Source organism: Ornithinibacillus salinisoli, from assembly GCF_042684965.1.
GTDB lineage: Bacteria > Bacillota > Bacilli > Bacillales > Amphibacillaceae > Ornithinibacillus > Ornithinibacillus salinisoli.
On record NZ_JBHUMI010000014.1, the window covers coordinates 461,371 to 519,041 of the forward strand.

At 36.7% G+C, this 57,671-nt stretch carries 50 protein-coding genes (2 of these 50 only partly in view); 20 read left to right on the forward strand and 30 right to left on the reverse strand.

All coding sequences use genetic code 11. The annotated features are described in order from the left end of the window. From ACFSTA_RS09460 to ACFSTA_RS09475, 4 genes are all read right to left on the reverse strand, one after another. Window positions 1-517: the 5' portion of an acyl-CoA dehydrogenase gene (locus ACFSTA_RS09460; RefSeq protein ID WP_377556379.1), read on the reverse strand. 626 nt of this gene lie to the left of the window's left edge; only the first 517 of its 1,143 coding nucleotides appear in the window; the start codon lies at window positions 515-517; the stop codon falls past the left edge of the window. 187 nt (window positions 518-704) lie between these two features. Further along, window positions 705-1,556 carry a 3-hydroxybutyryl-CoA dehydrogenase gene (locus tag ACFSTA_RS09465; RefSeq protein WP_377556381.1) on the reverse strand — a complete coding sequence of 284 codons (852 nt, stop codon included), beginning with the start codon at window positions 1,554-1,556 and terminating at the stop codon, window positions 705-707. Window positions 1,557-1,735: 179 nt separating this feature from the next. Continuing rightward, the gene (locus tag ACFSTA_RS09470) at window positions 1,736-2,920 is read right to left on the reverse strand and encodes an acetyl-CoA C-acetyltransferase (RefSeq protein WP_377556382.1); all 1,185 of its coding nucleotides are present in this window, start codon (window positions 2,918-2,920) and stop codon (window positions 1,736-1,738) included. A gap of 134 nt (window positions 2,921-3,054) precedes the next feature. Next, on the reverse strand, window positions 3,055-5,160 hold the full coding sequence (locus ACFSTA_RS09475) for a (Fe-S)-binding protein (RefSeq protein ID WP_377556383.1): 2,106 nt from the start codon (window positions 5,158-5,160) through the stop codon (window positions 3,055-3,057). 376 nt (window positions 5,161-5,536) lie between these two features. Here ACFSTA_RS09475 and ACFSTA_RS09480 point away from each other — a divergent pair, with 376 nt between their 5' ends. Further along, window positions 5,537-5,749, forward strand: a complete 213-nt coding sequence (locus ACFSTA_RS09480; RefSeq protein ID WP_377556384.1) for a helix-turn-helix transcriptional regulator — start codon at window positions 5,537-5,539, stop codon at window positions 5,747-5,749. Then, a complete protein-coding gene (locus tag ACFSTA_RS09485) occupies window positions 5,742-6,506 on the forward strand; it encodes a hypothetical protein (RefSeq protein WP_377556385.1) in 765 nt (254 codons plus the stop codon). The genes ACFSTA_RS09480 and ACFSTA_RS09485 overlap by 8 nt, the downstream gene beginning before the upstream one ends. A gap of 55 nt (window positions 6,507-6,561) precedes the next feature. Here the strand turns inward: ACFSTA_RS09485 and argS are convergent, their stop codons facing one another. Both argS and ACFSTA_RS09495 read right to left on the reverse strand, forming a co-directional pair. After that, complete coding sequence (gene argS / locus ACFSTA_RS09490) at window positions 6,562-8,232, reverse strand: arginine--tRNA ligase (protein WP_377556386.1); 1,671 nt, start codon at window positions 8,230-8,232, stop codon at window positions 6,562-6,564. Beyond that, the gene (locus ACFSTA_RS09495; protein WP_377556387.1) at window positions 8,229-8,660 is read right to left on the reverse strand and encodes a DUF1934 domain-containing protein; all 432 of its coding nucleotides are present in this window, start codon (window positions 8,658-8,660) and stop codon (window positions 8,229-8,231) included. The genes argS and ACFSTA_RS09495 overlap by 4 nt, the downstream gene beginning before the upstream one ends. 211 nt (window positions 8,661-8,871) lie before the next feature. Between ACFSTA_RS09495 and ACFSTA_RS09500 the strand changes: the two genes are divergently transcribed. Further along, window positions 8,872-10,932 (forward strand): transglycosylase domain-containing protein, encoded by a 2,061-nt coding sequence (locus tag ACFSTA_RS09500; protein ID WP_377556388.1) that lies wholly within the window; start codon window positions 8,872-8,874, stop codon window positions 10,930-10,932. Between the two features lie 438 nt (window positions 10,933-11,370). Here the strand turns inward: ACFSTA_RS09500 and ACFSTA_RS09505 are convergent, their stop codons facing one another. The 3 genes from ACFSTA_RS09505 to ACFSTA_RS09515 form a co-directional block, all read right to left on the reverse strand. Further along, complete coding sequence (locus tag ACFSTA_RS09505) at window positions 11,371-11,892, reverse strand: YwhD family protein (protein ID WP_377556389.1); 522 nt, start codon at window positions 11,890-11,892, stop codon at window positions 11,371-11,373. A gap of 80 nt (window positions 11,893-11,972) precedes the next feature. Next, window positions 11,973-12,479 (reverse strand): YwgA family protein, encoded by a 507-nt coding sequence (locus ACFSTA_RS09510; RefSeq protein WP_377556390.1) that lies wholly within the window; start codon window positions 12,477-12,479, stop codon window positions 11,973-11,975. Further along, on the reverse strand, window positions 12,469-13,785 hold the full coding sequence (locus ACFSTA_RS09515) for an HD domain-containing protein (protein ID WP_377556391.1): 1,317 nt from the start codon (window positions 13,783-13,785) through the stop codon (window positions 12,469-12,471). Before ACFSTA_RS09515 ends, ACFSTA_RS09510 begins: the two co-directional genes overlap by 11 nt. Before the next feature lie 98 nt (window positions 13,786-13,883). Here ACFSTA_RS09515 and ACFSTA_RS09520 point away from each other — a divergent pair, with 98 nt between their 5' ends. After that, window positions 13,884-14,738 carry a lipoate--protein ligase family protein gene (locus tag ACFSTA_RS09520; RefSeq protein WP_377556392.1) on the forward strand — a complete coding sequence of 285 codons (855 nt, stop codon included), beginning with the start codon at window positions 13,884-13,886 and terminating at the stop codon, window positions 14,736-14,738. 18 nt (window positions 14,739-14,756) lie between these two features. Here ACFSTA_RS09520 and ACFSTA_RS09525 read toward each other — a convergent pair whose 3' ends face one another. Then, the gene (locus ACFSTA_RS09525) at window positions 14,757-15,023 is read right to left on the reverse strand and encodes a hypothetical protein (RefSeq protein ID WP_377556393.1); all 267 of its coding nucleotides are present in this window, start codon (window positions 15,021-15,023) and stop codon (window positions 14,757-14,759) included. A gap of 785 nt (window positions 15,024-15,808) precedes the next feature. After that, window positions 15,809-16,780: a phosphate acetyltransferase gene (gene pta / locus ACFSTA_RS09530; protein WP_377556394.1), complete on the reverse strand. Its 972-nt coding sequence runs from the start codon at window positions 16,778-16,780 to the stop codon at window positions 15,809-15,811. Between the two features lie 290 nt (window positions 16,781-17,070). On the opposite strand from pta, the gene hemQ reads away from it, so the two are divergent. The 3 genes from hemQ to ACFSTA_RS09545 all read left to right on the forward strand — a co-directional run bounded on the left by hemQ (window position 17,071) and on the right by ACFSTA_RS09545 (window position 19,177). After that, on the forward strand, window positions 17,071-17,820 hold the full coding sequence (gene hemQ / locus ACFSTA_RS09535; protein ID WP_377556395.1) for a hydrogen peroxide-dependent heme synthase: 750 nt from the start codon (window positions 17,071-17,073) through the stop codon (window positions 17,818-17,820). A gap of 528 nt (window positions 17,821-18,348) precedes the next feature. Beyond that, window positions 18,349-18,852, forward strand: a complete 504-nt coding sequence (gene gerQ / locus ACFSTA_RS09540; protein ID WP_377556396.1) for a spore coat protein GerQ — start codon at window positions 18,349-18,351, stop codon at window positions 18,850-18,852. Between the two features lie 73 nt (window positions 18,853-18,925). Then, the gene (locus ACFSTA_RS09545; protein ID WP_377556398.1) at window positions 18,926-19,177 is read left to right on the forward strand and encodes a hypothetical protein; all 252 of its coding nucleotides are present in this window, start codon (window positions 18,926-18,928) and stop codon (window positions 19,175-19,177) included. Here the strand turns inward: ACFSTA_RS09545 and ACFSTA_RS09550 are convergent. Next, window positions 19,172-19,540, reverse strand: a complete 369-nt coding sequence (locus tag ACFSTA_RS09550) for a DUF423 domain-containing protein (RefSeq protein WP_377556399.1) — start codon at window positions 19,538-19,540, stop codon at window positions 19,172-19,174. The genes ACFSTA_RS09545 and ACFSTA_RS09550 overlap by 6 nt on opposite strands. Before the next feature lie 15 nt (window positions 19,541-19,555). After that, a complete protein-coding gene (locus tag ACFSTA_RS09555) occupies window positions 19,556-19,840 on the reverse strand; it encodes a YwdI family protein (RefSeq protein ID WP_377556400.1) in 285 nt (94 codons plus the stop codon). A 758-nt stretch (window positions 19,841-20,598) separates the two neighbouring features. Here ACFSTA_RS09555 and ACFSTA_RS09560 point away from each other — a divergent pair. Then, the gene (locus ACFSTA_RS09560) at window positions 20,599-21,945 is read left to right on the forward strand and encodes a YjiH family protein (protein ID WP_377556401.1); all 1,347 of its coding nucleotides are present in this window, start codon (window positions 20,599-20,601) and stop codon (window positions 21,943-21,945) included. Window positions 21,946-22,172: 227 nt separating this feature from the next. Here the strand turns inward: ACFSTA_RS09560 and ACFSTA_RS09565 are convergent, their stop codons facing one another. Beyond that, entirely contained in the window at window positions 22,173-23,174 is a 1,002-nt protein-coding gene (locus ACFSTA_RS09565; protein ID WP_377556402.1) for an acyltransferase family protein, read from the reverse strand. Window positions 23,175-23,377: 203 nt separating this feature from the next. Between ACFSTA_RS09565 and ACFSTA_RS09570 the strand changes: the two genes are divergently transcribed. Both ACFSTA_RS09570 and ACFSTA_RS09575 read left to right on the forward strand, forming a co-directional pair. Further along, the gene (locus ACFSTA_RS09570; protein WP_377556403.1) at window positions 23,378-23,887 is read left to right on the forward strand and encodes an RNA polymerase sigma factor; all 510 of its coding nucleotides are present in this window, start codon (window positions 23,378-23,380) and stop codon (window positions 23,885-23,887) included. After that, the gene (locus ACFSTA_RS09575) at window positions 23,877-24,779 is read left to right on the forward strand and encodes a hypothetical protein (protein WP_377556404.1); all 903 of its coding nucleotides are present in this window, start codon (window positions 23,877-23,879) and stop codon (window positions 24,777-24,779) included. Before ACFSTA_RS09570 ends, ACFSTA_RS09575 begins: the two co-directional genes overlap by 11 nt. A 40-nt stretch (window positions 24,780-24,819) precedes the next feature. On the opposite strand, the gene ku is transcribed toward ACFSTA_RS09575, so the two are convergent. Continuing rightward, entirely contained in the window at window positions 24,820-25,668 is an 849-nt protein-coding gene (gene ku / locus ACFSTA_RS09580; RefSeq protein WP_377556405.1) for a non-homologous end joining protein Ku, read from the reverse strand. 108 nt (window positions 25,669-25,776) lie between these two features. Between ku and ACFSTA_RS09585 the strand changes: the two genes are divergently transcribed. Further along, a complete protein-coding gene (locus ACFSTA_RS09585) occupies window positions 25,777-27,576 on the forward strand; it encodes a DNA ligase D (RefSeq protein ID WP_377556407.1) in 1,800 nt (599 codons plus the stop codon). A gap of 179 nt (window positions 27,577-27,755) precedes the next feature. On the opposite strand, the gene ACFSTA_RS09590 is transcribed toward ACFSTA_RS09585, so the two are convergent. Further along, window positions 27,756-29,153, reverse strand: coding sequence for an L-cystine transporter (locus ACFSTA_RS09590; protein ID WP_377556408.1), 1,398 nt, complete (start codon window positions 29,151-29,153; stop codon window positions 27,756-27,758). Between the two features lie 381 nt (window positions 29,154-29,534). Between ACFSTA_RS09590 and ACFSTA_RS09595 the strand changes: the two genes are divergently transcribed. Continuing rightward, on the forward strand, window positions 29,535-29,840 hold the full coding sequence (locus tag ACFSTA_RS09595; RefSeq protein ID WP_377556470.1) for a hypothetical protein: 306 nt from the start codon (window positions 29,535-29,537) through the stop codon (window positions 29,838-29,840). Between the two features lie 207 nt (window positions 29,841-30,047). Here ACFSTA_RS09595 and ACFSTA_RS09600 read toward each other — a convergent pair whose 3' ends face one another. After that, window positions 30,048-30,491, reverse strand: coding sequence for an OsmC family protein (locus ACFSTA_RS09600; protein WP_377556409.1), 444 nt, complete (start codon window positions 30,489-30,491; stop codon window positions 30,048-30,050). Window positions 30,492-30,520: 29 nt separating this feature from the next. Then, window positions 30,521-31,699: a chromate efflux transporter gene (gene chrA, locus ACFSTA_RS09605; RefSeq protein ID WP_377556410.1), complete on the reverse strand. Its 1,179-nt coding sequence runs from the start codon at window positions 31,697-31,699 to the stop codon at window positions 30,521-30,523. A gap of 143 nt (window positions 31,700-31,842) precedes the next feature. Between chrA and ACFSTA_RS09610 the strand changes: the two genes are divergently transcribed. Beyond that, window positions 31,843-32,817, forward strand: a complete 975-nt coding sequence (locus tag ACFSTA_RS09610; RefSeq protein WP_377556411.1) for a DUF4003 family protein — start codon at window positions 31,843-31,845, stop codon at window positions 32,815-32,817. A 215-nt stretch (window positions 32,818-33,032) separates the two neighbouring features. Here ACFSTA_RS09610 and ACFSTA_RS09615 read toward each other — a convergent pair whose 3' ends face one another. Then, complete coding sequence (locus tag ACFSTA_RS09615) at window positions 33,033-34,814, reverse strand: phospho-sugar mutase (RefSeq protein ID WP_377556471.1); 1,782 nt, start codon at window positions 34,812-34,814, stop codon at window positions 33,033-33,035. A gap of 151 nt (window positions 34,815-34,965) precedes the next feature. On the opposite strand from ACFSTA_RS09615, the gene ACFSTA_RS09620 reads away from it, so the two are divergent. Beyond that, window positions 34,966-36,048: an AI-2E family transporter gene (locus ACFSTA_RS09620; protein WP_377556412.1), complete on the forward strand. Its 1,083-nt coding sequence runs from the start codon at window positions 34,966-34,968 to the stop codon at window positions 36,046-36,048. A 30-nt stretch (window positions 36,049-36,078) separates the two neighbouring features. Here the strand turns inward: ACFSTA_RS09620 and ACFSTA_RS09625 are convergent, their stop codons facing one another. Next, complete coding sequence (locus ACFSTA_RS09625; RefSeq protein WP_377556413.1) at window positions 36,079-36,933, reverse strand: GNAT family N-acetyltransferase; 855 nt, start codon at window positions 36,931-36,933, stop codon at window positions 36,079-36,081. A gap of 125 nt (window positions 36,934-37,058) precedes the next feature. On the opposite strand from ACFSTA_RS09625, the gene ACFSTA_RS09630 reads away from it, so the two are divergent. Beyond that, complete coding sequence (locus ACFSTA_RS09630; protein ID WP_377556414.1) at window positions 37,059-37,238, forward strand: SE1832 family protein; 180 nt, start codon at window positions 37,059-37,061, stop codon at window positions 37,236-37,238. 586 nt (window positions 37,239-37,824) lie between these two features. On the opposite strand, the gene ACFSTA_RS09635 is transcribed toward ACFSTA_RS09630, so the two are convergent. Then, window positions 37,825-39,666, reverse strand: a complete 1,842-nt coding sequence (locus ACFSTA_RS09635; protein WP_377556416.1) for a cation:proton antiporter — start codon at window positions 39,664-39,666, stop codon at window positions 37,825-37,827. A gap of 371 nt (window positions 39,667-40,037) precedes the next feature. Between ACFSTA_RS09635 and brnQ the strand changes: the two genes are divergently transcribed. Together brnQ and recQ are read left to right on the forward strand one after the other, a co-directional pair. Then, entirely contained in the window at window positions 40,038-41,324 is a 1,287-nt protein-coding gene (brnQ, locus tag ACFSTA_RS09640; protein WP_377556472.1) for a branched-chain amino acid transport system II carrier protein, read from the forward strand. A 210-nt stretch (window positions 41,325-41,534) separates the two neighbouring features. Further along, complete coding sequence (recQ, locus tag ACFSTA_RS09645; RefSeq protein ID WP_377556417.1) at window positions 41,535-43,676, forward strand: DNA helicase RecQ; 2,142 nt, start codon at window positions 41,535-41,537, stop codon at window positions 43,674-43,676. Window positions 43,677-43,795: 119 nt separating this feature from the next. Here recQ and ACFSTA_RS09650 read toward each other — a convergent pair whose 3' ends face one another. Further along, entirely contained in the window at window positions 43,796-45,040 is a 1,245-nt protein-coding gene (locus ACFSTA_RS09650) for an aminopeptidase (protein WP_377556418.1), read from the reverse strand. Window positions 45,041-45,254: 214 nt separating this feature from the next. Between ACFSTA_RS09650 and ACFSTA_RS09655 the strand changes: the two genes are divergently transcribed. After that, window positions 45,255-45,590 (forward strand): winged helix-turn-helix transcriptional regulator, encoded by a 336-nt coding sequence (locus ACFSTA_RS09655; RefSeq protein ID WP_377556419.1) that lies wholly within the window; start codon window positions 45,255-45,257, stop codon window positions 45,588-45,590. Between the two features lie 32 nt (window positions 45,591-45,622). On the opposite strand, the gene hutG is transcribed toward ACFSTA_RS09655, so the two are convergent. The 4 genes from hutG to hutH are packed head-to-tail and all read right to left on the reverse strand — an operon-like array spanning window position 45,623 to window position 51,007. Then, window positions 45,623-46,567, reverse strand: coding sequence for a formimidoylglutamase (hutG, locus tag ACFSTA_RS09660; protein ID WP_377556421.1), 945 nt, complete (start codon window positions 46,565-46,567; stop codon window positions 45,623-45,625). Next, window positions 46,564-47,817 carry an imidazolonepropionase gene (hutI, locus tag ACFSTA_RS09665; RefSeq protein WP_377556422.1) on the reverse strand — a complete coding sequence of 418 codons (1,254 nt, stop codon included), beginning with the start codon at window positions 47,815-47,817 and terminating at the stop codon, window positions 46,564-46,566. The genes hutG and hutI overlap by 4 nt, the downstream gene beginning before the upstream one ends. A gap of 15 nt (window positions 47,818-47,832) precedes the next feature. Then, window positions 47,833-49,485: a urocanate hydratase gene (gene hutU, locus ACFSTA_RS09670; protein WP_377556424.1), complete on the reverse strand. Its 1,653-nt coding sequence runs from the start codon at window positions 49,483-49,485 to the stop codon at window positions 47,833-47,835. After that, window positions 49,472-51,007: a histidine ammonia-lyase gene (gene hutH / locus ACFSTA_RS09675; protein WP_377556425.1), complete on the reverse strand. Its 1,536-nt coding sequence runs from the start codon at window positions 51,005-51,007 to the stop codon at window positions 49,472-49,474. Before hutH ends, hutU begins: the two co-directional genes overlap by 14 nt. A gap of 381 nt (window positions 51,008-51,388) precedes the next feature. On the opposite strand from hutH, the gene ACFSTA_RS09680 reads away from it, so the two are divergent. Continuing rightward, window positions 51,389-51,988, forward strand: a complete 600-nt coding sequence (locus ACFSTA_RS09680; protein ID WP_377556427.1) for a hypothetical protein — start codon at window positions 51,389-51,391, stop codon at window positions 51,986-51,988. A gap of 295 nt (window positions 51,989-52,283) precedes the next feature. Here ACFSTA_RS09680 and ACFSTA_RS09685 read toward each other — a convergent pair whose 3' ends face one another. From ACFSTA_RS09685 to cls, 3 genes are all read right to left on the reverse strand, one after another. Continuing rightward, complete coding sequence (locus ACFSTA_RS09685; protein WP_377556429.1) at window positions 52,284-53,696, reverse strand: alanine/glycine:cation symporter family protein; 1,413 nt, start codon at window positions 53,694-53,696, stop codon at window positions 52,284-52,286. A 133-nt stretch (window positions 53,697-53,829) separates the two neighbouring features. Next, entirely contained in the window at window positions 53,830-54,357 is a 528-nt protein-coding gene (locus ACFSTA_RS09690) for an acyl-CoA thioesterase (protein WP_377556430.1), read from the reverse strand. Window positions 54,358-54,391: 34 nt separating this feature from the next. Next, entirely contained in the window at window positions 54,392-55,834 is a 1,443-nt protein-coding gene (gene cls, locus ACFSTA_RS09695) for a cardiolipin synthase (protein ID WP_377556431.1), read from the reverse strand. A 148-nt stretch (window positions 55,835-55,982) separates the two neighbouring features. Here cls and ACFSTA_RS09700 point away from each other — a divergent pair, with 148 nt between their 5' ends. Further along, window positions 55,983-56,537, forward strand: a complete 555-nt coding sequence (locus ACFSTA_RS09700; RefSeq protein ID WP_377556432.1) for a short-chain dehydrogenase — start codon at window positions 55,983-55,985, stop codon at window positions 56,535-56,537. A gap of 22 nt (window positions 56,538-56,559) precedes the next feature. On the opposite strand, the gene megL is transcribed toward ACFSTA_RS09700, so the two are convergent. Continuing rightward, a protein-coding gene (gene megL / locus ACFSTA_RS09705; protein WP_377556433.1) for a methionine gamma-lyase crosses the window boundary here: on the reverse strand, window positions 56,560-57,671 show its 3' portion. Its footprint extends 76 nt past the window's final position; 1,112 of the gene's 1,188 nt are visible here — the last part of the coding sequence; its start codon lies off the right edge, out of view; its stop codon occupies window positions 56,560-56,562.

Sequence of the window (57,671 nt, forward strand, 5' to 3'; positions counted from 1 at the left end):
CAGTTCGGGCAAAAGTAACATACGTATCGGCATAGCCACCATTGGTAATAAATAATTTGGAACCATTTAAAATATAATGATCGCCATCTTTTTTCGCCGTTGTTTTCATACTTCTAACATCTGACCCCGCACCAGGTTCTGTTACGGCAAATGCACCTAAATATTCTCCTGTTGCAAGTTTTGAGACGTAGTTGCTTTTTTGTTCTTCTGTTCCAAAATATAAGATTGGATTTGTCCCGACAGACGTGTGAACCGATAAAATAACACCTAAAGTGGCACTCACTTTTGATAATTCCTGAATCGCAATAATGTATGAGGTATAATCCATACCCGCTCCATTGTATTTTTCCGGGATCGGTATACCCATTAATCCTAGTTCACCCATTTGTTGGAGAATTTCTTTTGGAAAACGATCCTCGGATTCCATTCTTGGTATTTCCTTTAATACTTCGTTTTGGGCAAAATCACGTACCATTTTTCGCATCATTTCTTGTTCTTCTGAGAAAAGTAGGTTCATTGGAGACCCCTCCTTTCGTGTTTGAGTTAGTGGTTGTGTCGCTTGGCTTTTCGGGTGTTTCGCTCGACTTTTCGAGTGTGTCGCTTAACTTTTTGGGTGTTTCGCTCAACTTTTCGGGTGTGTCGCTCGACTTTTCGGCAGTATCGCTCAACTTTTCAGGCGTGTCGCTCAACTTATAGATAAATTATTAGTTATATTCATAAAATCCTCGACCTGATTTTTTACCTAACCAACCAGCTTTTACATATTTCCTTAGTAACGGACATGGGCGGTACTTGCTATCTCCAAATCCTTCATATAATACTTCCATAATGTATAAACAAGTATCTAAACCAATAAAGTCTGCTAATGTTAAAGGTCCCATTGGGTGATTCATGCCAAGTTTCATTACGGTATCTACATCTTCTGGAGATGCTACTCCTTCATATACGGTGTAAATTGCTTCATTTATCATTGGCATGAGAATTCTGTTGGAAACGAATCCTGGAAAATCGTTTACTTCCACAGGCGTTTTATTTATATTGTTCGTCATGCTTTCAATAGCTTCATAAGTTTCATCACTCGTTTGTAACCCACGGATGATTTCTACCAATTTCATGACTGGTACAGGATTCATGAAGTGCATACCAATTACTTGGTCCGGTCGATCGGTTACTGCAGCGATTTCTGTAATTGGTAGAGATGACGTGTTAGATGCCAATATTGCATGCTTTGGAGTTATTTCATCTAATTGTTGAAATACCTTCGTTTTCACATCCATATTTTCCACTACCGCTTCAATGACTAGATCACATGTTTTTGCATCTTGTAACTGCGTGGATTTTGTTAATTTACTTAATGTATTTTCTTTTTCATCATGAGTAATGCGCTCTTTTTCTACGGCGCGTGTTAATAGTTTTTCTATGTTTGCTAGACCTTTTTCAATTGCAGCTTCATTCATGTCATGTAAGAAAACATTATAACCAGCTTGTGCACAAACTTGTGCGATTCCAGATCCCATTTGTCCTGCACCAATAACCATCACTGTTTTTATTGTCATTGTTTTTCCTCCTTGTTTTGTGGTCTAGTAGAGTTTTGAATATATGATATTAAGTTAATATAAATTTTGGAGCTGTTGTCCGATGCTTCGGCTCTTATGTCCGATTTGGACGTCTACATGATCAGCCGCAGTATCGGACACTCAGTACCATTTTTACCTTTTCTTACCAAATCCTCTTCCTACTTCGGAACTTCAATTAATACAGCATCTCCTTGACCGCCACCACTACAAATCGCAGCAATACCTAGTCCACCACCGCGTCGTTGTAACTCATGAATTAATGTCAGGATAATACGTGCACCGCTTGCCCCAATTGGGTGACCGAGTGCAACTGCACCACCATTAACATTAATTTTTTCAGGGTCAATTCCAGCAATTTTTCCACTTGCCAAGGATACCGCTGCAAATGCTTCATTAATTTCGTAGAGGTCAATATCATCGTTGGTATAACCAGTTTTTTCTAGTAATTTATTGATTACAAGTCCTGGCGTTTGTGGGAAGTTTTTCGCTTCAACAGCAACTTCTGCATGACCTAACACAGTAGCCATTGGTGTTTTTCCTAATTCTTCTGCTTTCTCGTCTGACATAACGACAAAAGCACAAGCACCATCGTTTACGCCTGGTGCATTACCTGCAGTGATTGTACCATTCGGATCAAATGCAGGGCGTAGTTTTGCTAAACGTTCCACACTAGTATCTTTCCTAGGTGCTTCATCTGTGTCAATAACAAGTGGGTCTCCTTTACGTTGCGGGACTTCTACTGGAACAATTTCTTCAGCAAACTTTCCGTCTTCCATTGCTTTAATAGCACGTTGATGACTGTTGTAAGACCAATCATCTTGTGCTTCCCTCGTCAACTCAAACTCTTCTGCAGTGGAGTTTCCGTAGTTCCCCATATGGACTCCTGTAAATGTACAAGTTAAACCATCATGAATCATTAAATCTTTCACACTTTTATCACCCATGCGATTTCCCCAACGAGCATCTGGCAAAATGTACGGTGCATTTGACATGCTTTCCATTCCACCAGCAACAATGACATCTTCCTCTCCAAGACGAATAAGCTGATCAGCTAATGTGACACTGCGTAATCCGGATGCACATACTTTATTGATTGTTTCTGTTTTCACTTCCCATGGGATTCCCGCTTCACGAGCTGCTTGACGTGAAGGGATTTGTCCTTGACCACCTTGTAATACAGTTCCCATAATCACTTCATCAATTTTAGATCCTTCTAAACCTGCACGTTCAAGTGCTTCTCGAATTGCTTTTCCACCTAACTGTGACGCTGAGAATGAAGCTAGTGCACCACCAAATTTTCCAAAAGGCGTTCTTGCTCCAGAAATAATCACTGTTTTTCTCAAAAAAATCTCCTCCTCATATTTATAATCATTATAAAAAAAATGAAAACGCTTCCCTTTTTTCTTGATTGAACGCTCGCTCAATCGTTATGTGAAATAAAGGGGTTCCACCTTTTGTTAGAACCCCCCCTATATTACTAAGCAGATTTTTCTTCTTCCTCAACTAGGACAGATAATGCTAGAATTTCAGCAACATCCATCGTACTAATATCTTCCTCGACTTCTTTTGCTTTTGTTCCATCACTTAACATAGTTAAGCAGAATGGGCATGCACTTGAAATCATCGTTGGTTCCACAGCTAGTGCTTGTTCTGTACGAGCTACATTAATGCGGTTACCTGTTGTTTCCTCTGTCCACATTAAGCCACCACCTGCACCACAGCACATCCCGTTTTCGCGATTACGATCCATTTCCACGAGCTCAAGTCCTGGAATGGAACGTAAAATTTCTCTTGGTGGATCATAGACTCCATTATATCTTCCTAGATAACAAGAATCGTGATACGTTAATTTTTCATTGATTGCCCGACCAGGTTTTAATTTTCCATTCATCACAAGGTCATATAGCAATTGTGTATGGTGATACACTTCTGCTTCAAAACCAAAATCAGGATATTCGTTTTTGAAAATATTATATGCATGTGGATCAATCGTTACAATTTTCTTCACATCATTTTTCGTGAATTCTTTAATGTTTTTCTCTGCGATTTCTTGGAATAAGAATTCATTACCGATACGACGAGCAGTATCTCCTGAATTCGCTTCTTTGTTTCCTAATATCGCAAAGTTAATTCCTGCTTGGTTCATTAGTTTTGCGAATGCTAGAGCAATTTTTTGACTCCTGCTGTCAAATGAACCCATCGAGCTTACCCAGAATAGGTACTCAAACTCTTTATCTTCTTTTTTTAATTCTTTTACGGTTGGAATATATGCCGTCTCATCCATATCGCGCCACTTAATGCGATCTTTTTTCGAAAGTCCCCATGGATTCCCTTGGCGTTCAATGTTCATTACAGCACGCTGCACATCCGAATCCATCTTTCCTTCTGTCATCACTAGATAGCGACGAAGATCAATAATCTTGTCGACATGTTCATTCATTACTGGACATGCATCTTCGCAATTTCGGCAAGTTGTACAAGCGTTTATTTCTTCTTCTGTAATAACGTCACCTATTAAACTCGCGCTTTGGACTGTTGCTGCTGCTTCATTTTTCCCTGAGCTTACTAGATTTCCTTGTGTACCTGCAAATGCATAGGAAGGAACCCATGCTGATTTTCCAGTTACAGCCGCACCTTTTTCGGTTAAATGATCGCGAATTTTCACCATTAAATCCATTGGAGATAGCATCTTACCCGTGCCTGAAGCTGGACAAACATCGGTACAACGCCCACATTCTACACAAGCATAAAAATCGATCATTTGTAGCTGCTCAAAATCTTCTACTTTTCCGACACCGAATGAGATATCTTCCTCATTTTCTTCCTCATCAATCTCGAAATCTATCTTATTTAGTTTTCCTGGTACTCGTTTACTGAAAAACACGTTAATCGGTGCTGCAATTAAGTGTGCGTGTTTGGATTGTGGCACATAAACAAGGAAAGTTAATAAGGTCATTGTATGTACCCACCATGCGATATAAAACAGTGTAATGGCCGCAGTTTCAGGCAACCATGCAAATCCACTAGCTATTAAACTAGCAATTGGTTCAGTCCAAGTTGTATCTTCGCCATGCCAAATTAAAGCCATACCATTACCAAACAATACGGAAAGCATCAATGTCCCGATAAATATTAGTACAAGTCCTGCTTTTAATCCTCGTTTCAGGCGAACTAGTTTTTCTATATAACGGCGATAAAATGCCCATATCACTGCTACTAATATCATTAGTGTAACGATTTCTTGGAAGAACGTAAATCCAGGATAAAAAATTCCAAATGGTAAATGATTCCCCGGTGATAACCCCTTAACAATCATATCGATTGCACCGAATTGAACTAGAATAAATCCGTAGAACATCATTACGTGAATTATACCAGATTTTTTATCCTTTAATAGCTTTGACTGTCCGAATACGACCTTAATAATTCGATTTATCCGTTCCTTAATATCCTTATCAAATTCAGATTTCTTACCAAGTCTAATATATGCTACTCTTGTTGCGATAACTCTAGCGAATAAATAAAATGCATAACCAGTTATAGCAACAAATGCTATTGTATTAATTAACAAAAGAATATCCATATGTCGTTCCCCCTCACCTGTATTATAACGAAAAATGGTAGCGATTTCAGTTTTCAGAAAAATTTATTAGATAAAAGTACAGATGTCCTCCTTGTTGATGTTATATATATAACTATAAATATGAATGATCATTCAGTCAACATGTTTTTTTAGGAAATATTCGGTTTTTTCCTACTATATTCTATTCAGGATTTCATGAGTAATGACTTGGAAACATAATGACCTGTATACTTTATTCTCCTTCTGAATGAAATACCTATCTTACAGAAATAAAATGTATAAAGGAAATAACCGTTAATAATTATTGACATTATGTTAATTATACCTTACATTATGTTTATATTAATTAACATACTATTGAGAAGAGGAACTATAAATGCTTCATAATCGTGTAAGGGAACTTAGAGCTAGACATGGATTTTCACAATCTGAATTAGGTACACGCGTTGGTGTAACAAGACAAACGATTGGTTTTATTGAGAAAGGTGAATTTTCTCCATCAATTACATTGTCGCTACGTTTAGCTAAGCAATTGAAATTACCAGTGGACGAATTATTTTGGTTGGAAGGAGAGGATACTAATGAATAAAAATGATTTTCGAATACAGTTCCCACTATGGAATATTACCTTATATAGTATTTTAATCATTTGTTTTTATAGTATCGTACGAATTGTAGATTTAACGGTAAGTAATTTTGAAGGTGTCTTCACTTCTATTGGTGTCAATTGGTCCATGCTACCATTAAAATCATTCTTTATCGGATTCACTTTACTAATTATCTTCTTTATCGCTTATCTCACAAAATTGTATCGACATAATAAGGAAAACCCAAAGTCTAAAATGTATGCCTTCACAGTTCGTCCAAATGAATTTCTTGATGATGATGAAATGCTTCGTATTGTTACAAGAAATGCAACAAAAAAAGTATATATTTTGTATGTAAATGGACTTCCTTCCATCGTACTGCTTATGCTTTTACCTTTAGACCGCTTTGTATTTATTGCTGCTATTTTTCTTTTACTAATTATACAAAATGCCTTGTACTATCGTGAGATTCGTCAATATTTGTCTGGTGAGTATTCTCTAAATCTGGATTACTCTAAATCTGAAAATAAGAAACAAGGGATAAAGAATAGCAAATTACAGAAGCGGTTAGCAATAGTTGTTGGTGCTACGACTCTCCTCTTTCTTACAATTGGAGGGATTCGAATTCTACAAGTTCAAAGTAATCATAACTCCAACATGGAGAAAATCGAATCTTGTCTTGCTAACGAGGGAAACATGACATACGAGGGTGCCACAAGTATCTGGGGATTATCATCGGTTAGTTGTGAAATAGATTAATTTACTTCTCATAACAAAAGGAAAGCTCACTTTGTCAGCGAGCTTTCCTTTTCAGTTACATTTTTTCAGGTGCTGTAACACCCATTAGGTTAAGACCGTTTGCTAACGTAATTCTTACAGCTTTCATTAATGCAATACGTGCATTTGTTAATTCTAAGTGCTCCATATCCAGCACTTTTTCTGCATTGTAAAAGCTGTGAAGCAAGGATGCTAAGTCAAATACATATTGTGTCACTTTATGAGGGGTATGTTTTTCTGCAGCCTCCGCAATCATTTGTGGAAACTCCCCTAGTTTTTTCATTAGATCAAGTTCTTTTTCTGCTGTCAGTAGACTTTGATCAAACGTTTGATTAATGTCAATCCCTTTACTTTCCGCTTGTTTTAACATGGTACAGATACGAGCATGTGCGTACTGGACGTAAAATACGGGGTTATCATTGGACTGGGATCGTGCAAGCTCCACATCAAAATCGAGCTGTGAGTCATTCGAACGTGCCACAAAGAAATAACGAACAGCATCGACACCTACTTCATCCATTAATTCTCGTAAGGAAACAGCATTTCCCGTACGCTTACTCATACGAAGCTTTTCGCCATTTTCAAATAGGTTTACCATCTGAATGATTTTTACTTCCAATTTACCTGCTTCATAACCAAGTGCTTGAATAGCGGCTTTCATTCTTGGAATGTACCCGTGGTGATCTGCTCCCCAAACATTTATTAGTTTATTGAAACCACGGTTCAATTTATTTTGGTGGTATGCAATATCTGGAGTTAAATAGGTAAATGCTCCATCCTTTTTCTGTAAAACACGATCTTTATCATCACCAAAGTCTGTTGAACGGAACCATGTGGCACCATCTTCTTCATAAACATAGTTTGCGGCTTTTAATTTATCCAACACATCAGAGATTTCATCATTTTGATATAAACTTCTTTCTGAGAACCAGTTATCGAATTCTACTCGGAAGTCTTTTAAATCTTCTTCAATTTTACCAAGTTCATATTTTAATCCGTATTCTTTGAAAAAGGCTAAATGTTCTTCTTCTTCGGTATTTGCCCATTTATCACCGTGCTCTTCTGCTAAAGACTTTCCAATTTCAACAATATCGTCCCCGTGATAACCATCTTCGGGCATTTCGGCATCTTGTCCCAAAGCTTGCAAATAACGTGCATTTACGGAAAGTGCTAAGTTATCAATTTGATTTCCGGCGTCATTAATATAGTACTCCCGCTCGACATCATATCCAGCGGTTGCTAGTACATTACATAAAACATCCCCAAATGCTGCACCACGCGCATGTCCAAGATGTAAATCGCCTGTAGGATTTACCGAAACAAATTCTACTTGTACTTTTTCCCCTTTACCGAAGTCTGTTCTTCCATAATTTTCATTTGTCTCTAAAATCGTTGGAACAATATCGGTTAAGAAATCATTTTTCATGAAAAAATTAATAAAACCTGGTCCTGCAATTTCTACCTTTTCAATAGATGCTTTGGATTGATTTAGATTTGCCACAATATCATCTGCAATCTGTCTTGGTGCTTTTTTTGCAATTCGTGCTAACTGCATCGCTATATTCGTTGCAAAGTCACCGTGTGCTTTATCCTTTGGTTTTTCTAAAATAATTGTAGGAAGTTCTTCTTTTGATGCAAGTTCTGCTTGTATGACTGCGGCACCAATCTGTTCTTTTAATGTGTTTTCGGTTTGTGCCAATACGTTCATTGTGAATCCTCCTCGTCATAAGTTAACTCTAATGTATGTTTCCGTTCATCTTGTCCATTTAACTTTACTGTATAGTCAATCTTTAATCGACCAGCATTCGAAAGACCTAATGGTTGTGAGTGAATGGTATCCGTAAATGTTTCCATATGTATATTTCCATGTGGATGGCGAAAAACATTTTCTGTCGTTTGCTTTGTATGAAACTTCTGATGCATGGAAACTACACCAGACCGTTTGATACTCACTTTTCCTTGTTGGATGGTGATCATATTTTTTATTGTTCGCTCATCTTCCGTTTGTTCTTCAAAGGTGAGCACATCCAAATTATTCTTTTGGTAGTACGTTCCTTTTTGCTTCGTTTTACTGTATTCTTTATGTCCATTGTCATCAATGGTAGTGATAAGTTCTACCATTACTTGTCGATTCATGTTATCGCCTCTTCATATCATACGTATAATTTACTATTATAGCGATAATTGGCGTAAATTATCAATATGAAAATATTCTTTCCTGATGCCACCAACTTCAAACTTTTTTCGATTTATATATAAAGAGATAGAAGTTTAATTCTTAAACAGTTTTCCCATACTGAGAATAGAGGAATATCCTACAAAATTCAACATAAATGGAGATTACATTATGGGAAAACAGTTTCTTTCAAAAAAATTAACCAAATTTATCTTTAAATTCACTGTTGGAATTACGGTTTTAGGGGGGCTCTTTTTAGCAGGGATCTATTTATTTGCATTTCTACTTGGCCCACCTAATTTAACGAACGACGAGAATACGATTTATTATAGTGATAATGGTGAAGTTATTGGAGAAGAGCATGGTTTAGAAAATCGCTATTGGATTGGTTTGGAAGAAATGCCTCCTATATTAATTGATGCAACTATATTAACGGAAGATCAACGTTTCTTTAAACATCATGGATTTGATTTCCAACGTATCCTTGGTGCTGTTTTATCCGATTTAAAATCCTTCTCATTAAAGGAAGGTGCTAGCACTCTTTCCCAGCAGTATGCTAGAAATTTATTTTTATCCCATGAGAAAACTTGGTCTCGTAAACTAAAAGAAGCCTTTTATACAATTAGACTCGAAATGTTTTACTCAAAAGAAGAGATATTAGAAGGATATTTAAATACAGTCTATTATGGACATGGTGCATATGGAATTGAAACAGCTAGTGCATACTTTTTTAATAAATCAGCAAAGGATTTAACACTTGCAGAAGCTGCTATGCTTACTGGTGTTCCGAAAGGCCCTACCTATTACTCTCCTTTAAACGATGAGAAACGGGCAACAGATAGACAGCAACATATTCTTAAAAATATGTATGATAAAAACGTAATTACAGATGAAGAGTTCTATTTAGCTAAACGCGAGAACTTACAATACACGCAATCACTAGAATCTAAGAAAAAAAGTATTGGACCTTATTTTCAAGATACGGTTTTAAATGAAGCAGCAAACGTATTACAGCTTGATCATGAATCGATTCGTTCTGGAGGTTATGAAATTCATACGACGTTACATATTGATGCTCAAAAGGCATTAGAGGCTAGTGTATCTGAGACTATTCCGGACAACAGTGGTATTGAAGTAGGATCTGTTGCAATGGACCCATCAAATGGTGCAATACGCGCAATGGTCGGGGGAAGGGATTACAAAAAAAGTCCATTCAATCGTACAATCCAAGCCAAAAGAATGCCTGGTTCAACCTTTAAACCGTTTTTATATTATGCAGCACTCCACAATGGATATACGGCAAGTACAATGCTAATGAGTAAGCCAACAGCTTTTGAGTTGGAGGATGGTAACGTATATCAGCCAAGTAATTTTAATGACTATTATGCCTATGAACCGATAACACTCGCACAAGCTATTGCTCTTTCTGACAACGTTTATGCTGTTCGAACAAATATGTTTTTAGGTACAGAAACGTTAATTAATGCGGCGAAACAATTCGGTATCCAAAGTGAACTACCTGAAGTTCCCTCGTTAGCCTTAGGAACAGGCGCGGTTTCGGTGAAGGAAATGGTAACTGGATATGGCATGTTAGCAAATGGTGGGCATGATATTAACGGATATACGATTGATAAAATTGTTGATCGTGAAGGAAAAACGGTTTATCAAAGGGAAGAACCATCAAATAAGCTCGTCCTTGATCCAAAGAAGGCATTCATCTTGACCCAGCTGATGACTGGAATTTTTGATGAAGAGTTAAATGGCTATACGTCTGTTACAGGATCATCAGTCTCAAACCAACTTACAAGAACATACGCGGGTAAAACAGGTTCTACGAATACAGACAGCTGGATGATTGGTTTTAGCCCTAATTTAGTTGCTGGAGTATGGACAGGATACGATGATAATAGTAACATGGAGAACCCTTCGGAAAGATCTTATTCCAAGACCATTTGGGCAACATTTATGGAACAAGCACACGAAGGCTTATCAAAGGAACATTTTGATGCTCCAGCTGGACTTGTAGCAATTCCCGTCGATCCAGAAACAGGATTAAAAGCAACGCCCTATTGTGAGAAAAGTACTGTCATGTTTTTTGAAAAAGGAACGGAACCAGAATACCATTGTTTAGAGCATATGAATGATAATGAAGATGAATATGAAGATGATGGAGTAGTTGATAAGAAAGATGATAGAGGGTTGTTTGAGAAATGGTTCGATGTATTTTTTTGATTGACTGATGTTTGCTTGTGGGACGATGTTTCAGCGCGTGCGTCCGATGTTTCGGCGCGTCCGTCCGATGTTCGAGCGCGTCCGTCCGATGTTCGAGCGCGTCCGTCCGATGTTCGAGCGCGTCCGTCCGATGTTCGAGCGCGTCCGTCCGATGTTCGAGCGCGTGCGTCCGATGCTAGAGCGCGTCTGTCCGATGTTTCGGCGCGTGAGTCCGATGTCCACAATTGCATCCTAAAACAAAAGAAGCCGACTCTTACGTAAGGTCCGTCTTACGATCTGAGTCAGCTTCTTTTTTGTCCTAGTAATACATGAGTAAGCCCATGTATACATATTTTACAAACTTCCAATAAAAAGTACAACATTTCTGCTAAATATTCACGATTCAGTCACAAAATGTTCACGATTATATATACCGTGATATCCTTATTTTACCATTGTTTACTCGGGCAATGCGTGTTTCAATTCATCGGTAGAGTTTTCCCACATATCTGAATTGAAATCTGATAAGAATTCTCGGAGCAATTTCTTCGATTTCTCATCCATATGTTCCACAATTATTTGACCTTTTAGTGATTTTTCCATACGAGTTACATGCTCTGGCATGGACTTGTAAGCACGTTTTATCTCACGGTCCACACGGATTTCACATCCTGTTACACCTGCATAATACGGCCCTTTTTCATTTCGGTCCACATTTACCCAAACGATCCAGTACAGCTTTCCATTTGGAACCGCATCTTTATCAGGTAAAAACTTCACACGTCGTTCTACATCACTACGTGCGTGCATCGCACCCATGTCTACATATGCTTTGTTCTCATTTGGATCAACAATTACTGATGACATGTTTTCCAAGCTAACCGCACCAACACCATAGCCACCATGCCCATCATTGGAATCGTCTTTTATAATTGTAAATGAATTATTCTTCTTTTTATCTGAAGATTGATCTGAACTCATCACATGATCCTCCTTCTAACCTTATTACTGTGATACATTGTAGCATAAATAACAAGGGTTTTTCACGTATCCACTACCGATTATTGCAGTAAACCTTGATTTAACTCATCGATAAACTTCCACGCTTCAGAAATTTCATCTTCGCTGTAATTCTGTTTGGGTTTTACAACTTGGATTTTCTCTTCCACTTCAGGACGATTAAAGTCATTGAAATATAACATGGTCGATACCAATTCTAGAAACCGTGCACTTTTTCCATTCAACTTCACCACTTGTTCTTTATAATTAGGCATGTCCAATGCAAATTGATTTAAAAATTCCAGGCCATCATTGGTTATTTTATAATGATATTGATAATAATTGCTCTTTTCTTCTTTTTCTTCCTCAACAAAACCTAAATTACAAAGCTCTTCTATTCTGAGGGAAAGCTCCTCTGAATAGGGTCCATAAAAATGAAATTGATATTTTTCTTCAAACGGGACACCCAGTGATTGTAATATATAAACCATTTTTTGTAGTTTTTTTCTTCCAGTAACTTCCTTTGCTTTTAAAAAGAATTGCATTAGCTTGGCATGATTATTTAACATCAAATACATCTCCTTGACCATACAGTATTTCTTTTATTTCATTCGCTTTTTTCTTATCAGAGATTTTTTCTAAAATATCTTTTGGAAAGTATAATTTATGATCCGTACGTTTTTTACCGGAAATAGATTCAACAATTTCCGAATGTCTAGAAAGCTCCTTCAAGCTTCCATCAGGCATTAATAGGTGAATCGGCAATCTCTCTTCCTCTTCGCCAGGTCGATAAAAATCGTAAGGTAAATCAGAGGATGAATCTACAACAAGATAGTACTCTGGATCGACCCCTATTTCTAAAAATAATTTATGAAGCTTCATCCACTCATTCATTTGTTTATTCGGATTAAACTCGACATATTTGAATAGGCGACGGTTAATAAATCGTTCACAAAGATCCCTGATTATCTCGTCTTCTTCCTCCTGCCATAATTGAAAATAATAATGAACAATTCCTTCATCTAGCTTTAAATATTCATCCAAGGATACATCTCCTGAGAAAAAAGATAGAAAATGTGTGGGCTTTAATTTAAATTCATAGTTATTTTCGTATAATTCTTTTGCACGATGCAAAATTTTGGACAAAATTACTTCAGCGCTGCGTGTTACAGGATGGAAATAAACCTGCCAATACATTTGATAGCGACTCATAATGTAATCCTCTACTGCGTGCATTCCGGATGATTTAATTACTACTTGATCTTCTTTTGGTCGCATGACACGAAGTATTCGTTCCATGTCAAAATGGCCATAGCTTACCCCTGTAAAGTACGCATCACGTTGTAAGTAATCCATACGGTCCGCATCAATTTGACTAGAAATCAAACTAACTACCAATTTATCAGAATACGTTTTCCCGATCACATCGGCTACATCCTGGGAAAATCCAGGTCGAACACGTTCTAAAATTTTATGAACATATGTATCCCCCAAAATTATTTGTTGGGTAAAATATTCATGATCTAGCTTAAAAACTTTTTCAAAGGAGTGGGAGAATGGACCATGCCCTAGATCATGCAATAATGCTGCACACATGCAAAGTAAACGTTGGTCATTATTCCAATGCTCGCGATCTTTAAAATTATAAATAATTCGTCTTACTATTTCATAAACACCTAAGGAATGATTGAAGCGACTATGCTCTGCCCCATGGAATGTTAGGTTGGTTGTACCAAGTTGTTTAATTCTACGCAGTCGTTGAAATTCAGGAGTTGCAATTAAATCCCATATTACACGATCCCTTACATGGATATAGCGGTGAACAGGATCTTTAAATACCTTTTCTTCATTAAGTTGTTCATCTTTGTATGCCATTCTTTTTCAACCCGTTTCTTTTCGACGATTTTGTTATATTATATAATAGATACATTAGCGAAAAAAGACGTAATTTGTAACTTTTAAAGGAGATTGTCATGTTAAATTGGAAGGAAATCATACACCATACGACATTCAGATACATTGACCACACGAAAGAAAAATATTTTCATCACGTAGCAAACACTGCGATGTCATCCTTTGCGATTGATGATGCCTTAGCTACTTCAGTAAGTGATGGAGAATCGCCACCTACTGTGAGATTATGGATCCATCCCAAAACAATTGTTTTAGGAATTCCTGATGCACGACTCCCCTATATCGAGGATGGAGTTAAGCTTTTATCAGATGCTGGCTACCAGGTTGTTGTTCGAAATTCAGGAGGACTAGCAGTTGCCTTAGATGAAGGTGTGTTGAATCTTTCATTAGTATTACCTGGTGTCAAAGATTTATCTATCCATGCCTGCTATGAAGCGATGGTCAGCTTAATCCAATTCATGCTACGTGATCTGACAGAGGATATTAAAGCTTATGAAATTGTTGAATCTTACTGCCCGGGTGACTATGATTTAAGCATTGAAGGGAAAAAATTTGCTGGGATATCGCAGCGTCGCATTAAAGACGGTGCAGCTATTCAAATTTACTTAGACGTTGAAGGAAATAGCTTTGAACGAGCTTCATTAATTCAAGCGTTTTATAATACAAGTATGAAAGGCGAAAAAACAAAATTCACCTATCCAACTGTTAATCCTGAGGTGATGGGGTCGTTATCTGAGCTGCTAGCCCGTTCTATTTCCATTGATGAAATGAAGGAACGAGCGCATTCTGCTATAAAGGAATTAAGTGATCAGATTATAGATACAGCTTTTTCAGAGAAAGAGTTAACTGTTTTTCAGAAGCGCTATGAACAAATGGAAAAACGGAATGAACAAATTGGACAGATTATCAAATAACGCTAATTGCGATTAGCGTTATTCTTCTTTAAACCCCAACCATTTATAAAAAACGATAACCATCATTAATACAGCAACGACCACGATAGAAATTCCCAACAGACTAAAAAAGCTAAAAACAGCATCTGTTTGTTCAGGAGATGTGCTCCAGCTAGTTGCTTGCTGTGGTCTACTCCAAGATATTGCAATTTCTCTAGCATTCCAAACACCAATAAAATATATAATGTGTCCAACAACAAACAATGAGCCTGCACCAATAAGTCCTTTTCTAAACTTTTCTTTCATATGTACACCTACTCCCTCCATTCACTTACCACTAAATTACCATATATATCCTATGATTAAAATATATTTTGAAGGAATTCTTGGGCAACGTAATACCAAGCTACTTTTTCAACGGTAAGACCTTAATTCTTAGTTGATAGAATGCGAAGTAACTGCAACGTGTTTTCCGCTGCGGGCAGTCGCTTTCCGCGGGCACACGAAGAGGATACATGGATAGGAGAAGTATGGAAACGGACAATTCTTCCCTTATGTGTGACAAAATTGGGTAATAAAGGGGTTTAAAGGACATCTGTTCCGTTATTAACCGAAATGACAGGTATTCTGGTACGAATTAGAGCAAATAACGTACTTGATGTCCGATAACATTTTCAAATGAGATTATTTTACGAAATAAAGTACGCCATGTCCGTTCCGTTAAACCCCTACTCCTTCAAGGGAACTACTTGAGTAAACTTCTTTTTTCCCTTGCGTCGTGGAAGCCTAGTGCAAAGCATTACTAGAAGATGCAGGCGCACTTGTTTTGCGAGCGAGGAGGCTTATCGTGAGCCCGCAGGAATCCAAGTGTATTTCCGGATCGGTGAGCACTATGCTTCGCAGTCTATATCTGATTAGCAACAAAGTACGAAAATAACCCAAAAAGAAAAATCCAAACTGATTCATTCTAATTCAAGAATGAATCATCGTTTGGATTTTTCTTTGACTAAAACACTTTAGTCCCTGCTTCCAGAAACCTCAAGTTACTAAATTAGATTTTCTGCAAGCTTTTAATATTAATCTCAGGCAGATTACTCAGCCTGTGCTGCCGTTATCAAAGCTAAGTTAAATACATCTTCTGTGCTACAACCACGAGATAGATCGTTTACTGGTTTGTTCAATCCTTGTAATATTGGGCCAACTGCTTCAAATCCACCTAATCGTTGGGCGATTTTATAGCCAATATTTCCAGCTTCTAAGCTTGGGAAAATAAATACATTAGCATCCCCTTTAATTTCTGATTCAGGTGCTTTTTTCGCTGCTACACTAGGTACAAAGGCTGCATCAAATTGGAATTCACCATCGATAACAAGGGATGGGGCTTTTTCTTTCGCAATGTTGATTGCTTCTGCAACTTTATCCGTTTCCTCTGATTTCGCTGAGCCTTTTGTGGAAAAGCTTAGCATAGCAACACGTGGGTCGACCCCGAATAGTTTTCCAGTTTCAGCTGATCCAACTGCAATTTCTGCTAAATCATTGCTATCTGGCGCAATATTGATGGCACAATCAGCGAAAACATATTTTTCATCATTTCGAACCATAATGAATACACCTGAAGTCTTCTTAATACCTTCTTTCGTTTTAATTATTTGAAGAGCTGGACGAACCGTGTCAGCTGTTGAATGTGCCGCTCCACTAACAAGTCCATCTGCTTCATTCATATAAACAAGCATCGTTCCAAAGTAATTTTCATCGAGTAGAATCTTACGCGCATCCTCTTCGGTTGCTTTCCCTTTTCGGCGCTCTACAAATGTATTTACCATATCTTCAATTTTTTCATAATCATTCGGATTAATAATCTTACAATCTGTTAAGACAACGTTCAATTCTGTAGCTTTTTGCTCTATTTGTTGTTGGTCACCAATAAGGATTGGTGTTAAGATTCCTTCTGCACTTAACTTACTTGCTGCTGTTAGAATTCGTTCATCTAAACCTTCTGGAAATACGACCGTTTTATTCGAACCTTTTATCTTAGCTGTTAATTCATCAAATAAGTTACTCATAAAAAATACCTCCAATTATTCTATGTCCATAATATGTATCAACTTATGAAATTTTAGCCATGTCCATAACAGATCATAGTATATTTCTCGACATAGGGAAAGAAATGACACTTAGCATTTTTTGACAAATTGATGACATTACCCTTCCAAGTAGAATGAAATTTCGCCAAGACCTTGTTATATCAACATTTTCCTCGTTCTGAGTATAAGTGCTTCCTCGTGATTAACATTCCCTTATTGTGATATAGTAAAGACATAATCGTACTTATACAATGAAGGAGAGATACATAATGGTAGAAGCTGTCGAAACAATGGATGGTTGGTATAGCCTCCATGACTTACGTACAATTGATTGGGACTCATGGAAATTGGCATCTGATGCAGAGCGCCAAGAAGCTATCGGAAGCTTTGAGAAACTAGTTACGAAATGGGATGCTGTTGAAGAAGCTAAGAATGGCAGTCATGCGATGTACAAAGTAGTTGGTCAAAAAGCAGACTTAATGTTCATGTTCTTACGGCCAACGATGGACGAGCTTAGTGAACTAGAAACAGAATTCAACAAATCAAAATTCGCTGAATTTTTACAGCCTGCACATTCCTATGTTTCCATTATTGAGTTATCGAAATACCGACCTGCTAAAGATGGTGTAGATCCAGAAACCTTACCAGAAACTCAAGCTCGATTAAAACCAATTCTTCCAAAGTGGGAGCATATTTGTTTCTATCCTATGGACAGACGCCGCCAAGGAGAAGAAAACTGGTATACGTTAGAAAAAGACGTACGTGGGAAACTACTTTATGAACATAGCATGACAGGACGTAAGTATGCGAATAAAATTAAACAGTTCATTACCGGTTCTATTGGTCTTGATAACTGGGAATGGGGCGTTACACTATTTGCTCATGACCCGTTAGAATTCAAAAAAATTGTTTATGAAATGCGTTTCGATGAAGTAAGCTCCAAATATGGTGAGTTTGGCGAATTCTTCGTTGGAAATATTCTTAAAAAAGAAGACATTCCATCCTACTTACACGTGTAGGAACATCCCCAAAGACTTTCTGTTAAAACAGAGAGTCTTTTTTCATATTCTTTCTTTCTAGAACATAACATGTAGTACTGTCCTAAAAAAACATTCTACTTTGTCCTTTTTCCCAAAAATCTGTCATCTATTCGCCCATGTTTGCATACATATAACCTGAGTAAACTTTGCATCAAGATATACAGAATTGCGGTGTATTACAAATTTCTGGTGGATTTGAGGCAACACAAAAACGCTACATTTATCAAGGAGCTCACATATCGAGATAACAACTTGTACGTAGAGTTTTAAAGGGGTAACGCTACCACCCTTCAATCTATTCACTGTAGTTTTTTCAGGCAAAACGGAAATTGCCTGACATAATGGGTTTATCCAGTGGAGTTCTGGAAAATATAAATTACGTTGTTTTTTCACCTACTTCCGCTGATTGCCCAGGTGTATTTTAAGTCGTTCTTCAGGTAACTGATAATTTATACAGTAGCCTGTGAACCATACCTATGATGCAATAATTATAAGGAGGATTTATATATGAGTGAAAGCCAAGAAAAAAATCAAAGTCAACCGTACGCCAATTCACAGTATCCTTACTATTATTTTCCACAAACATCTCCAGCATTCTACCCAGCATACAATTACCGTCAATTTCAATACCCTCAGACACAGCAACAACAGCCAACGCAGCAGCAACCACAACAGCCTTTGCAACAGCAACAGCAGCAACAAGCGCCAGATGTACCTGGTATGTTGCCGTTACAACAATCGTATATAGAAAATATTTTACGATTAAATCGTGGTAAACAAGCGACTGTTTATATGACATTTGAACAAAATCAAGAATGGAATGCAAAGAAATTTAGAGGTGTGATAGAAGCAGCTGGTAGAGATCACATTATACTGAGTGATCCCCAAACAGGTAAACGCTACTTATTATTAATGGTTTATCTTGATTATGTGACATTTGATGAAGAGTTAAATTATGAATATCCATATGGTGCTACGGGAAATCAATTTTCAAACTACCAACCTAGATAAATTGAAATGTAAATAAGAGGATGGTACACTTCTGTACCATCCTCATTTATTCACTATTAAGTGGGGCGATTTTATGCGACATCCTTATGAAAAATTCATTATTGGCGAATTGGCTTCTATCGGACTGGCTATTATTTTAGGATTAATAGCCATCATTCAAGGTTTATTAATTTTAATCATATTAAGCTTTTATTTAATAGCTGTTAGTTTATTATGTGACGGTCTAATTGCCTTGCATACATTTAACCAAGTACACGCCAGTAAACAATTTGTCCGTGCATTAGTAATTTTTTTACTAGCTACATTTTGTTTAATTGCTCTATAGAAATTTGATAACAACATAGCCCAGTAGTATCCATCCGATTAAAAATGCGACACCACCTAATGGCGTAATCATGGCAAATGTTTTTAGACCTGAAACGGAATATATATATAAACTACCTGAGAACAGTAAAATGCCAAGGAAGAATAGCCACCCTGCCCACATCATACCGACACTCTCTATTCTTGCAATTAGTAAACCTACTACAAACAAGGCCATCGTGTGGAACATTTGATAGTTTACCGCTTTTTCCCATGTTTTTAAAGCTTTTTCCGAAAGTTTGCCTTCTAAACCATGTGCACCAAATGCGCCCAAAGCAACTGCCAAAAACCCGTTAATAGCTCCAAGCACTAGAAATAATTTCATGTGTATCTCCCCTTATTAAAAATCAAAAATGGATTTTCCATTTGCATCATTTTCCTCTAAACGAGATGTTTTTTGAAAAGACTGTTGCTTTCTCGTTTCACCAAGCATTGCTTTCATTTCTTCAGGACTAATCTCTTCTTTACTAACTTCTGATGAAGAATCGCTCTCTGCTAAAAATAAATCACAGAGTAAACGCACATGTTCCATATGCTTGACTATCTCTGTCTGGCTTTGTTGTTGTTTTGCTTGTTGTAATTCCTGTATCATTTTTTGGATAATTGTTTCATTAGCTATAGCCATGATGACAACTCCTTCTTTATAAATAGAACTTGCTTAAGTATATCATTTTTTTATGAGGAAGAAATGTATTTCGATTTTATTAAACACTAAAAAAGCCTTGATTGGCATGTTGCCAAGGCTTTAAGATTTTCTCGTATCCCATGAGTAAGATTTTAAGCGAGGAATAGCTTTACTACCTCTTTGGTAACATTAAAGAACATAACAAAAGAATCACGGTCCTGCATGTGATTACAATCCATTCTTATTTTTCTTGTTTTGTAACTACATCAGCTTATACATTTGTTATTTCTTTTTTCCTCCACATAGCGCTTAAAAACCCATTGCAAAAATTCAACTTCTTTCTGTTTAAGCTTTCGCCCCAATTTTCTCTCTGTATCCGTGCATAATTGCAAAAAGTTCATACGCTATAGTCCTCCTCTACTACAATGTAAATCTACTCTGTACGTTATATTGTACATTCATTTTCCAATGTAATCAATACAATAACTTAAAATATTTGAAAATAACTGATTAATTTATCAAATTTTATAATTTATCGTAATTTCCACGTTGATTTTGGGTTATTTTAAGGTAAAATATATATAGAATGAGATAGTCAAGGCATAGCGTGTACATATTTATTGATTTTGACACATATATATACATGATTTATAATTTTATAGTTAGATGAAATGAACATACCACTTTATACATATTTTTAACGTAATGTGAATGAATTACATAGTTCCGTTACTAAGTAACTTCAAAGGAGGAGTCACATGCAAAGAAATAATTATTCATTTGGAGAACATATTAAGTTTATTCTCCCATCTTTAGTCGGTATTCTATTATTTATTACCCCAGTAAATACAGATGATGGTTATACGATTCCAATTGCACTATTAGCGAATTGGGTAGAAGGTATATTAGAAAATCAATTATCACTCATTATGTTAATTATCATATCTATTACAGCGATATTAACGTTACTAGCTAAACTAAGACCAACACTTTTCGAACGAACCCCATTTTTTCAGAGCTTATTTTATACGAGTGCGTTTTGGACGATCACTAGAGTTGTAGCTGCTATCTTTGCAGTAATGGTTTTTTTCCAAATTGGGCCAGAGGCTGTACATGGGGAAGCAACAGGTCAGTTACTACTCGGTGATTTACTACATGTACTTTTTGCCGTATTTTTATTTGCTGGATTATTTTTACCATTACTGATGAACTTTGGATTATTGGAAATGTTTGGTACATTAATGACAAAGGTTATGCGACCGTTATTTAATTTGCCTGGTCGCTCATCGATTGATTCTTTAGCATCATGGATTGGTGATGGTACGATTGGTGTATTATTAACGAGTAAGCAATACGAAGAAGGTTATTATACAAAACGAGAAGCAGCTGTTATCGGTACTACGTTTTCCGTTGTTTCGATTACATTTACACTCGTAGTTATTTCCGAGGTAGAACTTGAGCATATGTTTCTTCCATTTTATGCAACAGTTCTTGTGGCTGGCTTAGTTGCAGCTCTAATTATGCCCCGGATTCCACCACTTTCTAGAAAAGCAGATTCATATGTGAATGAAAAAGCTACAGGAATAAAGGAAGAAATCCCTGCTGGTCATAATACATTTACATTTGGCTACCAAAAAGCGATTGAACGTAGCCGAAAGGAAACGAGTGTCTATAAGTTCTTTAAAGAAGGTGGACAAAATGTTCTAGACATGTGGATGGGTGTAGCGCCTGTTGTTATGGCATTCGGATTGATTGCCTTAATGATTGCGGATAATACGCCTCTATTCCAATGGCTCGGAATGCCTTTTATCCCATTACTAGAACTCATGCAAGTACCGTTTGCTGAAGAAGCCTCGCAAACAATCTTAATTGGTTTTGCTGACATGTTCTTACCTGCAATACTGGCTGCACCAATCGAGGCAGAGATTACCCGCTTTATTATTGCAGCATTATCCGTTACACAGTTAATTTACATGTCAGAAGTTGGTGGACTATTACTCGGTTCCAAAGTTCCCGTATCATTTAAAGATTTATTAATTATTTTCTTACTAAGAACACTTATAACATTACCGATTATTGTGTTTATTGCACATATGTTGTTTTAATCATTAAAATAGTAAGAATTCCTATTAAAAAAAGGTATCCAAACGAGGATGCCTTTTTTATCCATTTCACAGTCTCATGTCACTAAGAATAACTATTGCGTTGTACATAAAACAAACCACCCTTTTTTAGGTGGTTTGTTTACTTGAATCTATTCTATATTTAAGGGGGGTACTATAATAATATACGTAATGAATCTCATTTTAGTTTCATTTTTTACGAACTTTTTTTAAATTCTTTCGTTATTACTGATTACATATTTTTTCAGAATAGTTGCTTTTCCTTCAATAAACGGCTGACTGATTCCTTGTATCGGGCGACTTGATAAAACAAGTACAATGACTGCTGATATAACTGCAAGCCCAAATAAATCAATCACTCCTTCGACATAAAACATCTCGCCCTGACGGAAATATTGAATGAATATTCCGTGCAATAAATAAACGTACAACGTTCTTGTACCTAATGCGGTAAGTTTAAATTGTCGCGTTGGTATCCACGTCAATACACTTACTGCCATAATTGCAGATGTAATATATACAAGTAATCGTGCCAATCCACCATATTCTGGCATCCCTAAATCACCATATGACTTTGAGGCAAGCAGCCATCCAGAGTTAAATTCTGGTGCATAATAGATTGCCAGTAATACAACCGACATAACGACAATTGATGCTATTCTAATACTCCTTCGCTTCAACCACATCATGTGATCTTGTGTAACAAGATATCCAAGCAGGAAAAAAGGGAAAAAGACAAAGGTCCGAGATAAGCTGAATGAATGACCTATTTCAGAAAAGTAACCAACAACCAAACCGATTGTAACAGCTAGTGTAACACTATATATGGCAGGGATTTTCTTAAACCAATGAAGTAAAATATGCCAGCAAAATAAACTAAATAAAAACCATAATGACCAATGTGGATGAAATAGATCAGTTAACCAGCCTGATTTACCAATATAAAAATAATAAAAAGAATAGATTAACTGAAAAATGAGATATGGTAATAATAATTTTCTTGCTAGCTTTATCAGGTAATCCATATTACCTGATCCCTTAGCAAAAAATCCCGCTAAAAATATAAAGGCAGGCATATGGAACGTATATATCCACATGTAAAGTGTATTTACGCCTGTCGATTCGACGGTAAACGGTTGAATAACGTGACCAAAAACAACTAAAAAAATCAAAAATAATTTTGCATTATCAAAATATGGACTTCTCTTCATGATGTTCACCCTTTTTATATGAAATCCTTCCGGTAATGAGTAGTACCCGTATTTTAACAGCTATAATCGCAATTTGGAGCATTTTAAAGGGCTTGTAAATGGATTGTAAGTGTGGTGAAAAATTGATATTTAATTGTAATTTAGATAATAATTTGTAATTATTATTGAATTCAATCGTCAAATAATTAGGAAGGGGGGAGGGCATGGACGAATATTCTATTGAGGAATGGTTTCAACAGTATGAAAGAGATATTACAAGTTTCCTTGTTTACTATACAGGCTCCCAAGAAGTGGAAGATCTTGTACAAGATACATTTCTCATTGCTTTACAAAAATTATCTAAATTCAATGGCGCGTCACATCCTAAAACATGGCTGATCTCTATTGCTCGAAACCGAGTTATTGATCTTTACCGGAGAAAAAAAGTGTGGGAAAGAATTATTAATGTCTTAGTTACAGACCAACCTTTTTCGGGTGATATTGAACAAGGAATGGTTAAAAATTTTGATCATATTCATTTAAACAAGGCGATCCATCAATTAGCTCCAAAATATAAAGAAGTTATCATTTTAAGAGGAATATTGGAACTTTCATCAGAAGAAACTAGTACGATTCTTCATTGTAGTAAGAATAAAGTAAACGTAATGTATCATCGATCTTTAAAAAAAGTCCGTGAAATTTTAGAAGAGGAGGGATTTATATATGGACGATAATCACCATTTACAGGAACAGTTTAAAAACCTCCCTAAGCATTCCTTAAATAAAGAGCAAAAAAAACGCATACTATTTCGTTTAAAGGAAGCACAACAGAAGAATAAGAAAAAAATATTAATTAAACCACTCCTAGGTATCATTTTTTCCATTATTTTGTTTGCCATATTGGTTGTTCCACAATTAAGCGATATAATTAACAACAATCAGTCCGATTCCTTTATTGAGTTAACTGCCCCTGCTGGAAAGGTTTTTCCATTATCTGATACCCAGTATGAAGTTATTGGTTTAGAAGGAAAAGTAGGGCTGTTGGGTTTGACTCCGTTTGTTGCAGAAGATAAACGTAGAGTAGCAAAGCTACTTATTTATTATTGGGGCAAACCCTCTGAACTTGTAAATAAACCTTATCAAGTCATGGCAATAAATCATTTCGGTGAAGAAATTACCTTAGCAGAAGGTAGTCTTTCTTCTTCACTATATAGTGAAGATGCTAATACATTAACAAATTTCTCACCATTTCCATCGGAAGGTATATGGCAACTCTCTTTCTATGTCGATGAAAAATTACATGGTGAATTTACACTTGATGTTCTACCTCCATTTCCAAAGACAGAGCACTATACATTATTGGATTCACCAAAGGAACTAACGGTCGGTGAAGAAACAGAAATTGGTATTGAAAGTTCCTGGAAAGATAAAGAGGAAATTGACGTTTCTTTAATTGATGAAAAAGGAAAAATAGTGGATCAATCCACCTTTGTACAAACGGTAATGAATTATGATGCAAATACAAATAGACCTAACTATCATTTTCACGGAAAGTTAACCTTTCCAGAAGATGGAATTTGGAATTTAATGATTGATGGAGAAGAAACACAGTCTTTCAAAAACTAATAAGTCCTGATAAGGTTTTATCTTATCAGGACTTCTCATTTTATTGAGCTGCTTTTTTCTTTTTCGCGGTGGTCTTCGTTGTTTTTTTCTTTGGTTGACTTGGTTTTGGCTTATCTTTTTTGGCCCTATCTAATGAGGCTTGGAGAGCACCCATTAAGTCGGTCACATTATCTGGTTTTGGTTTTTCTTTTGCGGTAGTTGTTTGATCTTTTTCTTTCTTTTCTTCAATTAAATCAAGTAAAGCTGTCCGGTATTCATCTTTATATTTTTCAGGCTCGAATTCTGTTGTAAGTTGCTCAATTAACATTTTTGCAGTATCCAACTCTTTGTTAGCAATTTCCGTTTCTTCAGGTACGTTGGGGACATCTTGAACATTACGAACTTCGTCTGGATAATGGATGGTTTCGACAACTAGCGTGTTATTATAAATACGAATAATCGCCAATTGCTCTTTGGAGCGAATTATCATTTTAGCAACGCCGATTTTTCCAGTATCTTTTAATGCTGCCCGAAGCAATCCATACGCTTTCCCTCCCCCTTCATTTGGAGATAAGTAATAGCTTTTTTCAAAATAGATCGGGTCAATTTCTTCTAATTTTACGAAGTCCATAATTTCGACCGATCGATCTTCCTGCTCTTTTTTCAATGCTTCTAAATCCTCATCATCCAAAACAACAAATTTATTTTTTGCATATTCATAGGCTTTAACAATCTCATCTTTTTCAATTTCTCGATCACAAACGGGACAGACTTTTTCATATTTAATCGGTGATTGGCATTCTTTATGTAACTGCCTTAAGGATACATCCTTATTTTCTGTAGCAGCATGAAGCTTCACCGGTATATTTACGAGGCCAAAACTAATTGTTCCTTTCCACATCGTGTGCATGAAGAATACCTCCTTTTATTTTTAGTTTGGCGAATTCAAACATTCTTATCCTTGTTGATTATTTTTGATGGAATAAGCCAATTTATAGAGGAAGGGAGTTTTTTGTGAATGGATGTTATGAAGCCAATAGCTAGTACAGATATTCCCACTGGGGAGGATTGGATATATGAAGTAAAATATGATGGATTTCGATGTGTGTTGGATTGGAAAGCAGATGGTACGATTCGACTAACAAGTAAAAATCAGAAGGATCTTTCCATGAACTTTCCTGAAATTATATCGTATTGTCAGGAAAATCAATCATTAGTTAATGATGTCCTCCCCTTACGACTTGATGGCGAATTAGTTGTGCTAAACAACGCCTATCAAGGGAATTTCTCATGGATACAAAAACGGGGAAGATTAAAAAATAAAGAATCGATTGATAAAGCAGGATTGGAACGACCTGCTACGTTTTTAGCCTTCGATTTACTACTTTTAGAAGATTCCAACCTAGAAAAACTCAGTTTGGAAAAACGGAAAAATATGTTGAAGGAATTGTTTACGAAGAATAGCTTGTCAGAACGAATCCGTTACATAGAGGCATTTAATAACTCAGAAAAGTTATGGAAAATCATATTTGATTACAAAGGTGAAGGCATAATCGCCAAAAGAAAAAAAAGTGTATATAGTCCTGGAAAAAGACATCAGGACTGGTATAAAGTAAAAAACTGGCGAACATTTCAAGGATTTTTATCAGAGTATGACAGTGAAAATGAATATTTTACTATGAATGTTTTTCATAATGATAGCATGATCGAGGTTGGCAAATGTAAACATGGATTAGATTCGGAAGCATTTCAAACGGTAAAGCAACTCTTTTTGACAAATGGAGAAAAAGAAAATAAGATCTATCGACTCCCTCCTGCTATTTGTGCTTCCACTCATTCCTTGGACATTTATCGCGGAGAACTTCGTGAACCAGAGTTCCATTCACTCCTTCCAAACCTTTCTCCGGAAGAATGCACTTTGGAAAAATTTGAACTTGATATGGCAATGCTACCTTCCTCATTTGAGGTGAGTAACACGGAAAAACTATATTGGCCAGATCATGATTTAACGAAAGGGGAATTGCTTGTTTATATGAGAGAAATCTCTCCATATATGCTCCCCTTTTTAGAAAATCGTGCATTAACATTAATACGCTGTCCAGATGGCGTAAATGAAGAATCTTTCTTCCAAAAACATTTACCAAGTTATGCACCTCCCTTTATTAAAGGATTTGGTGATGGAGATGATCGATTAATTATTTGTGATTCTCTTGATTCATTAACATGGTTTGCTAATCATGGTGCCGTGGAATACCATGTTCCTTTTCAACGTGTCGGTAGCAGGAATCCGATTGAAATAGTATTTGATTTGGATCCACCTGATCGCAGTAAATTTGCTTGGGCAATCCATGCAGCATTATTGATCAAACGTTTGCTTGATGATTTAGGGCTCACTTCATTTATAAAAACTTCTGGAAACAAAGGATTACAAGTTCACATCCCTATCCCTGAAGGCAGTATGTCTTATGATGATACAGCTGTTTTTACCCAAGCAATTGCTTGGACTGTAGAAAAGCAAAGTCCGGATTATTTTACAACCGAACGAATGAAAAATAAACGCAATGATCGGTTATATATTGATTACGTCCAGCATGGAAAAGATAAAACAATCATAGCTCCCTATTCTCCAAGAAAGACTGCTGAAGGAACAGTTTCTATGCCCATGTTTTGGGATGAAGTAAATGAAGATTTACGGCCTGAACAATTTACCATTAAAAATGGGATAGATCGGGTGCATGCTATTGGATGCCCTTTTGCGGATTATTTTGAAGTTGGAAAGAAGCAGGATTTGGATCGGGTAATGGAACTAATTAAGTAACCTTGTCTTATCAAGGATTGGATATACGGGCACTGGTGCTGGAGTTCCTGATTATCGGACGCTCGTTTCAGATCTTCGGACACTTTTTCTCGATTATCAGACGCATGTCTCGGAATTTCGGACACGCATAAACCATTAATTAAAAAACAGCCGCTCCATCAGGGGCGGCTGTTCCAATTTTATAATGAACTGCTGTCTTCAATTGCTGTCTTATCATTAAATGTTTTGATGTTTAGTTTTCCTAGGATACGTGATGTTAGTGTTCCGGAAACCATTGCACCATTTACATTAAGTGCAGTACGACCCATATCGATAAATGCTTCGATAGAAATGAGTAGTCCTGCTAAAGCTACTGGCATGTTCATAGATGAAAGAACGATCAGTGCAGCAAATGTTGCTCCACCACCAACACCAGCTATACCGAATGAGCTAATACCGATGATAACTACTAATTGTAAAATAAACCAAGGATCTAGTGGGTTGATTCCAACTGTCGGCGCGATCATCACAGCTAGCATTGCTGGATAAATTCCTGCACACCCGTTTTGCCCCATAGTTGCACCAAATGATGCAGACATATTTGCTACACCTTGGTCAACTCCTAGCGAATTTTTTTGTGCTGAAATATTTAATGGAATTGTTCCAGCACTTGAACGTGACGTGAATGCAAATCCTAATACTGGTATTACTTTACGTAAGTAAGTCATAGGATTTAATCCGAATACTCCAACTAATACTAAATGCAGGATGAACATGATCAATAATGCTACATAGGATGCCAGAACAAATTTACCTAGTTCAATAATACCTGCAAAGTTTGTGTTCGCTACCGTTGTTGCCATTAACGCTAAAATACCGAATGGAGTTAAGCGTAGGATTAGCGTTACAATACGCATAACTACGGAATAAATAGCATTGACCATTTTTGTGAACATTTCTGCTTGCTCTGGTTTTTTTCGACGCAAGCCTAATACCGCTATCCCAACTATGACAGAAAAGATAACAACAGCAATTACAGATGTAGAACGTTGTCCCGTCATATCTAAAAAGATATTAGATGGTATAAAGTTAAGGATCTTCTGTGGTGTTGATTGCCCTTGTACGACTTCATCTAAGGTAGATTCCAACATGGAACCACGATCCGTTTCTGCTTGCCCTGCTTCAATTTGCTCAGCACTTAAGTCAAATACAGTCGCAGTACCTATACCAATCAATGCCGCAACCATTGTTGTCGTAATTAAAATCCCAATAATCCAAGCTGACATTTTTCCAAGTTCAGCTGTTTTCTCAAGATTAATAATGGATTGGATAATCGATACCAATACAAGTGGAATTACAATCATCATGAGAAAATTAATGTACCCACGACCAACGATACTGTACCAATCCGTTGTCGTTGAAAGAACTTCAGAACCACTACCATAGATCCATTGAAGAACTCCCCCTAATACAATACCTAAACCTAAACCAGTAAATACTCGTCTAGAAAAAGAAACATGTTTTTTTTGCATAAAGATCAGTAGACCTATAATAGCTACTAATACAGCAATATTTAATAATACATACAAAATATCCATTTTGTGTATGCCCCCTGTCTGAATTTTTATTAGTATATGCACCTAATATTTTATCGCTCACTAATACTTTATAATTCCGATAAAAATAGTATGACTTTAATAAGATACAATGGTTTATATAAAGTGTCAAGCAATTGAATTTGAGATTCATAGTTTAATAAGATACAAAAAAAGAACTACCAATTCCGTTACCTACCGCACACCTAGGAATACTTTTTCGGATGCAAATTAGATAAATCGTCTCTTTAGAGTATATCAATGCAAACTGAATATTTATGATAAAATAAAACTATATATTGAAAATATTTTTCTAAAGTTTTATGCAGCAATCGGTCCAGTTTGTTGAAAATAAAAGTGAAAGGGGATTTATATATGGGGTTTATGGAAATTGTGCGTATTGTATTACCAATTGCAATTACAGGAGGGGTTGTATTATTTGTAGTTAAAAGGCTTGAACATAAACATAAACTAGGCAACCTAGGTAAGAAAAAAACAAATAAAGCTCAGAATTTATTAGATAGTTTAATACCAATGGGAATGCTTTTTGGTTGTCTTATCGGTGTAATTTCGGGCATGTTTTCACCAATTTCTCCATTAACTACAATTAGTTTAGGAACTGTAATTGGCTATTTATTGGGGTATTTTGCTTATGAAATTTATAGCAAGATAGGGGATAGTCCTTCATAAATAGCAATTTCTCAGAATAGGGGAAAGTGTTTAAGAAAAAGTAAATTTTTGTGTATGGCTCAGTTGTGATTGAACTGGGTAATCTTTTTATAAACAAAAAGCACCACATTTTGCGGTGCAATTTAATATACATTATTGCATATTATTTAGTATGCGAATTAGCGTTTTGCGATAGACAACATAAACCGTTAACAAAAGTAGACTCTATCACCCTAAAATATTTGCTTGAAGTTCGAGTTCCACATTCCCCTCAATAGCACGTGAAATCATACAGCTTTTCTCTGCTTTTACAACTAATTTTTCTAGCTTACTCCGTTGCTGTGCAGTTGCACTATGATCTAATCCTATGGTCGGTTTGTGAATGATTTTTTTATACGTAAAAACGCCGTTTGTAACATCAACAATCCCTTCCGATTCCAGGGACATTTCTTTAAGTGGTAATGCCGCACGCTCAATCATCGCAGCTAGTGTAATGATATAGCATGTAGCAGCTGCACCAAGTAGCATTTCATCTGGATTGGTACCAATACCCGGGCCGTCCATCTCAGGTGGAATTGATATTTTTGTTTTTAAATTACCAGCCTCAATATAGCCTTCACTGTTACGGCCACCTGGCCAATCCGCTTTTAAATGAAAATGATGTTGTACCATATAATCACCTCACGACCATTGTATCGCTATCAAAAGAGATATGCCATTACTTCGCCTAGTACAACCCCGATTATAACGATCAACCAAGCAGGTGTTTTCCAAAATTGCATAAGTGCAAATAGAATAACTGCTAATCCAAAATGAGCTCCACTTAAAATAGAGCTTGTAAAAACTGGATCATAAAAAGCCGCTAGCAAAATACCAACTACACTTGCGTTTACACCAGTTAATACACCTTGGAAGCTTTTTCGTTTACGTAATTCACTTAAAAACGGTAATGCTCCGATAATGAGTAAAAAAGATGGCAAGAACATTGCTACTGTGGCAACAATTCCACCAGTTATTCCCTTCATCATCGTCCCTAAGTAACTAGCAAACGTAAATAGTGGACCTGGTACAGCTTGAGCCATTCCATATCCGGCCAGAAACTCACTGCTTGTTAAAAGTCCGTTTGGAACAACTTCTTGTTCTAGAAGTGGCAATACAACGTGCCCACCACCAAATACAATCGAACCAACACGGAAAAATGTATCAAAGATGTTTACATAGCTATTCGATACCATTTGTGCTAATAGTGGTAATCCCAATAGTAGTAAAACTAGAATAGTAAGAGATATAATTCCTTGTGTTTTCGTAATAGAAACGGAAAATTGCTGCACTTTCGTCTCCGCTTGTTTGGAAAACATAAAATATCCTAGAATCGCAGCTCCGATAATAACGGAAATTTGTACAATAGCAGAAGGAAATAATAGCATGATTACAAGGGCACCAATAGCAATAGCAATTCGAGGTCGATCTGGTGTTAGTTTTTTTCCTAACCCTAATACTGCATGGGCAACTACTGCAACTGCTACAATTTTCAAGCTTGCAATCCAAGTTGCATCACCTAAAGCGAACGATTGAAATGCAAGTGCAAAAAGTATAAGTACGATAACTGATGGAATAGTAAAACCAAACCAAGAAACAATACCGCCTAAGATTCCACCTCGGAGCATACCGATAGCAATACCCACCTGACTACTGGCAGGACCCGGTAAAAACTGACATAAGGCAATGATATCAGCATATGTCTTGTCATCAATCCATTTACGTTTATCGATATATTCATTTTTAAAATAACCTAAATGGGCAACAGGACCACCAAATGATGTTAGTCCTAGTTTTAATGAGGTGCCTAAAATTTCAAACAAAGATCCTTTTTTTGGCATAACAACCTCCATGTGAGTATTTTCTATTAAAATAACATATTTGCGTGTGTAATACCTGAAATTTTACACAAAATTTACAAAGTGAAACTTATTTGCCTGTAAAAACGTATGTATAGTTACCGATGAGAAAGGAGTGCCAACCTATGAACACTAAAATAAATAACTATACAAAAACATATGATGCGCTTAAACACCGAATGAAGTGGAAGGTATCCGATAAACGCATCCTCATGTCCATTGCATCCATTTATACAATGAATGATACGAAATTAGATTCGGAAAAATTACTGCAACTAGCTGATACGATAAAGAGACGGGCAAGCTTATTCTCCTCGATGAGGTCATATCCTAGATTTACAACTGCAGCGATGCTGGATGTAAATTTTGACAACTCAGAAGAAAAAGTCGAACTGCTTTATGATTACTATGAACAATTTAAACGGGCTAAATTTAGTAGTGGGACCTTTACGTATATTGCAGCAACGATTCTTCTTACAAATCATACAGAACACCTAGCTGTTCCAACAACGATTCAAACGGCGAAGAATATTTATGATGGCATGAAAAAGGAACACGCCTTCCTTACTTCTTCTGGAGATTACCCCCTTGCAACGCTACTCGCTTTTCGGGAACGGGAAGATATTATCCAGCATATGGAATCCTATTATGAACAGTTAGCTAAGAATGGCTTCAGAAAGGGGAATGATTTGCAATTTCTGAGTCATATTCTTTCTTTAAGCGAAGATGGGAATATCCAAACAATAGTTAATCGAACTATGGAAGTCGCTGATATGTTACTTGATCACGGTATTAAAACAAAGACAACGTATTATCCTGCCATAGGTATTCTAGCGCTATTACCACCAGAAGAATTCGATGTTCATCAGATTATCGATATGTATGAGCAACTGAATCAAGTGAAGGATTTTAAGTGGCAGAAAGATATGAATGTATTAATGGCTGTTAGTTTGTTTGTTAATGAAAAAATAGATCATGCTGGATTGGCAGAAACGAGTATTTATACCGTGTTGGAAACTGTGATACAAGCCCAACAAGCAGTTATGATCGCAACAATAGCCGGAGCAACCGCTGCTACATCATCAAATAGTGGAAATTAGAAAGAACAAAAAGCAATCGAGCACATCATGGTGCAAGATTGCTTTTTTCATTTAAATACTCGGAGACTCCCGCGGAAAGCGCAGTGTATTTCCGAAGCGGCTATTCAGAGCGTATGTTACTGCGTATGTTACATCAATTACTAATTATAATCATTCCTTAGAAAAAGCAACAATCGTTACTAAAAACAGCCTTCATAAAAAATAGCTAATTTACTTTACTTCTCAATAATTTGATTCATGAAAGTTTCCATCGTTTCTTTTAATGCTGCTAAAGTAGATTCACTTTGATCTTTTGTTGATTCACAAACACCATAATAACATTTAATTTTTGGCTCTGTACCAGATGGTCGTAAGCATACCCAACTATTATTTTCCAATAGCATCTTATAGACATTCTCTTTCGGTAACTCAATTGTTTCTGTTTGCTTAGAGGATATAATTACTCGTTCACTAGATAAGTAATCCTCTGTTTTTTCTACTGTTAATCCACCAACAGTAGTCAATGGATTTTTTCGAATAGCTTCCATTATCTCCGTTATTTTTTCAGAGCCTTCCTTCCCTTTTAAGGTTAATGAAGTCAGCCCTTCTAAATAATAACCATGTTTTTCGTAAAGAACTTCTAAAGCATCTAAAAGTGTTTTTCCTTGCTGCTTCCAATAATGTGACATCTCACATGCCATCACTGCTGCTTGAACAGCATCTTTATCACGGGCAAAGCTACGGATTAAGTAGCCATAACTTTCCTCATAGCCCAATATAAACGTCTCGCCTGTTGCATCAAATTGGCGTATTTTTTCTCCGATATATTTAAATCCAGTTAATGTATTAATTGTCTCCACACCATAGGAGGTTGCGATCGCTCGTCCCAATTCAGAAGTAACAATTGTTTTAATGAATCGAGCATTGTTTAACACAGCTTGTTCTGAATGCGAAAGCAAGTAGTCAGCAAATAAAGCACCTAATTGATTTCCAGTCAGCACCGTATATTCGCCATCTTTATTCTTCACTGCAACGCCTAAACGATCTGCATCAGGGTCTGTCCCTAACAAAATATCAGCATTTTTTTGTTTACCTAGTTCGATAGCTAATGTAAATGCTTGATGCTCCTCAGGGTTAGGGGAAGCTACCGTCGAAAATTCTGGGTCTGGTATAGCTTGCTCTTTTACAACATCCACATTTTCAAAATGTAATTGTTCTAACCCGCGCAATACGAGGTCATTTGCAGTTCCGTGTAACGGGGTGAAGACAATTTGTAAATCTTTATTCTGTGTCAATCCATTTTGATCCATCTTTGTAATTTGGCGAAGTTGGTCAAGATATGCATTATCAATATATTGTCCAACCCAGTTTATCAATTGCTTTTCTTCTAATTCATCTTGTTCTAAAACAGGAACTGACAACTCATTTTCTGTTTCTTTTATAGCGGCAATAACCTGATTCGCTTCGCTTGGAACCATTTGCCCACCATCTTCATTGTATACTTTAAAACCATTGTATTCTGGTGGATTATGACTTGCAGTAATCATTACACCAGCAGCCGTAGCAAGGTAGCGTACAGCAAATGACAACAGTGGTGTTGGACGTAGTGATTCAAACACATGAGCCTTAATGTCATAAGCACCTAACACTTTGGCTGTTTCCACCGCAAATTCCTTTGACATGTACCTTGAATCGTAGGCAATAACAACTCCACGATCCTTCACATTTACAACATTTTCTAACAAGTACTTGGCTAGTCCATTCACTGCTTTCCGAACCGTATATATATTCATTCGGTTTGTTCCTGGTCCTAACACGCCACGCATTCCACCCGTACCAAATGTTAATTCTTTATAAAAAGCATCTTCTAATGCTTTGGGATCATCTTTTATATGCTCTAATTCTTCTTTTAGTGTTACTTCAAGATCAGGAAATGACTTCCACTCTTGATATACTTTTTCCCAACTATTCACTTTGCCATATCCCCCAATTTCAGTTATATGCTCAAATTTTAGCATACTTTCTGGTAATATTCTAATTACATTCTGCAAAAGGTTTATTCTTCCTAAAGAATGGTAAGAATTTTATTAATAACACATCTTCCAAATATTCAAGCAAACAGTTAGAATAAGAATATACTTATATTTTCAATAGAAAGTTGTGATGTGATTGTTTGATAAACGTTGGTTTCAAACATTAGTATTTTTTATCTTAGTTTTTCTATTAATCTTGTTAATTTCCGCTACTAATTTCATATTTGATCCAGTATTCAAATATGTAGGTGCCGTAGCCATTCCTTTCATTGGTGCCGGAATCCTTTATTACTTAACGAAGCCATTAATGGAATTATTTATGCGTTATAAAATTAATCATTCTATTTCCATATTACTAGTTTTCCTTGTATTAATCTTCGTTGGTTTTATCGTAACGATGTATATTGTGCCAATTGCCCAAAGACAGATTGTTAATCTAGCTAATAATATTCCTAAAATGGTTGATTGGGCGCAGGAAATCATTACATACTGGCAAGCCAATCAAACCTTGATCCCGGAAGAAGTAGATAACGCAATTAATAATTTCACAGAAAATCTTCAATCACATATTGAGGCTGTATTAAATTATTTATTTGGTTTTATCGGACAATTAATTAGTTTTATTTTCGCCTTGGTATTAATTCCTTTTTTCCTTTTCTTCATGTTAAAGGATGGGGATAAATTTGTACCCTTTATTACGAAAATATTTTCCAAGAAGAAAGCAGCAAACTTACGAAGTTTGCTTAGAAAAATGGATGATGTATTGACATCATTTATCCAAGGACAGTTAATTGTAAGTTTTTGTGTTGGGATATTACTATTTATCGGATATCTAATTATAGACTTACCATACTCTTTGACACTCGCTATCTTTGGTATGGTAATGAACGTTATTCCATTTGTCGGACCATTTTTATCCGTTATACCAGCTCTTATTGTGGGAGCTTTCCAAGATCCGATGATGATTGTATGGGTTGCTCTCGTGATGGTGATTGCACAGCAAATTGAAAGTAATTTCATCTCCCCAAATGTAATGGGGCGTGTATTAGCCTTACATCCATTAACTGTCATCACAATCATTTTAGCCGCTGGAAGTATTGCAGGCTTTTTAGGAATACTATTTGCTGTTCCAATTTATGCACTCGTGAAATCAATCATTGTTCATTTTTATGAGACATATACAGATTCTAAAAAAGATAGAGACGATGCGTTAATCTAATAAAAAGCGATCGAAAATTCGATCGCTTTTTTAGGTTGCTTCATATTCATATACGATAGATGACCCAATTTCGTAATATCCGATTTTACGATAAATACTGTTTGATGTTGGATTAGCTGCATCAGTATATAAACTACAAAACTTGTATCCATCCGCAAGTAGTTTTCTAGATAAAGCCGCAACAGCACTCGTTGCGTAACCGTTTCGTTTATATTTATCTGGAGTGTATACTGCATTAAGCGTTACACCATTTTTCGTTTTCCTTGAGTTATTTACCATCGATACAACTTTACCATCAACCTCCCATAAATAGATGGTCCGATTATCAATATAGCTTGTAGCCATTGTTTCGGCTTTTAATCGAGAAATATACATATTTGCTTCCACGCCAAATTGATAAAGCCACTTTGCTATTAATGTCTTGTGCTTATCCTTTGCCTGTTTTAATGTTCCATTTAAATTTGGGGGTACTTTTACCTCATCTAATTGATAAATAAGCTGATTCATTTGAACGTGAGCACGTTTACCTGTTAAATGGGCCCTGCTTTCAACAAATTTTTCTACTGCATCATTTGGACCTAATACACTAGGCACATCATAATTGTTTTCAAACAAAAAGAGCACAATGGATTCGATAACATTTTCCTCCAGCTGATCCACATCAGCTAGTATCCAATGGTTAGGAGGAGATTGCATAAATGCATAAATAATTTCATTGTCATTCTCTACAATTCCTAAATGAACACCCTCTTGATATGCATTTACGTTATTAAAACCACGATCCAATAACCCGAGCATCAAGTTATTATTTGCTTCATTTTTTAATAACAACCCCTCCACTTTTTCCATATACGTATGTAATGATGTTTCTAGTTTTACCTTCAAGAAATAACCCCCTTTTGAGCGAAATGGACAGCTTTACTTTTGCTAGATAAATTAATAATCATTTTATCGTAATTTCTTGTTTTGTAAAGGCTTTTTCCGCTAAACTAATATTGGGAGTGATATACATGACAAAAAAAGAATTAGAGAATAAATTGGATGAACTAAAGTCGGATTATGTTCGTATTCAAAGTGATTTAGATAAGTTAGTTTATGTACGAGGAAGGGCTTCCTCTGCTGAGGAGCAGTTGATTCGTTTAGAAAAAGAAATTGCTGAGGTTTATAAGAAACTGGAAGAACTAGAATAATTAAGGAATATATTGCAAGGCATCTATCGATATGTGTTTCATTGAATTATTTGAATAAACAGGGTATGATATACATAAGATGATGGTTAGGAAGAGGATTTCTCCTCTTCCCTGATACAGTGTTTGAACTCTCACTAGTCCGAGTGAGGGTTCTTTTTCTTTTTACGCTTACTTAACAGCACATCCAGCAGTTTCGCTACTGCAATAGAAAGGTTAAGCGATGCCGTAAGAAAGATTAACACTTGTTCCACCAACTTATCACCCCCCTTCATTAGGAAGGTTGGGTACATATCATACCCTTGTACTAATTTTAAATAAACAAACAACAGAATACAACCTACTATATGACCAAAAAAAGGAAATTTACATGATAAGTGGTTAATTTGAAAGTAGATTAGTGAACATTTTCCGTTCCCACACTACTCCCAACCTCTCTCCTTTCTGACCTCTTCACGTTTCTCGCCCAATCAACTAAAACAGCCTTTTCTTAAAATAACCACCATCAATGTTATTCACATGTCTACACATAACAAAATCGCACAGATAACTGTGCGATTTGTGTGAAGACCAAGATGATCATTTCATTCTATTCATTCATACCGCCATCTAACCTTGCCTCAATCTTTGCCTTTTCCTTATTAGGTGGCATTAGACTAACGATTGTATCGCCTTTACCTGGAACAGTTCGCATTTCTTCAGAATAATATTTAATCTGACCAGACGGTTTTATTAGATACAAGAAAACTGTTTCTTCATCTTTGTCCTTCAAATATTGTTTATAGCTAAATTGCTCTGTAATCGTTGTTTGACGGAAAACATATCCTTTTTCGATTTTTTCAATTAAATCATCTAAGCTGACTTCTTTTTTGAATAATACTCTGCCGCCTACTTTAGAAACGATTTCTTTCGAAGTGCCATACTCCCTATTATACGGACTTACTTTAAAGACATTTGTTCTACCATATTCAGGCATAAATGTTGTACATACGAGCGCATTATAGGAGTTACTTGTCGTAGCTGCTATTAAATACTCATATGGTATGGTGTCCAAATTATATTCTGTTTGCTCTGAAAGCACATCTTCATGATAAAACGGAATACCAGATTCACGTGCTGCTCTTAATCTTTCCCAAGAATTATCCACGATAACTATTGGAACATTCGCTTTAGCTAATGATTTTGCTAGTTCAACTGTAAAGTCGTTACTTCCTACAATAATCGATCCTGGTCGACCTTCCATAGAAAGATTCAGCTTTTTAGCTAACCAGCCAATAGAAAATCCATGTGCTAATACCGTAAAGAATACCAACCCAAATGTTAATGTTGTTAAAATGGCTGCATCCTCATATCCAGCCTCTGTTAGTATGCTAGCAAAGTAGCTGGAAACAGTCAGCGCAACAATACCCCGAGGCGCAATCCATCCAACTAAAAATTTCTCATTTGTCGTAAGCCCACTTCCTATCGTAGATAAGAAGATAGATAAAGGTCTAACTGCAAACATCATTAGTAAGACATAACCAATAATATTAGGGTTAAATATGTGAAGTAATGTGTCCATTTGTAAAGAGGCAGTTAACATGATAAAAATTGCTGAAATCAATAATATCGTAATATTCTCTTTAAAATGACGCATATCAGAAACAGAGCTTATGCCCATATTCGCAAGCGTTATCCCCATTGCAGTTACAGATAATAAACCTGTTTCATGCATGATCTCGTCTGCGAAGGTAAAACACAAAATAACTACTACAAATACAACTGGTGATTTTAAGAATTCAGGAACATGGCCTGTCTCAAACATCCAGCCAATACCACGACCACATACCCAACCAAATATTCCTGCAAATATAGAAGCCGCGAAGAACAGGAGCAATGCAGACCCATCCGGATTACTCGATGTAAAATAAGCGATAATTTCAAATGCAAATACAGCAAGTAGTGCCCCAATTGGGTCTACAATAATTCCTTCCCATTTTAAAATCTTAGCTGGCCTTGGCTTTAGTTTTGATTGACGAAGCAATGGCATAATTACGGTTGGACCTGTTACGATGAACAATCCACCAATAACAAATGCTACTGCCCACGATAAACCTGCAATATAATGCGCTGTTAAGGATCCTAATATCCAGGCGATAAATGCACCAACAGTCGAAATACGAAATACAGGTTTACCTAGACCTCGTAATTCCTTAAAACTTAAATTTAAACTTCCCTCAAAAAGAATAATTGCAACCGCTACAGAAATAATAGAACCATATAGCCGTCCAAAGTCTTCTTCAGGATTAATAATTCCTAAAATCGGTCCTACTAATAATCCTGTTACAGACATAACGACGATTGCCGGCATACGGTAGCGCCAGGCTAGCCATTGTGATCCAATACCTAATAGACCGATAAGCATAATTTCGAATAATAATGACGGAACCATCTGATGCCCCCTTATAATGTATTGTATAAATAGAACGTCCAATTTATTGTAGGACAATAATTTTCTCAAATATAAAGACATTCTAAATGTGAAAGCACATATTGTAAACTAGTTTATCTCAGAAATTTCACGTACAACGTAATAACACTGTAAAATCGTTGTAATTTCAAGCTTCTAACGCAAAATGTCAGAACTGTCTTTTTTTGAATTGACACGGAACTGTTTAGCTTGTAAGATTGTTTTTGCTTGTTTATATTTCAGAAAAATTATATAAATTTTAATAAAATAGTCAGTTTATCCTAGAATAAACGAATTCGTTATAGTATCTAACTAATTGTTTGAATAATACATCTACAGCCAAAGGAGAACTCATCTTGAATAAAGACATCTTCATCATTGGATTTATGCTTTTCGCATTATTTTTCGGAGCTGGAAACTTAATTTATCCCCCCACCTTAGGGATCGAATCTGGTACCTCTTATTGGGCTGCGATTGCTGGTTTTATACTTACAGGTGTTGGTCTACCAATTATTGCTATTACGGCAATCTCCTTTTCAAAAAGTGATGTGAGAGAACTTGCAGATCGTGTACATCCTCTATTTGGACTTATTTTTACATCGGTAGTTTATCTTGCTATTGGACCTTTTTTCGGAATACCTCGCGCAGCAACAGTGGGTTATGAAATGAGTGCAGTACCGTTCACTGGTGATTCAAATCTGTCACTGTTTATATTTACAACCGTTTTCTTTGTGCTTGTATTTTTAGTAAGTCTTAACCCATCTAAAATGGTTGATAGGATTGGGCAAATTTTAACGCCCATACTATTATTAGGAATTTTTGGATTATGTATTGGAGGTTTTTTCCTATTACAAAATGGACTTGAACCCCCGAGCGAGAAATATAGTAATGCTGCCTTTTTTACTGGATTTGTTGAAGGCTATTTAACAATGGATGCAATTGCCTCGTTAGCTTTTGGTATTATTGTAGTTAATGCATTTAAAGATCGAGGAGTAACTAGTCAAAAGAAATTGGTATTATCTACACTGAAAGCCGGAGTGGTTACTGGTATTGCTTTAACGATTGTTTATACATCTATCGGTTGGATAGGTGCAGAAATGGCTACAAAAGGTTCTTATAACAATGGTAGTGATATTTTATCAAGTGCAGCAAACATTATCTTTGGGAATTTTGGCTCGTTATTATTAGGTGTTATTGTCACACTTGCTTGCTTCACTACATCCGTTGGGTTAGTAGTAGCCTTAGGACAATTCTTTACGCAAATTACGAATCTATCCTACAGATGGATCGCATTAATCGTAACAATTGGAAGTTATCTTATTGCAAATCAGGGGTTAAATACAATTATTAATTACTCTGTTCCTGTTCTTGTATTTATTTATCCAATTGCCATTGTACTCATCATGTTAACGTTTATGCATCGATTATTTGGTGGCGCAACCTCTGTATACCGTGGAGCCATAATTCTGACAGCAGTAATTAGTTTTTATGACGGTCTTGCTGCATTCGGAATAGAAATGGCAAATGTAACATCCGTGATGGAGAAGCTCCCACTATTTAATATCGGACTAGGTTGGCTAGTTCCAGCGTTATTTGGTGGTTTGATCGGATGGTTGTTTAGGAAAAAAGTGAATTATTAACATGTTGTTAGATCCATCCTGTTGGGTGGATCTTTTTTTATGAATAGTATAGAGCGTTCCTTTCCAGTGTTGCGAAATGACAAATTCACCAAAACCTATGCATTATATTTCCATTTTCCGACAAGCGACTGTCTCAAATTACAATTTTAAAAGATTCTACCAATCCTACAAAAATATATGGTAGGATTAGATGGAGAAAGGAGTATAGATATGATTGCCGAACAAGAAAAAATATTACAAACTTACTTTGGCTATGAGTCATTCAGGCCAGGTCAAAAGGAAGTTATTGAACATATATTACATACAAGAAATACATTAGCTGTCATGCCTACTGGTGGGGGTAAATCTTTATGTTATCAAATACCGGGACTTTCACTAGAAGGAACTGCGATTATCATTTCCCCATTAATCTCACTGATGAAAGACCAAGTTGATGCCCTTCAAGCACTAGGAATCCCAGCTACTTATATTAATAGTTCACTCTCTCCAGAAGAACAGCGTACCCGTTTATCAGATATAGAAGCAAGGCGATATAAGTTTGTTTATGTTGCTCCAGAACGGTTCGATTCTTCTATATTTGTAAATATAATTAGAAGAATTCCAATTGCCTTAGTTGCTTTTGATGAGGCACATTGTATCTCGCAATGGGGACATGATTTTCGTCCAAGTTATCGCTCGATTGTTCCGCAGCTTAAACAAATAAGAAACATTCCGGTTTACGTGGCATTAACCGCTACAGCTACTGAAGAAGTTATTTCTGATATTCAATTGATGTTAGATATTCAGCCGGACCAAGTTATCAACACTGGGTTTGAACGAGAAAATCTCTCTTTTCATATTATAAAAGGGAAGGATCGGACAAGCTATATTCGCTCCTTTCTAGAGGAACATAAAGAAGAGTCTGGCATTATTTATACCGCAACAAGAAAACAAGCCGATGCTTTATACGACCAATTACAAAAACGAGGCATTGAAGTTGCCAAATATCATGCTGGAATGTCTGAAAACGCTCGGAAACAAGCACAAGCCGCTTTTATTCATGATGAAAAGACACTTATGATTGCTACGAATGCATTTGGAATGGGGATAGACAAATCGAATGTAAGATACGTTATCCATTATGCCATGCCAATGAATATCGAATCATACTATCAAGAAGCAGGTAGAGCTGGACGTGATGGCGAGGCTAGTGATTGTATCTTATTATTTTCTCCTCAAGACATCCAGTTGCAGAAATTTTTAATCGAGCAATCGTTGATGGATGAGGCGGCAAAACAGAATGAATACCGTAAGTTACAAGCAATGGTTAATTACTGCCATACACAAGGGTGCTTATCGACCTTTATTTTGGATTATTTTAATGACACCTCTCTCAAGCAAAATTGCGGCAGATGTAGTAACTGTGTAGAACGGTTAGAAAAAATGGATATTACGGAAGAAGCACAAATGATTTTATCTTGTGTGAAACGAATGGGTGAGCGCTTTGGCGTTGGTATGACAGCAAAAGTACTCAAGGGATCGAAGGATAAAAAGATTAAAGATTTTAATTTAAACACCATCTCAACGTATGGGATCATGTCGGCATATACGGAGAAGGAACTGACAGAGCGAATTCACTTTTTAGTTGCGGAACAAATACTTGCGACAGAAGAAGGAAAGTTTCCAACGCTAAAACTGAACCAACAATCGGTGGATGTATTAAAAGGGAAGCTGTCCGTTACTATGTATACAGCACCGATACCAACTAGTGAAGAAGCTGATTATCAAGAAGATTTATTCGCTACATTACGAAACTTACGGAAAAAGCTTGCGGATGAAAAGAATGTACCTCCATACGTGTTATTTTCTGATGTGACCTTGAAGGAGCTCAGTCGCTATTTCCCTGAGACGAAAGAGGATATGCTAGAGATCAAAGGTGTTGGAGAGAAAAAGTACGAACAATATGGAGAAGTGTTTTTGCGTGTCATTCAAGAATGGCGGAAAGAAAATCCTGATGTGAAAACGAAAATTAGAATTAGCGATTCCCCTGCGCCAAAGCGAAAAAAGAATACCGACGACACACCAAGTCATATTACTAGTTACAAGATGTTTCAGTCTGGTAAGGCAATCAAGGATATTGCTACGATAAGAGAAATCACAAAATTGACAGTGGAAAATCATTTATTTAAAGCATTCCAGGAAGGATATCCGATTGCTTGGAATATCTTTTTCAATGATGAGGAAGAAGCTACTATCTTAGCTGCACGGGAAAATATTAAAGAACCTAAATTGAAACCTTTAAAAGAAGCTTTGCCAGAGGAGTATGATTACACAAAGATAAAAGCTGTTTTGGTGAAGAACGGATTAATGTAGATACGTTTGAATTCTGATAGGTGATTTGCCCTTCATACACGGAATAGCTATCAAAATATCATAATAAAAGCAGGAGAATATATAAAAATTCCCCTGCTTTTTTTCGTGGATCACCTTACTTATTTATTTTTCACATCTAAAGCCCAAGTTCCGCTACGGAATACTGCTTCGCTCGTTCCATCAGCTTTAACACCATCGATGTCCAGTTTTTCAGAACCAATCATGAAATCAACATGTGTTAAGCTATCATTTACACCATGCTTATCTAACTCTTCCTCACTCATACCAGAACCATCCTTAATATTTGTAGGATATGCCTTACCAAGTGCGATGTGAACAGATGCATTTTCATCAAATAAAGTATTATAGAAAATTAATCCGGATTGAGATACTGGTGACTCGTGTGGTACAAGTGCAATTTCACCTAAACGTCTCGCCCCTTCATCCGTTTCCAATAAATGCTTCAGTGTATCTTCACCTTGTTCCGCTTTAAAATCAACAACCTTCCCATCTTTAAAGGTTAACGTAAAGTTGTCAATTAGACTTCCACCATAGTTTAAAGGCTTCGTACTAGAAACTGTACCATTTACACCATATTTATGAGGCATAGAGAATACTTCTTCTGTAGGCATGTTTGGATTAAAGGTAATGCCTTTTTCAGAAACAGCAGATCCACCTTTCCAAATGTGGCCTTCTGGAAGTTCCATTTCTAACTCTGTACCAGGCGCTTTAAAGACTAATTTCTTATAATTTTTGTCATTTAATATTTCACGTGCAGTTTTCAGTGTTTCATTATGTGCATCCCAAGCTGCGATGGGATCTTCTTGATCCACACGAACAATTTTCACAATTGCTTCCCAAAGACTTTCGATTGCATCTTCACGCGTCTTGTCAGGGAAAATCTTTTGTGACCATTCTCCCGTCGGAATGGAAATGATTGACCATGTAATTTTGTCATTCATCGTATATTTACGGAAATTCTTCATCGCTTGCGCAGCCGCTTTGTTTGCTTTCGCTACACGTGTTGGATCAATATCTTTTAATAAATCCGGATTGGTCGAACGGATATTTAATACCGCAGCTCCATCCTCAGCAAATGTATCATGAAGTTTTACTTTCCACTCTGGATAATCAGCAATTACCTCATCCGGAGCATTTTCATATTTTAACAAGGTTAATTCATCATCTACCCAATTAATATGTACGTCCTTTGCTCCTATTTCATATGCCTTACGAACAACCATTTTCGTAAATTCTGCACCCTCAAGTGGAGCATTAATCATTAGTGCTTGTCCTTTTTGTAAATTAACGCCAGTGCGTAATGCTAATTCTGCGTATTTTTCTTGTGTTTGTTGAGATACCATTGATAAACCTCCATTAAAATTATTTCGTATACCGTTATTATTCCACAAACAAGTAAATTTTCCAACTAACTTTTCCTAATTGTGCAAAGTTTCTATCGCTGCTCGATCTTTGTACTATTTTACACGTTAATAGGGTTGTGCTATTATAAAATAAAGAGTTACTTTTTGTAAGTTATTATACTTGAACGATCCTTCGACTAACGAGGTGAAAATGATGAGTGATTTATGTCCACGATTTGAAAAAGCGATGCAGCTAATCAGCAAACGTTGGGTTGGCCTAATATTGTCAGAGCTTCTACATGGCAAAAAACGGTTTTCTGAAATGGAAGCTGATTTGCCAATTAGTGGAAGATTACTCTCTGATCGGTTAAAAATGCTCGAAAAAGAAGGCATCGTTGAACGTAATATATATTCCGAATTCCCAGTTCGAATTGAATACTCCTTAACAGAAAAAGGAGAAGCATTAAAACCAGTCATTCAAGAAATCCAAAATTGGTCTGATGTCTGGATCACTGCAGAAGAAGTAAAAGATCAAGCAATCAAAAAATAATCTTCAGAGGGCTGTTTACAAACAGTCCTCTTTTATATTTTACCTTTCATAAACTGCAAAATCGCATTTGCAGCCACACGACTTGTCATGTTTCGAACATCAATAGTTGGATCTATCTCCACGATATCCATCGCCATGACCTCGTGATATGTTGCCGCTAAAAAGATCCCATCTAATAGGGTATAACTATCCATCCCACCTGGCCCAATTGCTGGGCACCCTGGAGCAAAGGCTTGATCAAGTACATCCATATCAAGAGAAATATAAATAACATCAACTTGTTGTTTTAATCGCTCAACCTCTTGTCGTAAAATTTCTCTTACTCCACTGTGATGCACATCCGCCATCGTATATACAACAACGCCATTCTCTTTCGCATAATTATGATATGCCTTTGCATTAGTAAAATCACGAATACCGATTTGTACTAAATTTTCCCCTTGTATAATCTTATCCTCCAATAATCTACGAAACGGGGTCCCATTTGTTGGACCTCCATCTTCCGTGTTTCGTAGATCATGGTGAGCATCAAACTGAATGATGCCAACTGATTTATACGTTTCCGAAAATGCTTTGATAGCTGCATAGCTTACAGAATGATCGCCCCCAAGCATGATCCAATTTTTTGCTGCTCCCGTTGCATAAATATCGGTTAGCCCCTCCTGTAATCGTTGCTGATTTCCTATTATGTCAGTCGGATCCATATATAAATCACCGAAATCTAAGATTGGTTTTGATAACTCTGCTTCCGTTTCCCCTGAATAATTGGTATAGCTTTGCATTGCACTACGAATCGCTCCTGGGGCAAACGATGCTCCTGAATGGCTGATAGATGATTTGGATAAAGGTAATCCCACCAAGCCAAATTCCTCATGTTTACCATGTCGCCATGGTTTTAATAAATCCTTTGCTTTTGTTGTGTACCGATCTTTAAAAATAGCTTCTCCAGCAGGCATTAAGTGACGGATCTTAGTCATCGAATCTCCTGCCTTTGAAATAAAACATTCCCATTTTTAATAACCGTATTTACATGGTTTACACCATAGTGATACGGAATATACATATAGTTTGGCGCATCCCATATAACAATATCCGCTTTTCTCCCAATTGTTATTGATCCCGCTTCATTCCCTCGTCCAATGGCATGTGCGGCATTTACGGTTACAGCATGCCAAATTTCTTCAGGAGACATTTTTAGCTTTAAAGCTGCGATTGACATAATTAACTGCAAATTCTCTGTAACACAGCTACCCGGATTAAAATCAGTTGAGATAGAAACGGCTGCACCTGCATCGATCATCTCACGTGCTCTTGCATACGTCTCTTTTCCGAGGTAAAAGCTAGTACCTGGTAAAATAACACCGATTGTATCAGAATTAGCAAGCTGCTTAATACCTTCGTCTGAGGTAACAGCTAGATGATCCCCACTTATTGCACCAACTTCTACCGCTAGTTCTGTTCCACCTAATGGATCGATTTCATCTGCATGAACTTTTACTCTAAAGCCTTTTTCTTTTGCCTTTTGTAAATACCTTCTCGATTGTTCCACCGTGAATACGCCCGTTTCTGTGAAAATATCTACAAATTCTGCTAGGTTTTCTGATTTAATCTCATCAAACAAATCAGCCATATGATCAAGGAAAGCATCCGGATTATCTTTGTAGCTCGGAGGAATTGCATGTGCACCAAGGAAAGTCGAGACAAGATCTAATGGATGTTTATCACTCACCTCTTTAGCAACCTTTAACTGCTTAAGTTCTGTCTCTCGATCTAAGCCATAACCACTCTTTGCCTCCATTGTTGTAATACCATGCATGGCCATCCGATCTAAATGAAATAACGCTTTATCAACTAATTCTTCGTGAGTTGCTTCTTGTGTCGATCGAACTGTTGATAATATTCCTCCGCCCTGTTTTAAAATATCCAGATAAGGTACTCCTTTTTGTTTGAGTGCCATTTCTTTCTCTCTTGATCCACCAAATACAAGGTGTGTATGAGGCTCAACAAGTCCTGGTGTTACTAGTTTTCCATGAGCAGATATTACTTCATCTGCTTCTACCTGATCCGTCTCATCCATTGCACCAATCCAGGCTACTTGATTTCCTTTTATTCCAAGGGCTGCATCTTCCCAAACAGTTAAGTCATTCATGTCAGCACCTCGTACAGGTCCTTTCTTATCCATTGGAAGTAGTTGCCCAATATTTGTAATTAGAATATCGACTTGCATACTCCTCTCTCCCTCCTATTTTTTCATTGGTATGGTAATATCATGTGTTTCAGCAAATTGGTTTGCTGTTTCATAGCCTGCATCTGCATGACGTATAATTCCCATTCCTGGGTCTGTTGTCAATACTCGTTCTAATCTTTCCTGGGCTAAATCAGTTCCATCAGCAACCGCTACCATGCCAGCATGTAAGGAATATCCCATTCCGACACCGCCTCCATGATGGAATGATATCCAGGAGCCTCCTGCAGCCGTATTGATTAATGCATTTAACACCGCCCAGTCCGCAACCGCATCACTACCATCCTTCATTCCTTCTGTTTCACGGTTAGGTGACGCTACCGAACCACAATCTAAATGATCACGACCAATAACAATTGGTGCTTTTAGTTCCCCTTTTCGTACTAATTCGTTTATCGCAAGCCCCATCTTCACACGCTCTCCGTAACCTAGCCAACAAATTCGTGAAGGCAAACCTTGGAAGGAAATACGCTCTTGGGCCATTTCAATCCAGCGAAGCAATGCTTCATTTTCTGGAAAGAGCTCTTTGATTAGTTGATCTGTTCGATAAATATCTTCTGGATCACCAGATAAAGCTGCCCAGCGAAATGGTCCTTTTCCTTCACAAAATAACGGACGAATATAGGCGGGAACGAATCCTGGAAAATCAAACGCATTTGAAACTCCTTCATCTTGAGCAACTTGTCGGATATTGTTTCCATAGTCGAAAACGATCGAACCTCTTTGTTGATATTGGAGCATAGCATCTACATGTTTCGCCATACTTTGTTTGGCTAACTTGACGTACATATCCGGATTGTCTTCTCGTAATTCTTCCGCTTCACGAACAGAATATCCCACTGGAATATACCCATTCAATGGATCATGTGCTGATGTCTGATCGGTTACAATATCTATTGGAGTATTTTTTTGAAGCAACTGGTGATGAACTTCGGCTGCATTTCCGAGCAGTGCAATAGATAGCGGTTTTCCTGCCTCTTTTGCTTCATTTGCTAGTTTTATAGCTTCATCAATGCTTTCGGTCATGACATCACAGTATTTTGTTTGCAACCGTTTGTCGATTCTAGTACGATCCACTTCAACGGCGATGACGACTCCCTCGTTCATCGTAACTGCAAGTGGCTGTGCCCCTCCCATACCGCCAAGTCCTGCTGTTAAAGTGATCGTCCCTCTTAAAGAGCCCCCAAAATGCTTCTTTGCTACTGCTGAGAAAGTTTCATAGGTTCCTTGTAGAATTCCTTGGGTACCGATATATATCCAACTTCCCGCAGTCATTTGTCCATACATGATTAAGCCCTTTTTATCAAGTTCATGGAAGTGATCCCAGTTTGCCCATTTTGGTACTAATACAGAATTTGATAGAAGTACACGTGGTGCATGCTTGTGGGTTTTAAAAACGCCTACTGGTTTTCCTGATTGAATAAGCATTGTTTCGTCGTTTTCCAAATTACGTAATGTCTTTTCAATGGCATGGAATGCTTCCCAATTTCGTGCAGCTTTGCCAATCCCACCATAGACGACGAGCTCTTCTGGTTTTTCCGCAACTTCCGGATCTAAGTTGTTATAAAGCATCCGTAGTGCCGCTTCCTGTTCCCAACCCTTACACTCTAGCTCCAATCCTTTTTTTGCTCTAACATCAACTTTGCTCATGCATAACCCCACCTTTATTTAATCGTATTTGCGTGTTACTATCCTCTTCTTCCTTTAGCCATCTGGTAAGCTTTTCGATGTCGGTTGAAAATACACGATCCTTCGTAATACTCGGAACTATTTTACGTGCTAGTTCATAAAAGTCCCGTGTCCTACTTGCCATCTGTTTAATTCCTCGATATTCAACCGCTTGTAGCGCACAAATTAATTCAATAGCAATTACTCTTCTCGAATTTTGCAGCATTTGTAAAGCATGTCTAGCTGCAATTGTCCCCATACTTACATGATCCTCTTGATTTGCTGATGACGGAATGGAGTCTACACTCGCTGGATGTGCTAATGTTTTATTTTCCGAGACAAGCGATGCAGCACTATATTGCATAATCATCGCGCCTGATTCAAGTCCAGGATTAGGACTCAGAAAGGCGGGTAAATCATTTAATTGAGGATTTACTAACCGCTCAGTCCTTCGTTCAGAGATGTTCGCTACTTCGGCGATACCAAGTTTTAAAAAGTCCATCGCAAATGCAATTGGCTGTCCATGGAAGTTACCGCCTGAAATTACTTTATTCTCTTCCGAAAAAATAAGCGGATTATCGGTTACAGCATTGATTTCCGTTTCTAGCTTTTCTTTTGCATAGTGCACTGTTTGCCAGCATGATCCTAAAACTTGTGGGATACATCTTAAGGAATACGCGTCTTGCACCCGAAGTTGACCTTGATTTGTAGTAAGATCACTATCTATTAAAATTTGTCGGATTCTTTTAGCTACTTCTACTTGTTCATGATGTCCACGTACCATGTGCAGATCATGATCAAAGGCGTCCATAATCCCTTGTAATCCTTCTAATGTTATTGCTGCTACCATCTCGGATTGATAGAGAAGTTTTTCCACTTCGAGATACGTAACAACACCAGTTGCTGTCATTGCTTGCGTTCCGTTTATTAACGCTAAACCTTCTTTTGCCTTTAATGTGATCGGATGAATTCCTATAGAAACTAATGCCTCGCCAGTTTCCATCCGTTTTCCACGGTATATCACTTCTCCCTCACCTAATAAAGCCAACGCTAAGTGAGATAAAGGTGCTAAATCACCGCTTGCTCCAAGCGATCCCTGCTGCGGTATAACTGGATGTATACCTGCATTCAAGTATTTAATTAATTGCGTAACTAACTCAGGTCGTACCCCAGAGTAACCTTGTGCTAATGCATTTGCTCTTAATAACAGCATAGCTCGGACAATGTGTTCTGAAAAAGGCTCACCGACACCACATGCGTGGGAATAGATAAGATTTAACTGTAATTTATCTAAGTCACTTTCTTCGATAATCACATCACTAAACTTTCCAAAACCAGTGTTAATCCCATACATTGTTTGCTTATCTGTAAGCAATTTTTCTACGGTTTCCCGATTTTTTTGTATGTTTTGAACCGATTCATTGGCTAATACAACTTCCTCATTGTGATACACAATCTGCTTCACATCGTCTAACGTTAATGTAGAACCAGTTAACATAATCATTTATACGCACCTCCACAATATTGCTTTACTAAGTTAAAGCATACAAAGTAAAAGGAGGCTTTGGTTTTAAACCAAGCCTCCTTGTGATTTATTCTTCTCTTTCCGTTGTTTATGAAATAAACGCATAATGGACACCTCAAATTGTTTTTAATATTCTTACTTATAGTGTAAGCGTTTTCTTGTTTTAGGTCAATAGACAGAAAGTGAAGAGTGATTCTCTTTATGCGCATCGGTGATAGTGGTAGTTCTGAATGTGTTACTTCTTCTCGATCTTCTCGAATATGACCATAGCCTTTTAACCTAACTAAGATGTGTCTATGAAACTATACTAGCATTAGTTATAATATAACTATTACTTAAATTTTTTTTGGAGAGAAATAAATGAAAAAAACTAAATGGATTTTAATCTTAACATTTGCTTTATTAATTATGTTAATCACATTAATTATGCTTAACAAAAATAATAATAGCTTACAAGAAATGTATATTAAAAATAGTATCATTGATCATTTATCTCAATTTTCAATAAATATAAAATCATTAAACAATGAATTAGAAGATGTGATATCTAACGAAAGAATAACATTGAATAAGTCAGAGGTCTTAAAAACTAATGTACTACAAACCTCTAAGCATTTGAATGATTTTAAAAACAACTATAACGAATTTATAATAGATGAAGAAGAATTAATATTGGATGCCTCGATTCCTGAATATAGACTTATCGAAGTGCAGAATAATCTTCACATTCTTAATCAAAAATTAGTAAGTAAAAATTATGACCAAAATATAATTCATGAAATTAGCCTAGAAGAATTAGAACTATTAAAAAGTAGCCAAACTATTACATCCTATTACAATGGGGTAATGGAAACATTAGAAAGTAAATTTATTAGTGAAAAGATAAAAAATAAAAGTGATTTTAAAAGAAGTGAACCTTGGTTAGATTTTATAAAAAAATTAGGTAATGATATTAGATAGATATTTTCTATTTCAGTGTAATATTCAAAAACCACTGCATACTCATTTTTAGGATACAGTGGTTTTAAAACTCATTAATTTTAGGTTGATAACCTCGAACATCTATTACATTCACTCTGACTTCGCAATAACCACAAGATTGCGATTGTATTGTTTATTTTTATAAATTCCTGAAAGAATACTTATAGGCAGACCTCTTATTATTTGTAGTAAGATTCTAGATCCAATGATGAGGTAGTGTTGATTTGAGTTCGAACAATTACATTACGTGGACACGGCTACAGCCTTCACAAGATTACTTATTTTGTTCGCGTTCCCAATATTCCACACCGGAGTCTTCTTCCAGAACATCACGATAAAACACTGGATCCTTTCCAGCCTTCCGTTGTTCACGGTAGTCCTGTAATACACGATGAGCAATTTTATATAGTTTAGTTATAGCATATAGGTTTATTAATGCCATAATTGCCATGGTTAGATCGGCTAACGCCCAAACAAAATCAAAGGTAGCTATAGCCCCAAAGACAACCATTGCCAGTACTGCTAAACGGTAAATAAACAAACCTGAACGACTTTCTTTAATATAAGCAATGTTACTTTCTCCATAATAGTAATTTCCTAATATCGAGCTGTAAGCAAATAAGAAAATCGAAATAGCAATAAATATTTCTGCCCATTGACCAATATGTGATGCAAAAGCATTTTGGGTTAATTGGATTCCGTCTAATTCACTTCCAGCATATCCTCCCGCCGATATTATAATAAAACCTGTTGCCGTACATATTAAAATTGTGTCAAAAAATACACCTAATGCTTGGATCAATCCTTGTTTGGCTGGGTGGGTCACTTCAGCTGTTGCGGCAGCATTTGGTGCACTACCCATTCCCGCTTCATTTGAAAATAAACCACGTTTAATCCCCATCATAATTGCAGCACCAAAACCACCACCAGCAACTTCACGGATTCCAAACGCATTCGAAAAAACTAGTGAAATCATTTCTGGTATCGCTGTAATATTTATGATTAAAATAAATAGTGCTACTACGATATATAAGATAGCCAATACTGGTACAATAACTTGTGTCACATTAGCAATACTTCTTAAGCCACCGAATATGACAACTGCTGTTAAAATAACAAGTATGGCTGCTATAACATTCTGATTAATAGCAAATTCTCCAGAAAATGCAAGACTAATTGTATTGGACTGTACGGAGTTAAATACGAGACCATACGTAAAAATAATGGTGATAGCAAAAACAATTCCTAGGTTGCGATTTTTTAGCCCTTTTTCCATATAGTAAGCTGGTCCGCCACGGTATTGCTTCTTATCTGGTATTTTATAAACTTGTGCAAGTGTACTTTCAACAAATCCTGATGCTGCACCTAGTAAGGCAATAACCCACATCCAAAAAAGTGCTCCAGGACCACCAATAGCAATGGCAGAAGCTACACCAGCAAGATTACCAGTACCTACCCTTGAAGCTGCACTAATAGCAAATGCCTGAAATGATGACGTTCCCTTTTTTCCAGATGTAACCATTGTTCTTTTATCAAAAAGGACTCGAAACATCTCAGGTAAATTACGAAACTGAACGAAATTCGTTCGTATTGTAAACCATAACCCCAGTCCGATCAATACAATAATTAGTACATAAGACCAAAGTGCATCATTGATTTCTCCAATTATACTTTCTAATATATCCACATAAATTCCCCTTTCGAAGTAGCTCTAGTTGTTAGCATTTCCAATTCCTGAAAGAATTCTCTCCTTATTTCACCTCTATTTAATTAATCGCAAAAACACCCGTAGGATGTTCTCCCACAGGCAGTAGACTATACTATAAATTTCGCTCAGAGTGCCAAGGATAATTCGTTCCAAATCTATCTGCTAATCCCTTGGAATTACTTCTCCGTTTTTTCCGTTCTTCCGCACGAAGTGGTGCATTTTCATGTAATAATTTTTCTAATTCTGTTTCTGGATAAACCTCTGGAACCGGAGTTGGTTTTCCATTTTCATCCACTGCTACAAAGGTTAAAAATGCGGTTGTACATACCTTTCGTTCACCAGTTAGTAATTCCTCGGTAACAGCCTTTACAAAAACCTCCATGGAAGTATTACGGGTCCACGTTACAAAAGCTTCGACACAAATGGAATCCCCTTCCTTCACTGGTGCTAAGAAGTCAACCGAATCAGTCGAAGCTGTAACAACTGGTTGCCGTGAATGTCTAACTGCTGCTATCGCTGCCACATCATCAATGTCTGCCATTAATTTTCCACCAAACAAAGTTCCATGTGTGTTTGTGTCTGGTGGAAGTACATGAGACGTTTTCACAGCTAATGAGTTTGAACAGGGCTTTTTCTCCATCAAATTTCCTCCTAAGTAATTCCTGTAGCTTTTATTATAAAATAGGTGAAAGCAATCTTGATATTGATTCCTTCATACGAATACCAATCGACCGTTTTGCGTATAATTTTAATGACATTTGTGATGAATGTTGAATATCACCTTCGAATGATTCCAGTAAACGTTCAGCAAGTGACTGATTGTATAAAAATGCATTCACTTCAAAATTCAACCGGAAGCTCCGCACATCGATATTAGCTGTCCCTACCGATGCGATTTTTCCATCAACAATAATTGTTTTAGCATGTAGAAATCCTTTTTGATATATATACACTTCAGCTCCTGCAGCTAATAAATCTCCCACATAGGATAACGTGGCCCAATACACAAATGGATGATCTGGTTTATTAGGAATCATAATTTTTACATCAATTCCAGAAAGAGCCGCAATGCTTATTGCGTCACGCAAACTTTCGTCTGGAATGAGATATGGTGTTTGAATATAAACATATTCCTTTGCTGAAAGTATCATTTTTATGTATCCGTTTTTAATTTGCTCCCAGTCCGAATCTGGTCCACTTGATACAATTTGTATGCCCACATCTCCCGATGGTACGGATGTATAGTAGCTTTTATCATATAATATATCATTGCGGGAAGCCTGATTCCAATCCAATATAAAACGTGTTTGCATATTTTGAACGGCACTTCCAGTTATTCGAAGATGTGTATCTCTCCAATAGCCGAATTTTTTGCTTTCACCTAAATATTCATCTCCAATATTAAATCCACCGATATAACCAATTTCACCATCAATAATAGCTAGTTTACGATGATTACGATAGTTGATTTTAAAATTGATATTTGGAATTTTTGGAGGAAAGAATGCTTCTACTTGTACACCAGCATCTTGCAAATACCTAATATATTTTCTACCTAAACTTCTCGAACCCATATCATCATAAAGAACACGAACCTCTATACCCTCTCTTGCCTTTTTTCTGAGAACATTTGCTATTCGTTGTCCTAACCCATCATGTCTCAATATATAATACAACAGATGAATATGATCTGTAGCTTCTTCCATATCTTTGATTAAAGAATCAAATTTTTCATGGCCATCAATAAATATTTGAACATCATTGTCCTGTGTTAATATCGCATCATCATTTTTCAAGTGTAAGTAAAATAATTCCTTATACTTTATAAGGTCCTTATTTTTAAAATTAAACTCTTTATTTTGCATTTGCTGCAGTTGGGCATCAACTGCTTTCTTAACACCTAATCTTGATTTTGTATCCCATGAGAAAATTCGTTGATTGCTTAACCGTCGTCCAAATATAAGATAAAGAAAGAATCCGATTACTGGTATGAAAAGTAAAACCATCAACCATGCCCATGCAGAACTCGCATCTTTACGTTCTAAAAACACGATAGATATGCCTAAAGCAATATTAAAAAAGATAATAAATCCTAATATATAGGGCATGAATTCCATATGTATATCCCCTTTAAGTATTAATGTCTTACTTATAATATAGCACAATCCCCAAATACATACATTGCGATATTTTCATTCATTATGCTCTGGAATTTGTTCTACTACTACCTTTATACTATACTGTATGAAAAAGGGAGGTAGAATGATGCGTGATAAACCATATGCATTTGTCATTGGTGGGACAGGAATGTTGGAAAGAGTTTGTCATTGGTTAGTGGAGCATAATTATTTTGTTTCTGTTCTTAATCGTAATCGGGACAAATTTGACAAGATGAAACATAAAAACGCCTCTCCAGACAATTTCCATCCATTAACGGTGGATTATCATGATACCGAACAGTTGCAACAAAAAGTTAACGAGGCGATTAATGAATTTGGAGTTCCCGATCTAGTAATTAGTTGGATTCATTCATCTGCACCAGAGGCACTTCCAACCATTTTGGATCAGTTAAAAGTATGGGAAAAACCGTGGAAATTACTCCATGTTCAAGGTAGTTCTTCTTTTTTCGTAAAAGAAAACACGACCGTTCCTGACAATTGCCAGTACAGACGTGTTTACTTAGGATTTGTTATTGAAGACGGTGGATCCCGTTGGTTAACCCATGATGAAATTGCTAATGGCGTTATAAAGGTTATTCAACGAGACTATAAAGAAACCGTTGTTGGTACTTTAAAACCATGGAGCAAGCGCCCACAGTAACATATATAACTTCGAATAGAACTTACAATTGATCTAGTGCTTGCTTCAGGTCTGCCCAAATATCTTCCCGCGCCTCTAAACCGACAGATAAGCGGATAAGTTGGTCTGTAATTCCCATCTCTAGGCGTGATTCTTCTGGGACAACTGCATGTGTCATTGTTGCAGGATGTTCAATTAATGTTTCCGCATCCCCTAAACTAACTGCAATTTTTAAGAAGGATAGCTTATTTAGTAACTTTTGTGCGTCTTCCTTTTTTCCAGCTATTTCAAATGAGATTACACCACCACCACGTTTCATTTGTTTTTGCCCAATCTCATAGCCCGAATTTGTCTCATCACCCGGGTAAAATAGACTCGTAACGTTGGGATGTTCTTTCAACTTCTTAGCTATTTGCTCGGCATTATCGCAATGTCGATCCATCCGGATTGGCAACGTTTTAAGGCCACGTAATAATAACCATGCATCAAAAGGAGAAATAATTCCTCCGATGTCTTTCTGCGTCGTCATTGCAACAGAATCAAGGAAGTCTTTTTTTCCAACTACTAATCCTGCTATCACATCTCCATGCCCGCCTATATACTTTGTTGCACTATGAATAACAACATCACAGCCTAATTCAAGTGGTTGCTGCAAATATGGTGAAGAAAATGTATTATCAACAACGACTGGTATGTCATATTCTTTAGCTACATCTGCTACCATCTTTAAGTCTATTAATTTCATTGTAGGATTTATCGGAGTCTCCACATAAATACAAGCCGTTTCCGGTCGGATTAACTTTTTAATTGCCTCTTTTGATTCCATTGCAGAAAAATTATGATCGATATGATACTTCTCTTTCATCATGGTTAATAATCCAAATGTACAGCCGTATAATCCAGATGAACATAGAATATGATCTCCAGATTTTGTTAAAGCAATTAAAGTGGCAGAAACAGCGGCCATTCCAGAACCAAAAGCAAGACCCCGTTCCCCATTTTCCAATGCTGCTATACGTTCTTCAAGAACCGTCACCGTTGGATTCCCTAATCTGCTATAGATATAGCCATCTTCTTCCCCAGCAAATCTTCTTTCTCCTTGTTCTGCTGAAGTGAATGTATATGTTGATGTCTGAAATAATGGTGTCGACAAGC

Coding starts and splice junctions, on each gene's coding strand:
- ACFSTA_RS09465 (WP_377556381.1), bottom strand. CDS start 1,556: ATGACAATAAAAACAGTGATGGTTATTGGTGCAGGACAAATGGGATCT.
- ACFSTA_RS09475 (WP_377556383.1), bottom strand. CDS start 5,160: ATGGATATTCTTTTGTTAATTAATACAATAGCATTTGTTGCTATAACT.
- ACFSTA_RS09480 (WP_377556384.1), top strand. CDS start 5,537: ATGCTTCATAATCGTGTAAGGGAACTTAGAGCTAGACATGGATTTTCA.
- ACFSTA_RS09485 (WP_377556385.1), top strand. CDS start 5,742: ATGAATAAAAATGATTTTCGAATACAGTTCCCACTATGGAATATTACC.
- argS (WP_377556386.1), bottom strand. CDS start 8,232: ATGAACGTATTGGCACAAACCGAAAACACATTAAAAGAACAGATTGGT.
- ACFSTA_RS09495 (WP_377556387.1), bottom strand. CDS start 8,660: ATGAATCGACAAGTAATGGTAGAACTTATCACTACCATTGATGACAAT.
- ACFSTA_RS09500 (WP_377556388.1), top strand. CDS start 8,872: ATGGGAAAACAGTTTCTTTCAAAAAAATTAACCAAATTTATCTTTAAA.
- ACFSTA_RS09505 (WP_377556389.1), bottom strand. CDS start 11,892: ATGAGTTCAGATCAATCTTCAGATAAAAAGAAGAATAATTCATTTACA.
- ACFSTA_RS09510 (WP_377556390.1), bottom strand. CDS start 12,479: ATGTTAAATAATCATGCCAAGCTAATGCAATTCTTTTTAAAAGCAAAG.
- ACFSTA_RS09515 (WP_377556391.1), bottom strand. CDS start 13,785: ATGGCATACAAAGATGAACAACTTAATGAAGAAAAGGTATTTAAAGAT.
- ACFSTA_RS09520 (WP_377556392.1), top strand. CDS start 13,884: ATGTTAAATTGGAAGGAAATCATACACCATACGACATTCAGATACATT.
- ACFSTA_RS09525 (WP_377556393.1), bottom strand. CDS start 15,023: ATGAAAGAAAAGTTTAGAAAAGGACTTATTGGTGCAGGCTCATTGTTT.
- pta (WP_377556394.1), bottom strand. CDS start 16,780: ATGAGTAACTTATTTGATGAATTAACAGCTAAGATAAAAGGTTCGAAT.
- hemQ (WP_377556395.1), top strand. CDS start 17,071: ATGGTAGAAGCTGTCGAAACAATGGATGGTTGGTATAGCCTCCATGAC.
- gerQ (WP_377556396.1), top strand. CDS start 18,349: ATGAGTGAAAGCCAAGAAAAAAATCAAAGTCAACCGTACGCCAATTCA.
- ACFSTA_RS09545 (WP_377556398.1), top strand. CDS start 18,926: ATGCGACATCCTTATGAAAAATTCATTATTGGCGAATTGGCTTCTATC.
- ACFSTA_RS09550 (WP_377556399.1), bottom strand. CDS start 19,540: ATGAAATTATTTCTAGTGCTTGGAGCTATTAACGGGTTTTTGGCAGTT.
- ACFSTA_RS09555 (WP_377556400.1), bottom strand. CDS start 19,840: ATGGCTATAGCTAATGAAACAATTATCCAAAAAATGATACAGGAATTA.
- ACFSTA_RS09560 (WP_377556401.1), top strand. CDS start 20,599: ATGCAAAGAAATAATTATTCATTTGGAGAACATATTAAGTTTATTCTC.
- ACFSTA_RS09565 (WP_377556402.1), bottom strand. CDS start 23,174: ATGAAGAGAAGTCCATATTTTGATAATGCAAAATTATTTTTGATTTTT.
- ACFSTA_RS09570 (WP_377556403.1), top strand. CDS start 23,378: ATGGACGAATATTCTATTGAGGAATGGTTTCAACAGTATGAAAGAGAT.
- ACFSTA_RS09575 (WP_377556404.1), top strand. CDS start 23,877: ATGGACGATAATCACCATTTACAGGAACAGTTTAAAAACCTCCCTAAG.
- ku (WP_377556405.1), bottom strand. CDS start 25,668: ATGCACACGATGTGGAAAGGAACAATTAGTTTTGGCCTCGTAAATATA.
- ACFSTA_RS09585 (WP_377556407.1), top strand. CDS start 25,777: ATGGATGTTATGAAGCCAATAGCTAGTACAGATATTCCCACTGGGGAG.
- ACFSTA_RS09590 (WP_377556408.1), bottom strand. CDS start 29,153: ATGGATATTTTGTATGTATTATTAAATATTGCTGTATTAGTAGCTATT.
- ACFSTA_RS09595 (WP_377556470.1), top strand. CDS start 29,535: ATGGAAATTGTGCGTATTGTATTACCAATTGCAATTACAGGAGGGGTT.
- ACFSTA_RS09600 (WP_377556409.1), bottom strand. CDS start 30,491: ATGGTACAACATCATTTTCATTTAAAAGCGGATTGGCCAGGTGGCCGT.
- chrA (WP_377556410.1), bottom strand. CDS start 31,699: ATGCCAAAAAAAGGATCTTTGTTTGAAATTTTAGGCACCTCATTAAAA.
- ACFSTA_RS09610 (WP_377556411.1), top strand. CDS start 31,843: ATGAACACTAAAATAAATAACTATACAAAAACATATGATGCGCTTAAA.
- ACFSTA_RS09615 (WP_377556471.1), bottom strand. CDS start 34,814: ATGCTAAAATTTGAGCATATAACTGAAATTGGGGGATATGGCAAAGTG.
- ACFSTA_RS09630 (WP_377556414.1), top strand. CDS start 37,059: ATGACAAAAAAAGAATTAGAGAATAAATTGGATGAACTAAAGTCGGAT.
- ACFSTA_RS09635 (WP_377556416.1), bottom strand. CDS start 39,666: ATGGTTCCGTCATTATTATTCGAAATTATGCTTATCGGTCTATTAGGT.
- recQ (WP_377556417.1), top strand. CDS start 41,535: ATGATTGCCGAACAAGAAAAAATATTACAAACTTACTTTGGCTATGAG.
- ACFSTA_RS09650 (WP_377556418.1), bottom strand. CDS start 45,040: ATGGTATCTCAACAAACACAAGAAAAATACGCAGAATTAGCATTACGC.
- ACFSTA_RS09655 (WP_377556419.1), top strand. CDS start 45,255: ATGAGTGATTTATGTCCACGATTTGAAAAAGCGATGCAGCTAATCAGC.
- hutG (WP_377556421.1), bottom strand. CDS start 46,567: ATGACTAAGATCCGTCACTTAATGCCTGCTGGAGAAGCTATTTTTAAA.
- hutI (WP_377556422.1), bottom strand. CDS start 47,817: ATGCAAGTCGATATTCTAATTACAAATATTGGGCAACTACTTCCAATG.
- hutU (WP_377556424.1), bottom strand. CDS start 49,485: ATGAGCAAAGTTGATGTTAGAGCAAAAAAAGGATTGGAGCTAGAGTGT.
- hutH (WP_377556425.1), bottom strand. CDS start 51,007: ATGATTATGTTAACTGGTTCTACATTAACGTTAGACGATGTGAAGCAG.
- ACFSTA_RS09680 (WP_377556427.1), top strand. CDS start 51,389: ATGAAAAAAACTAAATGGATTTTAATCTTAACATTTGCTTTATTAATT.
- ACFSTA_RS09690 (WP_377556430.1), bottom strand. CDS start 54,357: ATGGAGAAAAAGCCCTGTTCAAACTCATTAGCTGTGAAAACGTCTCAT.
- cls (WP_377556431.1), bottom strand. CDS start 55,834: ATGGAATTCATGCCCTATATATTAGGATTTATTATCTTTTTTAATATT.
- ACFSTA_RS09700 (WP_377556432.1), top strand. CDS start 55,983: ATGCGTGATAAACCATATGCATTTGTCATTGGTGGGACAGGAATGTTG.